Here is a 57671-nt window from a genome sequence, read left to right as displayed (position 1 = left end):
CTCTTCGAATTCCGAGGTTTGCGCCAGATCCAGAATGTCGTAGCCGCGATAGTGCAGATCGTTGCCCGAACGGCCCACGGTACACAGCGCGGTATTGCCTGCGGTCACACCCGACAGGGCGACGGATTTCTTCGGCTTGAAGCCGGTGGCAGTCGTCTCGCTCATGCTCATTCCTCCAGGATCAGGGGTTCGTTATTTCTGTTGGGCGAACAGCGCGTCAAGCTTCTGTTCGTAGGCGTGGTAGCCGATGCTCTCATAGAGTTCGGCACGGGTTTGCATCGTGTCGAGCACGGCCTTTTGCGTGCCGTCGCGACGAATGGCGTGATAGACGTTTTCCGCCGCCTTGTTCATCGCGCGGAATGCCGAGAGCGGATACAGCACCAGACCGACCTGCGCGCTCTTGAGCTCTTCCACGGTGAAAAGCGGCGTCGAGCCGAACTCGGTGATGTTCGCGAGCACGGGCACCTTCACGGCGTCGGAGAACTGGCGATACATCGGCAGTTCGGTCATCGCTTCCGGGAAGATCATGTCGGCGCCCGCTTCGACGCATGCGCAGGCACGGTCGATCGCGGCTTGCAGCCCTTCGACGGCGAGCGCGTCGGTGCGCGCCATGATCACGAAGTTCTCGTCGGTGCGCGCGTCCACGGCCGCCTTGATGCGGTCGACCATCTCCTGCTGCGTCACGATGGCTTTGCCCGGACGATGGCCGCAGCGCTTCGCGCCGACCTGATCTTCGATGTGCATCGCGCCTGCGCCGAACTTGATCAGCGATTGCACCGTGCGCGCGATGTTGAAGGCCGACGGACCGAAACCGGTGTCGACATCCACCAGCAACGGCAGGTCGCACACATCGGTAATGCGGCGCACGTCGGTGAGCACGTCGTCGAGCGTCGAGATCCCCAGATCGGGCAAGCCGAGCGAGCCGGCGGCGACACCGCCGCCCGAGAGATAGATCGCCTTGAAACCGGCCGCCTTGGCGAGCAGGGCGTGGTTGGCGTTGATCGCGCCGACAACCTGCAACGGTTGCTCGGTCTTGACGGCCTCGCGGAAGGCGGCGCCGGCCGAACGAATGGTTTGCGTCACTTGAGTCCCTCGGTCGTGTCTTGCGCGATGCGCGGTAGGACACCGCAGCGTCGCACGTGGGTTGAGTAGCGGTTACGACTTAGCAACGGACGTGCCAGCCTGCACTATGGCTGTGAACATGCGATGGCTCTGCAGGCCTAAGGCCTTCATTTGTCGACGGAAATTCTTCGCCGGCATGACGTTTACGTCAAGGTAAATATGCCGCGATTGGCGGGCATCCCGTCTCAGAACATTTCATTTTGAAACGCAAAATGAAACACATCGTCGCAACATGCTACGATGTGACGCCAACACTCTCCGACACCCCGCATCCCGCCATGCCGAATTCGATCCCTCCGGACCTGCCTTCCCGTCTGCCGGTCGGCGCGTCGGGCGCCCTGAGCGCGGCGCGCGCGGGATCGATGCCCGCCATGCGAAAGCCGGTGATCTGGGCGGTCGGCATCAGCAAGCTCGGCGAGTTGTATCGCGACATCGTGCCGGACTACGCCGCGCAAGCCGAAGTGCATATCATCGACAAGGGTTACGAGGCGGTCATCGAAGCACTGGAGCGGCTGCCCGCCGGGAGTGTCGACGGCATCGTCGCGGCAGGATCGAACGGTGACTTCCTGCGCGAGCGCCTGGCACTGCCCGTCGTGCTCGTGAAGGTCACCGGCTCGGACGTCATGCATGCGCTGGCCCGCGCGCGACGCGCGCTGCCGTCGACGTCGCCCGACTCGCGCATCGCGCTGGTGTCCTACGCGCGTCCGGCCGCCGAGTTCGAGCGCTTCAAGAGCGCCTTTCATATCGACATCGCCCAGCACACTTACGTCGATGCGCAGAATGCCGAAGACCTCGTGCACCGCCTGCGCGACGAGGGCATGCAGGTCATCGTCGGCCCGGGGCTGGTCACGCAACTGACCGAGCGCGCCGGGCTGACCGGCATCTTTCTCTACTCGCAGGATTCGGTACGCGCCGCGTTCGATACGGCGCTGGAAGTCGCGCGCCTCGGACGCATCGAAGCGCAGCGGCGCGAGCGTCTCGACACGGTGCTGCGACACTTGCACGAAGGTGTGGCCGCCGTCGATCTGAACGGACGCATCGAAGCAATCAACGCCTCGATGGCCGGCATGCTCGGCGTAACGGTGGCCGACGCGGTCGGGCGCCCCCTCGACGCCATCGCCCCCGCGCTCGACATCGCCCGCACGCTGGAGAGCGCGAGCGCAGAACTCGAAGCCATCGTGTCGATGGCGGGCAAGACGTGGGTCGTCAACCGCATTCCGCTGCTCGATCAGGGCACGCTCACGGGGGCGCTGCTAACCTGTCAGGATTCGCAATCGTTTGCCCGGGTGGACCGGTCGCTGCGTTCGCGTCATCGCCCGCGACACCTCGTGGCACGCTACCGTCTCGAAGATCTGATCGGCGACTCCGCCGCCATGACACAGGCCCGCGCGCTGGCGCGCCGATATGCGCAGACCGACTCCACCGTGCTCGTGCACGGCGAGAGCGGCACAGGCAAGGAACTGCTGGCGCAAGGCATCCACAACGCGAGCCGCCGGCGCGACTATCCGTTCGTTGCCATCAACTGCGCGGCGTTTCCCGAAACGTTGCTCGAGAGCGAGTTGTTCGGTTATGAGGACGGTGCGTTCACGGGCGCGCGGCGCGGCGGGAAGGCGGGTCTGTTCGAGACCGCGCACAACGGCACCCTCTTTCTCGACGAGATCGGCGAGATGCCGATGCCGCTGCAAACGCGTCTGCTGCGTGTCTTGCAGGAGCGCGAAGTGCTTCGTCTGGGCGCCAACGAGCCGATCCCGTGCGACGTGCGCGTGATTGCCGCGACGCACCGCGATCTGCGCCAGCAAGTCGCCGCCGGTGAATTCCGCGAAGACCTCTACTACCGGCTGAATATTCTGCGCATGGTGCTGCCGCCGCTGCGCGAACGTATGGACGACCTGCCCCGTCTCACGCCGCTCTTTCTGGAACGCGCCCTCGCCCGCGCCGGCGCGCGCATGAGTGTCGACGCGTTACAGGCTTCTCTGCTGCCGCTGCTCGCGACCTATCGCTGGCCGGGAAACGTGCGGGAACTGGAAAACCTGCTGGAACGGATCGCGGTGGTTTGCGCCGACGTGGTCGACGCGCGGGAGGTCAGCCGGGCGCGTCTGATGGAAATCGCGCCGGAACTTGGTGCACGCACAACGGGACCATCCCCCGATGTTTCAGGAACGAAAGCCGAACGGCAGATCGCAGCGCTCACCGGGCAGGACACGCACGCCACTCAGACCCCCGCCTCGCTGACCGGACGCGAGCGCCGCGCCGCCGAGGAGCTTGCCCGCATCCACTCGACGCTCGCCGCGTGCGGTGGCGACCGCAATGCCGCATGCGAAGCGCTCGGCATCAGCCGCTCGACGCTCTGGCGCAAACTTCGCAACGACGCATGACGGGCGCGGGCGCACTCCGCATCTGGAAACGATGGACGCCGCTCAGTGCTGATGACGGATGCGCTCCCACATCTCATGCCAGTCCAGACGCTTGTGCTCTGACGGCTCGTCGTGATGCGTCACCCAGAAGTGATCCACGAGCATGCCGATGGCGAAGCCGACGAGCAGCGCCACCAGCATCATCGAAATGTTGATCATGGACATGGCGGCCTCCCGTCGATAGGAATCACGCTTTCATTCTAGTCAAACGCTTTCGTGCCAGCGCCGCAAAGTGCGATGACGCGAGACACGCAATGTCCGCGCGACAGACGGGCATAAAAAAACCGGGGTCGAAACCCCGGTTGCTCGTTTGCGGCGTTCGATGCGCGTGTTGCGCACCGATTCGTTCGCTCACGCTTACCACGTTGCAATCAGCGCGCCCTTGAACTGGCTGTCGATGAATTGCTTCACTTCGTCCGAGTGATAGGCATCGACCAGTTGCTTGACCCACGGCTTGTTCAGGTCTTGCGTGCGCACGGCGATCAGGTTGGCGTACGGGCCCTTCAGGTCTTCGATGGCGATGGCGTCACGCTTGGGCACCAGACCGGCCTGCGCGGCGAAGTTCGTGTTGATCGACGCGGCATCCAGATCCGGCAAGGCGCGCGGGAGTTGTGCCGCTTCCAGTTCGCGAATCTTCAGCTTCTTCGGGTTCTCGGCAATGTCCAGCGGCGTGGCGTTCTTGCCTTCCAGACCGGCGCGCAGCTTGATCAGCCCTTCCTTTTGCAGCAGGAGCAGCGCGCGATTGCCATTCGACGGATCGTTCTGGATACCGACCTGGGCGCCGTTGGGCAGATCCTTCAGCGACTTGTACTTCTTCGAATAGAAACCCAGCGGCGAGACGTAGGTCAGGCCGGCCGTGGTGATCTTGTAGCCGCGATCCTTGACCTGGCTGTCGAGGAACGGCTTGTGCTGGAAGCCGTTGGCGTCCAGATCGCCGGCGTCGAGCGCGGCGTTCGGCTGTGCATAGTCACTGAACTCGACGATCTTGATGAACAGGCCGCGCTTTTCGGCAACCTTCTTCACGACTTCGAAGATCTGGGCGTCCGAGCCGGCCATCGTGCCGACTTTCAGGGGCTTGTCGGCCGTCTGGGCCGAAGCGCCGAGGGATGCGAGCGCAAACGTTGCGCCGAGGAACGCGTTGATCAGTTGACGGGACAGCATGTGCGATTTCTCCTTTTTGCTTATAGGAACCGACGCCTGTTGGGCATCTTTGCGAGTCACGGCGGACCTGATGGGCCCGCTACGGTCGCGCGCGGCGGACAGTCCTTTCGCGCGACCCGGAAACCGGATGCTGCCACAAATGCGGGTTTACACGAAATACATAATCGGCATTTCGATATCCCCTTTTTCGTTCCGATAGTCTGCGCACATCATAAAAAAACGCCCCTTCGGATCACCGAAGGGGCGCTTCGCCGGGAGAACAGCCTGATCACGGGCCGGGGGGGGTGGCACGGCCAACGGCAACGCCGTCAGCCGGTCGCGTCAGGAACCGACGAACAACCTGCGAGACTCGTTATACCATCGAGATACCGAGGGCCAGCGCCTGCACGCGCTGTGCCGAACGCGTGCAGGCTCCTCCCCGCGACTGGCTCAGGGACATGGCTCCTCGCCTGCCTGGCCGTTCATTGCACATCCGCCGCCGCCGCCAAAACCGCTCGGCCCGCCGAATGCTGCCAATCCGTTACCGCCGGCCGAGCCACCGATGCCGCGCCCGCCCGGGCCACTTGCACCGACGCCTCCGCCACCGCCACCGCTGGCGCCAGTCCCACCGCCGCCGCCGGTGCCACCACCACCGCCGCCGCCGCCGCCACCACCGCCGCCACCGCCGCCACCACCGGGACCGCCGCCGTGCCCGCCGCAGCCGCAGCCGCCTGCGCCACCGATACCGATGCCCACACCGCCGCCCGGGCCGCTCGGGCCGCCGAATGCGCCTAACCCGCCCAGGCCGCCAGCACCGCCAAAGCCGATGCCGCCGCCACCGCCGCGTCCACCCCCGCCGCCACCGGCAGCGTACGACGCATTGATCGAAATGCCGCACAGCATCGCCACTGCGGCCGCCCCCACCAAAGTCGCCTTGAACCCGTTCATGGTCCCCTCCCCGCGCACGCGCACACACTCACTTCGGAACACGCCGCACCCCGCCAAAAGGTGCGGCGTTACGACGAGAGCGCATCAGCGGAAAACGCGGGCAATAGAGAGCCCACCCGTGCAACGAGGCACAGGAGTCCCTTGCCAAGAGCCAGCGGAAGATCCAGGTTGGCGCTTCGCCATACACGATTCAAATACGCGAATTCCGTGCCAGACGATATAACCCATTGATTAAAAAAGAATTAATAACTCAATTTGCGAGACATCGAGGGACACCCTGTCGAAAACGTATCGTTCATGAAACGCTTACAAAGCCACGGGGCGCAAAAAGCCACTCGACCGCATGGACGAATTCGTCATGAACGCGGGCGGAACGGGGGATGAAACAGGTATGAGCCGCGTGCGGGCAGATCGAACGTTTCAGGCGCGCATGCGTTCGCGCGCCTCACGCAACAACGCTTGCGGCGGCTTGCCCAGCGTGCGCACGAACGCGCGCCGCATCCGTTCTTCGTCACCGAATCCGGTCACGTTCGCGACACGCGCAATCGACGCCTCCCCGGCTTCGAGCAGCGCTTGCGCCGCCTCCAGACGCAGCTTCTCGATGGCCTTTGCCGGCGTGAGTCCGGTCTGCAACGTGAATTCACGGCTGAAATGCCGCGCGCTCCAATGCACCTGCGCCGCAAGCTGCTCGACCGACAACGGTTCGCGCAAGTGCTCTCGGGCATAAGCGAGCGCGGCACGTACCCGATCGGACGTGGGTTCCAGCGCGGAGAGTGTGGAGAACTGCGACTGTCCGCCGGTGCGGCGGTAGTGCACTACGAGTAGCCGCGACGTTTCACGCGCGATCTCGCTGCCGTAATCCGCCTCGACCAGCGCGAGCGCCAGATCGATACCGGCGGTCATCCCGGCCGACGTCCAGACCGCCCCATCGTTGACGTAGATGCGGTCGTCCTCGACGAGCACGTCCGGGTGTTGCTGTTGCAGCGCGCTCGCCTGGCCCCAGTGCGTCGTCGCACGGCGGCCTTCGAGCAGACCGGCATCCGCAAGCACGAAGGCCCCCGAACAAATGCTCCCGATGCGCCGCACCTTCGGCGCGAGCCGCTTCAGCGCCTCGACCAGTTCCGGCTCCGTCGGCACGACGTAGGTCGCTCCGGCCACCAGCACGGTGTCGTAGTGGCTGCGCCCGATGACCTCCGTTGCCACCGAAATGCCTGCCGAATCCCGGATCAGCCCGCCCTCGACCGAGACGGTCGACACCTCGTAGAGCGGCACGTCGCGCCCGAAATTCGCGATCTCGAAGACCGACATGGCCGCCAGCGAAATCATCTGGAAACCGGGGTACACCACCAGCGCAATACGTTTCGTCATGACTGAAAAAGGCGCGAAAGGCCACGGCAAGGAGATCGCCAGAGGACGGGACACCCACCCGGGCACGGGCGGCCACGACCGCGCGGCGGCCGATGCGTCGATTGTAGTGGGCCGGTGGCGGCCACGTCGGACAAGTTTGTCTGAAAAGGAGGTTTTCTAGTCATTTCAGACAAACACCGTGCGCACCACACTAGAAGCCATCGACGCAGTGACACGCCAGACAGGCCGACAACCCCGCTTGCCGTCCGGCGACGCTATCGACGTCCGAAGACCCTACGCACAGGAACTGAAACCATCATGAGCCAAACGTCCCAAACCTCCCCGGGCACCGCCCTGATCACCGGCGCTTCGTCGGGTATCGGCGCCATCTATGCCGACCGCCTCGCCCGACGCGGGCACGATCTGATTCTCGTCGCTCGCAACACGGCGCGTCTGCGCGACGTCGCCGAGCGCATCCACGCGCAAACCGGTCGTCAGATCGACATTCTGAGCGCCGACCTGTCCACCCGCGAGGGTCAGGACATTGTTGCCGCGCGGTTGCGCGAGGATGCCACCATCGACACGCTCGTCAACAACGCGGGCTTCGGCGCAGTGGCGCCGCTGCTGCAAGCGGATGTCGAGCACATGACCGACATGATCGAAGTGAACATCACCGCGCTCACACGGCTGACGTATGCCGCCGTGCCCGGCTTCGTGGCCCGCAGACGCGGCACCGTCATCAACATCGCCTCCATCGTCGCCATCGCGCCGGAGTTGCTCAACGACGTGTACGGCGGCTCGAAAGCGTTCGTGCTGGCGTTCTCGCAATCGTTGCAGCATCAGCTCGCCGACACGGGCGTGCGCGTGCAAGCCGTGCTGCCGGGCGCCACGGTGACGGAGTTCTGGGATGTCGCGGGCAAGTCGCACAGCGAGTTGCCGCAGGAATGGCTGATGACGTCGGCCGATCTGGTCGACGCAGCGCTGTCTGGCCTCGACCAGGGTGAGAGCGTCACGATCCCGCCGTTGCAGGACGGCGCCGAGTGGACATCGTTCGACACGGCACGTCGCCAGATGTCGGGCGGTCTGAGCAACCGCACACCGGGCCAACGCTACGGCGTGAACGTTGCCGCCCGCGCGGCCTGACGGTGACGCCATCCATGCGCACCGCCGAAGGTCGGCGCAGGCGCATGGACGGTCGATAGACGCGGGCAACGATGGGTGAGCAAGCGGCAAAGCCCACAATTGCCGACCGGGCGCCTCGTGGGCAAGCAACTGCCAGTCACGCGCACCCGCGCGGGCGGACCTGCACGGCGATGGACGCAGTAACCGCTAGAATTACGGTTTTTGCATCCATCGCCCTCTGCTCATGTCTTTTGCCTCGCTCGGCCTGATCGATCCGTTATTGCGGAATTTGCAGGATCTCAATTACCGGACACCGACCCCGGTGCAGGCCGCTGCAATTCCGGCAGTGCTCAGCGGCAAGGACGTCATGGCCGAAGCCCAGACCGGCACCGGCAAGACCGCAGGCTTCGCGCTGCCACTGTTGCAGCGTCTGGTGCAGGAAGGCCCGGCTGTATCCAGCAATCGCGCGCGCGTGCTGGTCCTCGTGCCCACGCGCGAGCTGGCCGAACAGGTCCTGCAAAGTTTCCTCACGTACGGCAAAGGGCTTGATCTGCGTTTTCTCGCCGCTTACGGCGGGGTGAGCATCAATCCGCAGATGATGAAGCTGCGCAAGGGCGTGGATGTGCTCGTCGCCACGCCGGGCCGCCTGCTGGACCTCAACCGGCAGAACGCCGTGCAGTTCGATCAGGTACAGACCCTCGTGCTCGACGAAGCCGATCGCATGCTGGACCTGGGCTTCGCACGTGAGCTCAATGCCGTGGTCGACGCCCTGCCCGCCAGACGTCAGACGCTGCTGTTCTCCGCCACGTTCACCGATGACATCCGCGCCATGACGCAGCGCGTGCTGCGCCAGCCGGTCAATGTCAGCGTCAGCACGCCGAACGCCACCGCCAGCCGCATCAAGCAGTGGGTCGTGACCGTGGACAAGCGCAACAAGCCCGATCTGTTCATGCACCTGATCGCGGAAAACCAGTGGACGCACGCGCTGGTGTTTGTCAAAACCCGCAACGGCGTCGACTATCTGGCAGCCATGTTGCAGGACGCAGGCTATTCGGTCGACACCATTCACGGCGACAAACCGCAACCGGCACGCCTGCGGGCGCTGGAGCGTTTCAAGACGGGTGAGGTTCACATGCTGGTCGCGACCGACGTGGCCGCGCGCGGGCTGGATATCGACGATTTGCCGCTCGTCATCAACGTCGATCTTCCGATCGTGGCGCAGGACTATGTGCACCGTATCGGCCGCACCGGACGCGCCGGCGCCAGCGGCGTGGCGGTGTCCCTCGTGTGCGCCGACGAAGCGCCGCAACTCGCCGCCATCGAGGCGCTGATCCGACAAACGCTGCGTCGCGAGGAGGTGCCCGGCTTCGAAGCGGAACATCGCGTGCCGCAGACCGACGCAAGCGGTCAGATTCTGAAGAAACCCAAAAAGCCGAAGAAACCGAAATTCCCGCCAGGTCCGACGACCGGCGGCAACGCTGGCAAGATCGCTGGCAAGGACAAGGTTAAGGTCAAGACTACGGGCGGCTCGTCGAGCGGAAATCCGTTCGGCGCAAAAAAGACGCGTCCCGCGTCAGGAGGCAAGCCCACGTCGGGCGCACGCAAGTCCACCGACAAACCTGTCGGCGTGAACGGTCGCAGCAAGCGCAAGCCCTGATTCGAGGGGATGAGGGCCGCCGCCCGGGCGGCCCCGAAAACTATTCCGTGTGCGCCCTCTCATGTGACAGGCGCACACCTATGCCCGATCAGTTGCGATAGTCCAGTTCACGCGCCAGCGTCGCGCAGCGCTGCTCTCGCGGCAGCGCGCTGGTCGACGGCAGGTTACGACGGCGCTCGAAGGCGTTTAACCACTCGTCGCTGCCCAGATCCGGGCCGTGCCCCTGTGCATCGCCAACCGCAGCGTAGTGCTTTTCCAGATAGGAAAACCACTCGGCGGTGCAAGGACGACGCGAGGGATTATTCAGCGCCGAAGGCACCGCATCCCGAACAACGGGCTGTGGCCCCGAAGGCAAGGTCGTGGGTTTGGGGATGTCAGACGGGACAGGCTGAATCGACGGCTGCGGAGCCGGGCGCACCGGCTGAATGGCCGGCTGCGGCGCGGGACCCGGTACCGGCAGAATTGTCGGCTGCGATGTCGGCCGCACCGGCTGGATCGCCGGCTGCGGGGTCGGCCCCGGCACAGGCAGGATCGTGGGATTCGCTGGCGACGTCACAGGTTGCGTGACCGGCGTCGGCTTGCCCATGGGGGCCGTGCATCCGGTTGCGACGACCACGGTCGCCGCCAGTGCACAAGCGCTCAAGACACGCAGCGAGACAGGTGGGGTGCGGAATTTCATAGTTTGCCTCCGGGACAAATCCGTTCATGGATGCGCCAGTCTAGGCATGCGCGGATGGGCAATTTCCCGCTTTCCCAAAACGCTCAAATACACCACCTCCTCGACGTCAGCCACAGTCACCCCCGTCATGCATTCGTCGCATTCGTCGTGCAATGGCCTCGTCACGACGCATCAGTTCGCGTCGATCAACTCCGCCGACGATTCCCGCAGGCAAGCGGCAAACAGTTGTGCGGCGGGCGTCGTCGTGTCCTCGCGCCAGTACAGAATCGCTTCGCCCAGCGGCGCCAGCGGCGGCAACGGCAACACCCGCATCGTGCCGCGCTGCACATAACGCCGCGCCAGCGAGAGCGGCAGGATCGAGACGAACTCGCCGCCACGCAGCAACGACAGGTTCAGCGCCAGTGAACTCGACTCGATGACCGGACGTTGCAACGTCACCCCATGCTCGGCCAGAATCTCGGCCATCGTCGTGAACGCCGGCGAGCCGCGCATCGGCGTGATCCAGCGCACCGTCTGCAAGTCGCCCCACGAGACGGCGGCGTCCGGACCACCCAACGGATGCCGTGTCCCGACGACGAAGACGAACGGCTCGTGATGCAGCGATTCGTGGCGCATCTCCGGCATATGGCCAGCCACACGATTGCGTCCGAGCGCCAGATCGAGATTGCCTTCGTCCATCATCTTCAGAAGCCGGTCCAGCGTCGCTTCGACGAAGGAGAACGAAGCGTTCGGCGCGCGTCGCGTGAATAGCTCCACCGCGTGCGCGATCAGCGGCTGAGGAATCGTCACCACCGCGCCGAAGCGCACGTGCCCCGCCGTCCCGGCGGTCAAGGCACTCACATCCCGGCGGGCAAGTTCGATCTGCCGCAGGATCTCGCGCCCGCGCTCGACGAGCACCCGCCCGATCCCCGTCAGCTCGACCGCATTCCCCACCCGCCGAACGACCGGCGCGCCCAGCGCCTCCTCGATTTCCGCAATCTGCTTGGAGATGGCCGGCTGCGTGACGTGAAACGCCGCCGCCACACGCGTGACCTGACGCAGCTCGCCCAGCGTCACCAGAATGCGCAGGTGGCCCAGCTTCAGGCCACTGCGGAAGAAACGCTCGATCGAGTTGTCGGTCATGGTCATGGCGCTCAGAACGGTAAAGACAATGGCGGGGACGGTCGAACCGTCGAACATCCGAACGATCGGAAATGCCGGTTACTCGGCAGCGGATCGTCGACATCATAACCAAATGGTAATGCCGGATGCGCAAAGTGTGATTTGCCGAGGCAACCGCCCTCGCTTTACCCTTCGATCGAGCAGCGCTAGCGTTTGGCGGGATTTTCGTTTCGATTTCCAACCCTATCCGAGCCCGTTGGCCCGGATTTCCGGGATCCCGATCCGGCACCGCAAGGCGGTCGACGTATAACCGAACACCGAACGCGGGGCCAGTCGCGCGAACCCCATCCGACGCTACGCGCTGCCAGATAACTCGACGTGCCGCATGGCACGCACCTCGGAGACAACACCCATGAGCACGTCCCTTTCGGGCGGCGCGCAGCCGCATGCCGCCCCGATCACGCTAGATCCCGTGCAGCGCGACGCGCTGTACCGCAAGCTGACCTGGCACATCATCCCGTTCCTTTTCCTGGCGTTCATCGTCGCGTACATCGACCGCGTGAACGTGAGCTTCGCCAAGCTGGAGATGCTCTCCGACCTCTCGCTGTCCGAGACGGTCTACGGCGCGGGTGCGGGCGTGTTCTTCCTCGGCTACTTCCTCTTCGAAGTGCCGAGCAACCTGATCCTGCATCGCGTGGGCGCCCGCATGTGGATCGCGCGCATCATGGTCACGTGGTCGATCATTTCCTGCCTCACGATGTTCACGCAGGGACCGACGTCCTTCTACGTGCTGCGCTTCCTGCTCGGCGTCGCCGAAGCGGGTTTCTTCCCCGGTATCGTGCTGTATCTGTCGTCGTGGTTCCCGTCGAACAAGCGCTCGCAGATCATTGCGCTGTTCATGGTCGCGATTCCGGTATCGGGCGCCATCGGCGGTCCGCTCTCGGGCTGGATCATGCTGCACTTCGGCGGCATGCACGGCTATTCGGGATGGCAATGGCTGTTCCTGATCGAAGGCATCGCCTCGTTGCTCGTGGGCATCGCAGCGTTCTTCGTGTTGCAGGACAAGATCGAGACAGTAAAGTGGCTGAGCGCCGAAGAAAAGCGCCTGCTCGCCCAGGACCTCGCCGCCGACGGCAGCACGCGGGCTCAGCACAGCGTGCGTGAGGTGTTCGGCAGCCCCAAGGTGTGGCTGCTCGGCCTGCTGTACTTCTGCATCGCGATGGGCAATTACGGCCTCGTGTTCTGGCTGCCGACGATGATTCGCGCCGCCGGTGTCGCGAACCTCGGCAACATCGGCCTGCTCTCGGCGGTGCCGTCGCTCGTGAGCGCCGTCGCGATGATTCTGATCGCGCGCCACGCCGACCGTCACAACGAACGCCGCATGCACGTGGCCGTGTGCTGCCTGCTCGGCGCGGCCGGCATGCTTGCTTCCGTGCTGCTCGCGCAGCATCTGTGGTGGTCCATGGCGGCCCTGATCGTCGCGGCCATCGGCATCAACTCGATCGCACCGGTCTTCTGGGGCATTCCCACGGCCATGATGGGCGGCGCAGGCGCGGCTGCCGCCATCGCGCTGATCAACTCGACCGGCAACCTCGCGGGCTTCGTCAGCCCGTACGTCATCGGCTTTCTCAAGGACAGCACGGGCCAGTTGCTGCCGGGCATGATCGTGCTGGCGTGTGCGCTGGTCGGCGGTGCGTGCCTCGTGATGTCGCTCAAGCCCCAACGGAGTCATGCATGAGTTTTCCCGTCTGTCTCGTGACCGGTGCCGCTACGGGCATCGGCGCGGCCACCGCCCTGCGCTTTGCGCAGGACGGCTGGGCCGTGGCCATCAACAATTTCGACGACAGCACGCGTGCCGCAGCCGAAGCGGTTGCCGCGCAGTGTCGCGATGCCGGCGCGCAAACGCTCGTCGTCGATGCCGATGTCGGTGACGACGCCGCGTGTCGCCGCATGGCGGATGCCGTGGGCGCACGCTGGGGACGGCTCGATGCACTCGTCAACAGCGCGGGCACCACGCGCGTCATCCCCCACGGCGATCTGGACGCCATCGATGCCGCCGAATTCGAGCGCATCTATCGTGTGAACCTCATCGGCATGTTCCAGATGACGCGCGCGGCCACCCCGCTGCTGCGCGAGCGCCCTGCGAACCGATCGGCAGCGTCGTATGCGTCGGTCGTCAACATCTCGTCGCTCGCGTCGCTCAACGGCACCGGGTCGTCGATTGCTTATGCGGCGTCCAAGGGCGCCGTCAACGCGCTGACGCTGTCGCTCGCGCGCAACCTCGCGCCGCAGGTGCGCGTGAATGCCATCGCGCCCGGCATGGTCGACGACGGCCTGCTGCGGCGCGTACTCGGCGACGACGCTTATGGGCACGTCGTCGAAGGCATGCGGGAGAATTCGCCGCTCGGACGCGTCTCGCAGCCCGCCGAGATCGCCGAACTCGCGTGGTTCCTCGCCGCACGCGCCCCGGCGATGACCGGTCAGGTGCTGGCCATCGAGAACGGACTGCTGCTCAACACCTGAGTCCGCGAGTCCGTACAAGAACATCAAAGGAAGCCCCCCATGACTGATCTGCACAAACACCGCTCCCGCACGGTCACCGAAGGCATCACTCGCACGCCGCACCGCGCCTTCCTGCGCGCCACCGGCCTCGACGACGCCGCCATCGACAAACCGTTCGTCGCCATCGTCGACACGTTCGGCGAGAACACGCCCTGCTCCATGTCGCTCAACCAGATCTCGGACAACGTCCGGCTGGGTGTCGCGGCCGGCGGCGGCGTGCCGATTCGCGGCTCGGCGATCTCGGTCTCGGACGGCACGTCGATGAATCACTCGGGCATGCGCTTCTCGCTGGTCTCGCGCGAGACGATCGCCGACAGCGTCGAGCTGTTCGTGCGCGCCCATTGCTACGACGCCCTCGTCGGTGTCGCCGGTTGCGACAAGACGCTGCCCGGCATTCTGATGGGCATGGTGCGCGTGAACGTTCCCGGCGTCTTCCTGTTTGGCGGTGCGATGCTGCCGGGCGTGGCCCCGGACGGCTCGCAGGCCACGATCCTCACCGCCATCGAAGCGGTCGGCACGGCGCAACGCGGCGACATGTCCGCCGAGACGCTGCGCGGCATTGAAAAGCGCTGCACGCCCACGGCGGGCTCGTGTCCCGGCCAGTTCACGGCGAACACGATGGCGATGGTCGCAGAAGTGCTCGGCCTCGCGCCGCTGGGCTCGGCCATGGTGCCGGCGGTGTACAGCGAAAGGATCGCGATTGCGCGTCGGGCGGGCGAGAACGTGATGCGTGCCCTGCGCAACGGCGGTCCGCTGCCGCGTGATCTCGTCACGCGCAAGAGTCTGGAGAACGCCTGCGCCGCCGTGGCCGCTACCGGTGGCTCGACCAACGCCATGCTGCACATCCCGGCGATTGCCCACGAGGCAGGCATCGAGTTCACGCTCGACGACGTCTCCGAAGTGCTCGCCCGCACGCCGCTCATCGGCGACATGCAACCGGGCGGACGTTATCTTGCCGTCGATCTGCACCATGTCGGCGGTGTACCGGCCGTCCTCAACGCGCTGCTGGCGGGCGGCCACATCCACGGCGACACACTCACGCAGACCGGCGAAACGCTGGAAACGGCGTTGCGCGCCTTCCCCGGTCCGGACGGCCGTGTCGTCAAGCCGCACACCGAACCGCTCTCGCCCAACGCGGGGCTGGTCGTGCTGCGCGGCAACCTCGCGCCGGACGGCGCAGCACTCAAGACCGCCGGTCTCAAGCAACTGAAGTTCACGGGCAAGGCCCGCGTGTTCGAGACCGAGGAAGACTGCATGGCCGTGGTGTCGGCACAGACCTACCGTGAAGGCGACGTGCTCGTGATTCGCAATGAGGGTCCCAAAGGCGGCCCGGGCATGCGCGAAATGCTGAGCGTGACTGCGGCCATCTACGGGCAGGGCATGGGCGAGAAGGTCGCATTGCTCACAGACGGTCGCTTCTCAGGCGCGACGCGCGGCATGTGCATCGGTTACGTCGGCCCCGAAGCCGCGGCCGGCGGACCGATTCGCTTGATTCGAGACGGAGATACCATCCACATCGACGCAATCAAGGGTAAGCTCGACGTCGAACTCTCCGACGAGGAACTCGCCGCGCGGGCCGCCGAGGCCAAACCGTTCGTGCGCGGTCGTCTGGGCGGCGTACTGGAAAAGTACGAAGCGCTTGTGCGGCCGGCCAAGCTGGGCGCGGTCACGCACTCGGGGGCCGTGCCATGGCCCTACGAAGCCTCCATCGGGGAGACGCCAACCCACGAGGACCCGAATTGATGACTACCCCACGCGTAGGCTTTTGCGGCATTGGCCGCATGGGCGAACCGATGACGCGGCGCCTGCTGGCTGCCGGCCACGACGTCGCCGTCTGGAACCGTTCCACCGCGAAACTCGCCGCCCTGCTCGATGCCGGCGCCATCGCCTGCGTGACCCCGCAGGCGCTTGGCGAATGCGTCGATATCGCGTTGTTGTGTCTGGGCGACGGCAAGGCCGTCGAGGACGTCGTGTTCGGTGAGCACGGACTCGTGCACGCCGCCACGCCGCCGCGCTTCATCGTCGATCATTCGACGCTCTCCCCCGCCCTCACGCGCAACCTGGCCAGGCGCTGGCACGAGAGCACCGGCAGCGTCTGGATCGACGCCCCGGTATCGGGCGGCACGGGCGGCGCCGAAGCGGGCACGCTGGCGATCATGGCGGGCGGCCCCGCCGACGCCATCGAAGCCGTCACACCGGTGCTGCGCGCGTTCTCGTCGCGAGTCACGCGCATGGGCGACATCGGCGCCGGCCAGACGACGAAGCTCGCCAATCAGGCCATCGTCGCGACGACGCTCGCCGGACTGGCCGAGGCCTTCGTGCTGGCCAAGCGCAGCGGCATCGACACGGCGGCCGTGCCGTCGGCACTGCAAGGCGGCTGGGCCGACTCCGTGCTGATGCAGACGCTGTGGCCGCGCATGGTTACGCCGCCCGACTTCGCCACGGGCACCGTGCGTGTGATTCTCAAGGATCTCGACGCGATTGCCGAGCTGGCGCATACGAGCGCCACGGTGCAGCGTGTGCTGCCCGAAGTGCGCCGTCTGCTGAAGGACGCCGCCGATCGCGGCATGGCGGACTGGGATCTGTCGCAAGTCTTCCGTATCGGCGAAGCCGAGAGCGCACCGGACGCCTGACGTTCCACACATCCGGTCGCCAGCAAAAAAGCCATGCATGGCTTTTTTTCGTTAAGGACACGAGCGGCCGAGGCTTCGCTGCCGGCGTGAGCGCCGACTCGCCCCCGACCTGCACCTTACTTGACCTTCACGGCCGAGAAGTCCTGACGACCGAACGGGCTCACCCGATAGCCCGACACATCCGCGCGCGTGATCACCGACGCGACCGGGTGTGCGAGCGGAATCCACAACGCATCGTCCTTGATGGTCTTCTGCGCGGCCTGATACTTCGCGGTGCGCGCGGCGACGTCGTGCGTGCGCTTGCCGTCACTGATCAGCTTGTCGAGATTGGCGTCGCAAAAGCGCGCGAAGTTCGTGCCCGACGTCACCGCCGCGCAGCTGAATTGCGGCGTGAGGAAGTTGTCCGGATCGCCGTTATCGCCCGACCAGCCCATGAACAGCAGGTCATGCTCACCCGCCTTGCCGCGACGGATCAGTTCGCCCCATTCCACCGTCTTGATCTGTGCCTTCACGCCGATCTTTGCCAGATCGCTTTGCAGCATTTCGGCGCCCACACGCGGGTTCGGGTTGAGCAGACTGCCTGCCGGACGCGTCCAGATCGTCGTCTCGAAGCCTTGCGGGAAACCCGCGTCGGCGAGCAGCTTCTTCGCCTTCGCGATGTCGTGCGGATAGTCGGCGACGTTCTTCGCATAGCTCCACGTGTTCGGCGGGTACACGTTGACGGCCGGCGTAGCCGTGCCCTCGAACACTTGCTTGACGTAGCTCGGCTTGTCGAACGCGAGGTTCAGCGCCTGACGCACACGCACGTCGCTCAAAGGCTTGTGCTGCGTGTTGATGGCGACGAACGCCGTCATGAACGCGGGCGTCTCGACCACCTTGAGCGCCTTGTCGCTACGCGCGGCCTGCACGTCGAGCGGCTTGGGCGAGAGCGCGATCTGGCATTCGCCGACCTTGACCTTCTGCGCACGCACGGCGGCGTCCGGCACGATCGTGTAGATGAGACGCTCGGACGCCGGTGCGCCGCCGAAGTACGCCTTGTTCGCGTCGAAGCGGACCACGCTGTCCTTCTGATAGCTGCGGAAAACGAACGGCCCGGTGCCGATCGGACGCGCATTGAGTTCGTCCGTCTTGTTCGCAGCGACGAGCTTGTCGGCGTACTCGGCCGAATAGATCGACGCGAAGCCCATCGACAGCATCGACAGGAATACGGCGTCCGGCTCGGAGAGCGTAAAGCGCACCGTGTTGTCGTCGACCTTCTGCACCGACTTGATCAGCTTGCCCAGCGAGAGCGACTGCGCATGCGGGAAGCCCGACGGCGTGAGCTTGTGCCACGGCGCGTTGTCGTCGAGCATGCGATCGAAGGTGAAGACCACATCGTCGGCGTTGAACGCGCGCGTGGGCTTGAAGAGGTCGTTGCTGTGGAAGCTCACGTTCGGGCGCAGCGTGAACGTGTAGGTCAGACCATCGGGGCTGACTTCCCACTTCGTCGCCAGACTCGGCACGACCTTCGCCTGCGCGGCATCGAATTCGACCAGACGGTTGAACACCGGATCCGCAGACGCATTGGTCGTGGTGAGCGAGTTGTAGCGCACGACGTCGAAGCCTTCCGGGCTGGCTTCCGTACAGACGGTGAGTGGCTTGGCTTGCGCCGCGAGCGGCACCAGCGGCAGGGCAAGGGCGGTGAGAACGACGGCGAGCGAGCGACGGTGCATGAGCTTCTTCTCCAGGAAGTCGATGACGGATAGCGGATAGCGGATAGCGGATAGCGAGACGATCGTCAGGCGAATGGCGAAACGACCGGTCAAACAGCCGGCCAGAATATCGCAAATTCAGGACCCCTGCCTTTGCGCCGCAGCATATCGATATATGCGCGGCCATAAATACGGAAAGCGAACGTCAGTTCTGCCAACCGAATGCCCGCATCCGATGCACGATGCTGTCGCGCGCGGCCACCACCGTCAGTCGCGAACTGACCGACATGTCGTAGAGATAGCGTGTGCTGCCGGCGTACGGCACGCTCACGTAAGGATGCGCCAGCAGCGGAATGTCGGCGCCGGACGCCAACGCCTCGCCCTCCCCCGCCAGGCGCGCCAGACAGGCACGATGCGCGGCGTCGCGCGCCACCGCAAAGGGATCGAGCGCCGCGGCCGACGCCCCCGCCTGCGCGATCACGGAGACGGCGGATGCAGCGGAGACGGCATCCTCGCCCCCCACGGGCGTCGGCGCATGAGCGGCCAGCGCCACCGGCCCCTGCCCCATCGCCACAAAGAGCCACAGCCCGGCGTGCGCCATATCGATCCAGACCTTGCCGTGCGGACCGTCGCATTCCAGCGACGACACCCCGGGTGTCGCCACCGGCACCGGCGCCTGCGCCGGCGTACACCGGAACCAGCGGCCGAAGATCCAGCGAAGGGCAATGCGCTCAGACAAGAAGCGGTGGCGCATCTGCGTGCGCGGCAGACGACGCGCGAGCGAGTGCTCGGCCGCCGATAGCCACGTCGCGCCGTCGTCCGGCCCGCCCGCTGCCGCCCCCGTCGCCCCGAAGGGACGCCCCGCGAGCAGAAAACGCCACAACCATAGCTCATCACTGCCGCATTGCGGCGAGGAAGCGGCCGCTGTGCGCGCCTGCGCGCCGGTGTCCCCCGCATGCCCGAGCGCCTCGACATCGCTGCTCGCCAGCGCACGCTTTTGCGCGCCACCCGTGAGCTTCCGGTCGCCCTGTCCGAACTGCCCGAGCGGCACGTAAGTCATGGAAGGTGTCGGAATCGATGCGACGCGCGGTGTCGATTCGACCGTTCGTTTCAACATCAACAATTACGACCTCCACAGACGTGATTCCCGATAATTCACCCCGCTTTGCGCAGGGCTATCGGAAATCACTCATTTGGTAATGAGAATCATTATCAAATGATAGCACAAGCGTCTACGCGAAAGGAGTGACAAATGCTTGGGAATGCACCCGATTTGGCAGGTCAGAAGCCGCGCCGCAGCAGGAGATGCGGCCGCTTGCGCGACCGCCATCTTCTGGAGCGTCTCGGCTCGTCGATTTCATCCGCCCTTCGGAACAGATACGCGGATGAGCGGCGTGAAAGCGATATGCGGGGAACGGGGGACGGGAACGCCAGATCAGGCGCTGGCGGGCAGTGGTGGCCGGTAGCCCAGCGCGTGACTGGCCGCCAGCGCCTCGCGACGCACGGCCTGACCGATGGGACTGTCGATGCGGGGATCGAAGCCCCCCGTCGCGCCGAGTGCCGTGATCACACCCACGAGCCGCCCGTCGTAATTGAAGACCGGCGCGGCAATCGCGCTGATGCCCGTGAGATTCGTGTCGCGCACGCTCGCCCCCTGCACCGCACGCACCGACGCCCGCAACGTGCCGATCGGATCGTTGGCATCGAGTTGTGCGCGATGTTCCGGGGTGGCATGTGCCCACTCGCTCTGCGCCATCGCCAGCACCTGCGGGTCGTCGAGCAGCCCCAGAAAGACGCGACCGGCGGCGGACCAGAGCACCGACATCACCGAACCGATTCGCACGTTGATCGTGACCGGCAGACCCGGCTCCTCGAAGCGGACGATGGTCGGCCCCTTGTTGCCCATGACGGCGATGAAACAGGTGACGTCGAACGCCTCGCGCAGACGCACGAGCGCCGGTTCGGCGGCCCGCACCGGATCGGCCTGCCGCATGGCTGCCACGCCGATGAGCATGGCTTCGAGTCCGAGGAAATATTGCTGCGAGTCGGCGTCCTGCGCGACGAGCCCTTCTTCCACGAGACTCATCAGATAGCGGTGAACCTTGGCGGGACTCTGCTGCACATGCAGGGCAAGCGCGGTGAGGCTCGCCCGGCCGCCCAGACGAGCCAGCCCCTTGAGCACGACCATGCCGGTCTCGGCCGACTGCACGCGCTGTCGGCGCCCGCGCTCACGCGGCGCGTCGATGGCATCCTGCGCGGCGGCATCGGTGCCATCCGTTGCGTGTGTCGTGCGGGAAAGCGCGGCCGCGCTTCGCGGGCGGCCTGCTGTGGGTCGTTTGCTTGTCGTCATCGGCGAGATTTTAAGATGCAAATCATCGTTACCTCGTATCGACCCGTCTAGAGGTTAACCCCAGTCCACTAATTTACGCTATGCGTATTATATTTACGCTTAACAGATTCAGAGAATGTGTCAGCGTGCCGGGCTTCCATGCGCATGCGGAGTATCACATCGAACCGAGGAGACAACCCTGCCGATTTTGGGTACCTGTGCCGGTCATCGCCCGATGCACACTGCCCGGATGGCAACGCTCCTCTACACTGGATCTATTGTGTGTGTCCGGTGGTGTCCTGCAAGACTCGCCGACGCACGATAGCCTGACAAAGCCTTGATAAAGTCCCGACAAAGCCCGGACAACAGGCAATAGAGAGCCTCAGAGAGCGAGCGGATGAGCCAGACGACTTCCCCCACCCCAAATGCCACGACCGGCGCGCCTGCCGGCGCGAGCGGTTGCCCCTTCCATCAAACGACGGCACCGACGGCGCAGACAGCACCGAATGGCTGCCCGGTGAGCGCCCGCGCGGCTGACTTCGATCCGTTCGAGGACGGCTATCAGCAAGACCCGCCGGAATACGTGCGCTGGGCGCGTGAGCAGGAGCCGGTGTTCTACAGCCCGAAGCTGGGCTACTGGGTCGTTACGCGCTATGACGACATCAAGGCGATCTTCCGCGACAACCTGACCTTCAGCCCATCGATCGCGCTCGAGAAGATCACGCCGACCGGGCCGGAAGCCAACACCGTGCTCGCCTCGTACGGCTTCGCGCTGAACCGCACGCTGGTCAACGAAGACGAGCCCGCGCACATGCCGCGCCGCCGCGTGCTGATGGAGCCGTTCACGCCGGAGCATCTCAAGCATCACGAACCGCTGGTGCGCCAGCTCGCGCGTGAGTACGTCGACCGCTTCGTCAACGACGGCCGGGCCGATCTCGTCGATCAGATGCTGTGGGAAGTGCCTCTCACGGTGGCGCTGCACTTCCTCGGCGTGCCCGAAGAAGACATGGACAAGCTGCGCGAGTACTCGATTGCGCACACCGTGAACACGTGGGGACGTCCGAAGCCCGAGGAGCAGGTCGCCGTGGCGCACGCCGTGGGCAACTTCTGGCAACTGGCGGGCAAGATTCTCGACAAGATGCGTCAGAACCCGGACGGCCCGGGCTGGATGCAATACGGGATTCGCAAGCAGAAGGAACACCCGGAAGTCGTGACCGATTCGTACCTCCATTCGATGATGATGGCGGGGATCGTGGCCGCCCACGAAACGACGGCCAACGCGACCGCCAACGCGATGAAGCTGCTGCTCTCGCATCCGGACGTATGGCGTGAAATCTGTGAAGACCCCTCGCTGATTCCGAACGCGGTGGAAGAATGTCTGCGCCATAACGGCTCGGTCGCCGCGTGGCGGCGCCTGGCGACGAAGGACGTCAACATCGGCGGCATCGACATCGCCGCCGGGTCGAAGCTGCTGATCGTAACGTCGTCCGCCAACCATGACGAGGGGCATTTCGCCGACGCCGACCTCTTCGATATCCGCCGGGAAAACGCCAGCGATCAACTGACGTTCGGTTACGGCTCGCATCAGTGCATGGGCAAGAACCTCGCCCGCATGGAGATGCAGATCTTCCTCGAAGAATTCACGCGCCGTCTGCCGCACATGAAGCTCGCGCAGCAGACGTTCACGTATGTGCCGAACACGTCGTTCCGTGGCCCCGAGCACGTCTTCGTCGAGTGGGATCCGGCGCGTAATCCGGAGCGTGACGATCCTGCCGTGCTCACGCGTCAGTCGCCGGTGCGTATCGGCGAGCCGTCGGGACACAGCGTCACGCGTCCGGTCGTGGTCGAAGCCGTGACGCCGGTCGCCGAGGGCATCGTCAAGCTGCGCCTCGTCGCGCCGGACGGCCGCGCCATGCCGCGCTGGGCACCGGGCTCGCACATCGATATCGAATGCGGTGAGACAGGTCTGTCGCGCCAGTACTCGCTTTGCGGCGATCCGGCAGACGCCGGTGCGCTGGAGATTGCCGTACTGCACGAGCCGGAAGGCCGTGGCGGTTCGAACTGGGTGCACACGCAGGTGAGCGTGGGCGACCGGTTGCGCATCCGTGGCCCGCGCAATCACTTCCGTCTGGACGAGACGACGCCTCGCGCGATTTTCGTGGCCGGTGGCATCGGTGTGACGCCGATTGCCGCGATGGCGCGTCGCGCCAGGGCGCTGGGCATCGATTACGAGATTCACTACAGCGGTCGCAGCCGTCGCACGATGGCGCTGCTCGACGAGCTTCAGGCGCTGCATGGCGAGCGCCTGCATCTGTGGGTCAAGGACGAAGGGCGACGCGCCGACTACGCGAGCCTGCTCGCCACGCCGCAGAACGGCACGCAAGTCTATGCCTGCGGTCCGGTGCGCATGCTCGATGCGCTCGCACAGTGCAGCGCGCACTGGCCGGACGACACGCTGCGGGTCGAACACTTCCAGTCGCAGCTCGGCACGCTCGATCCCGAAAAGGAACAGGCGTTCGAAGTCACGCTGAAGGACTCGGGCATTACCGTCATGGTGCCTGCCGATCAGACCTTGCTCACCGCCTTGCGTGCCGCGAACATCGACGTGCAGAGCGATTGCGAAGAAGGGCTGTGCGGCTCGTGCGAAGTGCAGGTGCTGGAGGGCGACGTGGATCACCGCGACGTGGTGCTCACACGCGCCGAGCGCGATGCCAACACGAAGATGATGTCGTGCTGCTCGCGCGCCTGCGGCAAGAAGCTGGTGCTGGCGCTGTAAGGGCCACACCTGAAGCAGGCTGCACGGAAATACGAAGGGGCGCCACGGCGCCCCTTCGCTTATGCTTCGCCGGCTTACGTCGCTGGCGTGTCGAGGAAATCGAGCGTATCGCGCGCTCAGTGAGCACCGTGCGGCTTGCGCAGCATCGTCGACAGCGCAATCAGCGCCAGCAGGGCGAAGCCGCACATGACGCTCACCAGCGGGCGCGGCGAGCCGTCGTTGAGCAGACCGAGCAAACCGCCCGCAGCAAAGCCGAACCCGTACTGCACACTGCCGACGAGCGCCGCCGCCGCCCCGGCCCGCGTCGGGTGATTCGCGAGCGCGCCCGCCACTGAGTTCGCCGTGATGATGCCGCGCAGCGACATGAACAGGAACAGCATCACGACCATCAACGGCAACAGCACGAGCCCCAGCCAGACGGCCGCGCACAGCGCCGACGTGACGATCGCACAGCCGATGATGCCCACACGCATCAACCGGTACGCACCGAGTTGCCCGACGCGGCGCGAGTTGAACATCGTCATCGCCGCCATGCCCACGATATTGATGCCGAACAGCACGCCGAAGAACTGCGGCGACACGTGGAAATACTCCATGTACACCAGCGGCGTGCCCGTAATGTAGGTGAACGACGCGCCGAACACCGCACCGCCCGCCACCATGTAGCCGACGAAATGGGCGTCGCGCAGCAAATGCCAGTAGGACATCAGAATCGCGCGCGGCCCTCCCGACTGGCGGACGTTCACGTCGCCCGTCTCCGGCAGACGCCACAGCGCCAGCAACGCGCCGACACCGAAGACCGCGAGAATGCCGAAGATCACGCGCCATGTCGTGAAGCGCAGCATCTGCCCGCCAACCAGCGGCGCGACGATCGGCGCGACGCTCATCACGAGCAGCATGATCGAGAAGGCACGCGCGCTGTTGCGCGGCCCGTAGACGTCACGCACGATAGCCTGCGCGATCACCGGCATGGCGCACCCGCCCAGCGCCTGCACGAAGCGCCACATCATCATGTGATCGATGCTGTCGGCGAACGCACAGCCGATGCTGCCGAAGATGTACAGCGCAATGCCGGCGGCCATGGGCTTGCGGCGTCCGAAGCGATCGGCAAGCGGCCCCCAGACCAACTGGCCGAAGGCAAAGCCCAGGAAGAAGTACGACAGCGTGAGCTGCGAGGCCGCCGCGCTCGCGCCCAGCTCGTGCCGCATCGTCGGCAGCCCCGGCAGGTACATATCCGTGGACGCGGGCGCAATCATCATGAACAAACCGAGAATGCCCAGCAGCACACGCTCGGAAGGCAAGGCGGGAGAGAGTTCGGACGTCGAGGTCATTTATCGTTCTGATTATTTGTGCGAATCCCGTCGGCGCCGCGAGAGATTTCGCGAAAACGACGACGCCCGCCATGATAACGCCGGCGGGCGTCGCCCTTTCATACTCGATGGTTATCGCAAACTTAACCGCTGCTTATGGCGTGACATGGGATCGGTCGCTCATGCCACCACGCCACCGCCTCACCGCCTCACCGCCTCACCGCGTTGATCGTCCGCCGTCGAAGGCTCAGCTCGCCGTGGCCGCGCGCAGATTGCCGCCGTCGCTGCGTTGCGTACGAGCGATGGCGAGCACACCGATCAGCGAGACACATGCCGGCACGGCCGCCGCGAGGAACAGCGACGACGACGACCATTGCAGATGCATCAGCGCACCGCCGAGCACCGGGCCCAGCACCGATCCGATACGGCCGATGCCGAGGCTCCAGCCAATGCCCGTGGAACGCAGGGACGTCGGATAGTAGGTGGCCGCCAGCGCGTTGAGCGCCGGCTGACCGCCGATGATCGAGAAGCCCGCGAAGAAGATCGCGATGAAGACCGTCACCATCGACACCATCACCACCGGATTGCCGATCGCGGCCGTCGCGGCAATCGCGATCAGGAAGGTGACGGCCAGCACACTCGTGAAGCCCACGCGGTCGATCACACGGCCCAGCAGCAGCGTGCCGATCACGCCGCCCGCCCACAGGGCAGTCCCCGCCATCACGGCGACCTGCGTCGAATAGCCGGCGTCGCGAATCACCGTCGGCAGCCAGTTCGACAGGAAGTACATGTCGAGCAGGTTGGCGAAGTTGATGACCCACAACAGGACCGTCACACGGGCGCGACCGTCCTTGAACAGTTCGATGAACGGCACGCCCTGGGCCTTTTGTTCGTTGAGCACGAAGTGCGCGTCGGCCGGCACATTTGCCGTCGGCGCGACGCGCAACAGTTGCTTGCGGATACGCGCACGGTCGCTCTTCCTGAACATCAGGAACTGGATCGATTCGGGCAGCGAGATCCACATCAGCACGCCCAGCACCAGCGGAATCGCGCCACCGATGTAGAACACCGCGCGCCAGCCGAGGCTCGGAATGATCGCCGCCGTAATCAGGCCGCCGACCACACCGCCCAGCGTAAAGCCGCACGACACGATCATCATCAGCGAGACGCGGATACGGCGCGGGCTGTACTCACCGGCCAGCGCCATCGCGTTGGGCATGATGCAACCGAGCCCCAGACCGGCGACAAAGCGCCAGACGACCAGTTCGGTGATCGTGTTGGCGAATCCCGTGACGATCATGCACACCGAGAAGAACAGCGTCGCGCCGATCAGCACCGGACGACGCCCCAATTTGTCGGCCAGCGCCGAAAACGTGAGCGAACCGACGAGCATGCCGAACAGCCCCGCGCCGAACACCGGCGAAAGCGTTTCCTTGGCAATGCCCCACTCGCGAATCACCACCGGGGCCACGTAACCCATGGCCTGCACGTCGAAACCATCGACCACCAGACACATCGCGCACAACGCGATCACCCACCACTGATAAGCGCCCAGCCGACTGTCGTCGATCAATGCGCCCACATTCACTTCTGCTGCTTTCATGCTGTCTCCAAACGTTCTTGCAACTTCGTGGTATTGCGTCCCGGTCGAGGCGCCGGCTTTCTGACTGCTGATGACTGACGTTGCCTCGCGGGCACCGCGCCGCCCCGTTCGGGCAGCGTGGCATTTCGTGCCGAGGATCGAAGGACGAACGGTGCCATCCACTCGCGCACGTAAATTACGCTTTGCGGAAGTTTATCTCTCCCAACGTAAATCAATGCTTGGTGTTAACACTTAGAGGCGGGCCGAATTCTCGTCGGATGCCAAGGTCGGGGCAGAGGGAAGCGTCGCGGGACGATGCCGGATGCATCGTCTTGGCAAACGGCACGCGTTTTTGTGGTTTTTCTCCATACCAACGATAGGAGAACGCCCTCCCGATGTACGCAAAGGCTATACGGGGCGTGGAAATGGGCGATCAGCGCGGGAAAAAGCGGCGAATTGTCGCAGATGTGGTTTTTCTACAGATTTTTTTGCCAAAGGTTTACCCGTCTAGGGATTTCCCTGATATAGTTGCACCTGTCTCCTCCACCTCCTCCTGGTGGATTTCACGGCCAGCAACGCGCTGGCCGTTTTTTTTTGCCTGTCGATATCGTGAGGGTGGATTCGTAGGGGACGAGGCGGATGGGCTAACGGAACGTAATGCGATCGCGCGGGCAGCGATGCAGCGCGCATGAATTCCTGCGCTACACTCGACGCCATGAAAATCGCGCCGCTCGCCACCCTGCTTTGTGTTTTGCCGCTCGCCGGCTGCTATGTCGTGCAGTATCCGGGCGGCGCATTGACGCTTTCGCCCACCCCCGCTGCGCCGCAAGCCATGCGTGCCGCGCCGGGGTCGATCGGTAGCACCGACGTGACGACTGCGCCGATCCCGACGCCTAACGTTGCCGCCGCTCCAGTGCGCGCAACGCCGCCACCGCAGTATCCGAACGGCTCGCCCGTCCCGCCCGACTTCCAGCCGGGCAACGGCTCACCGGTGCCGCCGGACTATCGGCCACCCGCCTCACAGACACCACCAGCCGCCAATCCGCGCTACCCGAACTATCCGAACGGATCGCCGGTGCCACCGGATTACGTCCCGCCACCGTCGTCGAGAGCCGCACCGGGTGCCGCCGCAAGTCCGGCCGCTTATGTGGCAGACCCCGCTTACGCGACCTATCCCGTATATCCCGCCTATCCGGCATACGCGACATACCCCGTGGCCTACCCGGCTTATCCGGCGTACGCACCGGTCTACCCGGCGTTCGCCCCATCGCCCTGGCTCAGCAACGTGTCGTTTTCCGTGTCGTGGGGGCGCGGTTGGGGAGGATGGGGAGGTCGTTGCTGCCACCGCTGGCGCTGAACCGTCGTCGACGGTTCAGGCAACGCGGCCCGCGCAATCTCAGTGCGACGTCTGACGTTCCTTCGCGACGCGATCCTCGATGCGGCACTCGATACGTTTTCGAATCTGCGCTGCGGCATCGGACGCGCAATCCGCGTCGATGCACGAAAATTCGCATCGACCGATGTAATCCCCGTCGCAATAGGCGTCGACAGCGCCATCGAAGCGCTTGTCGGCGCGCGGGGTAATGGCGCCTGCCAGGTCGAATGGCCGCCCTGGCGGCGTATGACTGACGTAATGCCAGTTGAATTTGAACGAATCTGTCATAAGTCCCCTTCTTTCAAACGGCAGCTGCGGACCGGTTCGCCAACGCTGCTTTTTTGGGAAATCGTAACATGTTCATGAATTTCGACTAGGAGTCGAAAAAAAAGCGGCCCGCCAGAGCGGCGAGCCGGACAGTCCGTGGAGGTCGGGGGCACATCAGGACCACGGTGATTTCACTGTAGTCCCGAATCGTTGTCGTTATTCTCGGTAATTTGCCTAATCTGGTGCTTCAGGCCTGCACTGCCATCCCCGGCTCCGGCATCAGATCGTCGGCGGTGACCGCCTTGCCGAACAGCCATCCCTGGCCGATCGCGTCCGGGTGAATCGCCAGCATGTAGTCGGCCTGCGCTTGCGTTTCCAACCCTTCCACGATGATGTCCACGTCAAGCAGCGTCGCCATCTTGCAGATCTGATCGACGATAGCGCTGCCCACGGTGTCCTTGCCGATCGCCTGCGTGAACATGCGGTCGATCTTGAGCGCATCGACGTTCAGCGTCGACAGATACGCGAGGTTGGAAAAGCCGGTGCCGAAGTCGTCGATGTGAATCTGATAGCCATCGATGCGCAGCCGGTCCAGCGCTTCGCGCAGTTTCGTCATGCTGTCGGTCGAGCGCTCCGTCACTTCCAGCGCAATCTGCGCGCGCGGCACACGCAGCGATGCCGCCATGTGATTCAGATACGTGTGGAAGGTCCGGTCGACGACATCCGTCGCCGCGAGATTGATGCTTAGGTGAAACTCCGGATCGGCCAACACGCGCCCGTGCATTTCGATCAGCGCCTTGCGCACCACCTGCCGCGTGATCAGCCCGATCACCCCCTGCCGCTCGGCAATCGGGATGAAGATGTCCGGCGAAATCGGGGTGCCCGTACTGTCGTTCAGGCGTGCCAGTGCTTCCACGCCGACCATCTTGCCGTCGCGCAATCGTACCAGCGGCTGGTAGACGAGGTGGATGCCGCCCGACTCGGCGGCCTGCTGCGTCACCCAGTCGATGGACATGCGGTAGCGCCGGCGCGAACGCCACGACATGCCCACCGCGCCACCGGCTACCGCCCCCGTAAGCAGCGCAAGCAGCAGCCCCCAGGGGTTGGCCACCAGTCGCGACGACGTGTAGACAGCCGACACACAGACATCAACGCTGCTCGAACACATCGAATACTGCCGCAGCGACCCGATGTCGAGCCAGCGGGAGGTCTGCCCGAGGGTGATGCGCTGCTGGTCCTCGAACTTGCCCGCGCGCCAGAACTGGAAGCGCATATCGCCTGTCGACGCCACCGACGCGACCCCCGGCGCCGGGGTGCCGAGCCGTGTCGGCAATATCGGCGGGCTGAACACCACCACGTCGCCCAGACCAATCGCATTGACCTGCACGCCCGGCGTGACAATGCCGGTCAGCGTGTGCCAGAGCTTCACGCCCGTGCGCGTCTCATGACTCGGCGGCGGCAGTTCGGGCGCGGGGTCCAGCCTGCCGGCCACGGCGGTACACAACAGGCGCGAGTTATGAACGCGACCGATGTCATGGAAATAAGGGCTGCGCATGGCGACACGGCGCAGCGAGAGGATGTCGGCGTCGGTACAGGGCAGCGCGCCACTGTACATGGCGTCCTGCAACGCGTTGCGACTGGAAATCGACGCATCGCCCATGAACCCCATGATGTCCTGCGCATAGTTTCGCAGGCGAAAATCGTCGACACGGGTCTGCGCGACCTGCCCAATCAACAGCATAGCCAGCATGCCCGCCATGGCCCCGACAAGCACCGGCAACCAGCGGGTCAGCCTTCTGAGCGTTTGCATGGAGAGTGGCGTCCACGATAGTGCCCCTTGCCGGGGCTTGTCCGCAGTGTAGCGCACTGCCCGGGCGATACATCGGATTGCCAGACAATCGCCTGCTGCACCGCGCGCCAAGGGGATTTTCGAGTGGGACGATAGGGGGTCGGCACTCGGTTACCTTGCCGACTCCCGCATTCTCGATACGACATCGGACCTCGCCATGACACTCAAATTTCGCAATCCGGCGAACGCTGACGTCATCGAGATATCGTATCTGTCCTGCATCGCCGCCTTCTTCCTCGGCCCGCTCTACCTGCTGGCGTACGGCTTCACGTGGCACGCGCTGCTGTGGACGCTGCTCGCCATCGGCCCGGCGCTGCTCTGGAAAGAGTCGCTACTGGCGCTTTCGCTGCCCGCGACGTGCCTGCTTTACGCGGTCATGATCCATCCGCTGCTCATCGGCCGGTTGCGTGCGAACGGCTGGGAGCCGACCAGCGACGATGCCCTGCCGGGCCCGCGTCAACGCGGCTATCACTGACTCGCGTCGCGCACGCCCGCATTTCCGGCGACGTCTGCGGGCATCATCGCAATGAAGCGATCGAGCGCCGCCGAACCATGGTCGGCGCGATACGCCAGACTGATGGGCGCTAACGGCGCCTCTCCCGCCGGCGCTTCGATCGGCCAAAACCCCATGCCCGGCGTGCGGATCTGACTCACCGACGCCGGAACCAGCGACACCCCGAAACCCGCCGCGACCATCGGCACGATGGACGTGATCTGCGGCGCCTCCTGCCCCAGCTTTGGACGAAACCCTGCGGCCTCGCATGCCGCAATCGTACGGTCGTACAACGCTGGACTGATGTCGCGCGGCAGCAGAATGAACTCGTCCTGCGCGAGCGCGGCGAGCGGCACTCGCTCACGCGCGCTCATCGGATGCCCCAACGGCAACGCCAGCACCATCGGCTCGTCGACCACGCGCACACTCACAATGCCGTCCGGCACCTCGAACGGCGTGCGGATAAACGCAGCATCGACGGCGTCGTCGAGCAGCGCGCTCAACAGACTCGCGGTGTTGCTCTGCTGCGGATGCAGTTGCACCTCGGGATAACGCCCCCGGAAGTCGCGAATCCATGCCGGAATACGCGGTTCGAAATACGTCGCACCGGCAAAGCCGATACGGATCTGCCCCGCTTCGCCGCGTGAAATCTGCTGCATGCGCCGTTTGGTCCGCGCCACTCGCTCGAGAATTTGCTGTGCCTCCGGCAGAAATGCCTCACCCAGCTCCGTGAGCACGACATCGCGCGGCAAGCGCACGAACAACGGGCCGCCCAGCTCCGCTTCTAACTGCCGGATCTGCAAGCTCAGCGGAGGCTGCTGAATCCCCACACGCGCCGCCGCCCGCGTGAAATGACGCTCCTGCGCGACAGCAATGAAATATTGCAGATGCCGCAATTCCATAACCACTCCCCGGTCAGCCCGATGCCGTCGGGCTTTTCTCAATCAATACTTGAAAAGTATGCAAATCGTTTGTTCAATATATTGGAAATGTGACCGATGGGTCAATACACTTCGAGTCAAGCGCAAACCGGCTCCCCCAAAGCGGTCGCGCCGAGAATTCAAGAGATTCGAAAAAGAGACTTAGAGAAGAGACACGAGGAGCCTCACGATGTTTGAAGATCGCATCCGCCTGGCGTCGCTACGCGACCGGGTGATGAGCGCAGACGACGCTGCCAGGCTCGTTGGCGACGGCATGGTGGTCGGCATGAGCGGATTTACCCGCGCCGGCGACGCCAAGGACATGCCGATCGCTCTGGCCCGACGGGCGAAAGCCAACCCGATGAAAATCACCCTGATCACCGGGGCATCGCTGGGGCACGACTCGGACAAGACCCTCACGGAAGCGGGCGTACTCGCCAAACGGCTGCCGTTCCAGGTCGACACCACGTTGCGCAGCGCGATCAATCGCGGCGAAGTGATGTTCGTCGATCAGCACCTTTCCGAGACCGTTGAATTCCTGCGCACCGGCCAGTTCGGCAAGCTGGATGTCGCGGTCATCGAGGCGGTCGCCATTACGGAAGACGGCGGACTCGTGCCGAGTTCGTCGGTCGGCAACTCGGCGAGCTTCGCGATCCTCGCCGAGAAGGTGATCGTAGAGATCAACCTCGCGCAGCCGCTCGCGTTCGAGGGCATGCACGACATCTGGATTCCGGGTCAGCGCCCGCACCGTGCGCCGCTGCCCATCGTCGACGTGCGTGACCGCGTTGGCACGAACGTGGTGAAGATTGCGCCTGAGAAGATCGCGGCCATCGTCATCACCGATACGCCGGACAGCGCCTCCAATGCGCTGCCGCCCGACGCCGACACGCAGCGCATCGCCGGCCATCTCATCGAATTCTTCCAGCACGAAGTCTCGCGCGGACGTCTGCCCCGCACGCTGCCCGCGATCCAGTCGGGCATCGGCACGATCGCCAACGCGGTGCTCACCGGCTTCATCGATTCGCCGTTCGAAGACCTGACGATGTACTCGGAAGTGCTTCAGGACTCGACGTTCGATCTGATGGACGCCGGCAAGATGGTGTTCGCCTCGGGCTCGTCGATCACGGTGTCGCAGGTGGTGCAGGACCGTGTGTTCAAGCATCTGGAGCGTTACCGCGACAAGCTGGTGCTGCGCCCGCAGGAGGTCAGCAACCATCCGGAGGTCATCCGTCGTCTGGGCCTGATCGCCCTGAACACCGCGCTCGAAGCGGATATCTACGGCAACGTGAATTCGACGCATGTCGGCGGCACGCACATGATGAACGGCATCGGCGGCTCCGGCGACTTCGCCCGCAATGCCCGCATGGCCATCTTCGCGACGAAGTCCATCGCCAAGGAGGGCAAGATTTCGAGCATCGTGCCGATGGTGCCGCACGTGGACCATAACGAGCACGACGTCGACATTATCGTGACCGAACAAGGGCTGGCCGATCTGCGCACGCTGGCGCCGCGTGAGCGTGTGAATCTTGTCATCGACAACTGCGCGCATCCGAGCTACCGCGACGTGCTGCGCGAGTATTACCGCGACGCGCAGCGCTACGGCGGTCAGACGCCTCACGCGCTGGAGCACGCCTTCGATCTGCACGTCAACCTGCGCGAGCGTGGCTCGATGCTGGCGGGCAAGTGATGGGAATAACGGGATCGACGGAAGCGATCGAGACCGTCGGATGAAGCCAGCGGCCGACACAGCCGGGTGACATCACCGACATCGGTGCCGGACGCCATCGCCGGGGGGCGGGCGGCCGGACACCGGTTGGCCGGCATCGGCGCAGTCCACAAGACTCGCCGGTGCCGAGAAGAACGTGAGACGCATGCGGTCTCATGGGCCGGACGCTGGTGAGAGCGCTCCGGCATTCACGGCTCGCCGGCACACGCAGGCGAGCCGTTTTTTAAGGTCCGGCAGCGCGTCTCAACGACAGCCGCCACCGCACGGACCCTGCGCCATCATGCGATCACGCGATCATGCGCGACGCCTGAGCGGTCGTGCCGTCGATCCGGAAGATCGACACCAACTCGCGAAGGCCGCCCGATTGGGCCGCCATCGACTGAGCCGCCGCCGAGGCTTCTTCCACCAACGCCGCATTCTGCTGCGTGACGGTATCCATCTGCATCACCGCCTGATTGACCTGCTCGATGCCCGTGCGCTGCTCGGTCGACGCCGCCGCAATTTCCGCCATCAGATCGGTGACACGTTTGACGGCGTGGACCACTTCGTCCATCGTGCCGCCGGCTTCGGCCACCAGCTTCGTGCCGTCGCTGACTTGCCGCGTCGAGGCATCGATCAGCTCCTTGATCTCCTTCGCGGCGTTGGCGCTGCGCTGCGCGAGCGTTCGCACTTCCCCGGCGACAACGGCGAAACCGCGTCCCTGCTCGCCTGCGCGCGCCGCCTCGACCGCCGCGTTGAGCGCCAGGATGTTGGTCTGGAAGGCAATGCCCTCGATCACGCTCGTGATGTCGGCCACGCGGGCGGAGCCGTCCGAGATTCCGCGCATCGTCTCGATGACCTGACGCACCACTTCGCCGCCGCGCTGGGCGATTTGCGACGCGTTCGAGGCCAGCACATTGCCCTGCTCGGCGTTGTCCGCGTTCTGCTTGACGGTAGTCGTGAGCTCTTCCATGCTCGCGGCCGTTTCCTCCAGCGAAGCGGCCTGCTGTTCGGTGCGTGACGACAGATCGGTGTTGCCCGCCGCGATCTGTGCCGAGCCAGTCGCGATGCTTTCACTGGTATTGCGCACCTGCCCCACGACCTGCGCGAGCCGGGTGTTCATGTCGCGCAGCGAGCCGAGCAATTGCGCGAGTTCGTCCTGTCCCTGTACGTCGATACGCGAACTGAGATCGCCGCGCGCCACCGTCTGCGCAATTTCCACACAGCGACCGATAGGCACCGCGATCGAGCGCGTAATGAGCCAGGCGATGAACGTTGCTACGGCCAGCGCCAGCAGAATCAGGACGATCGTGGCGATGAACGCGGCGCGATAGCTGCTGGCGGCCGCGTCGGTCGCGCGCGCGGCGCCCGCTCGATTGACTTCCACATGGGCTCTCAGCTTCTCGGCGAGCACCGAAAACGGCTTGGTCGCCTCGGCCATGGCGACGGAACGTGCCAGCACCTTCGAATCGCTGTCGCCCTTTTCCAGCTCGGCAACGCGGTTGTCCACGGCCAGATAGGTGGTCCAGGCGTCGCGCACGGCCTCATAGGCCACACGATCTTCGTCCGAGGCGATCATGCCTTTGTAGGCGTCCAGCGTCTTGTTCATGCTGTCGATGGCCGCCTGACGTTTGGCCGTCTCGTCGGAGCGCGTCGTCTCGTCGGTGGACAGCAGCAGCGCGAGCGTAGCGCGACGTGTGGCGTTGGCCGCCGCCTGCGCCGTGCCGAGCGTTTGCACGCTGGGCAGCCAGTTATCGGCGAGGTCGCGCGTACCGCCGTAAATGCGCGACGCCTGGAAGACCGCCATGCCGCCCACGATGCACAACAGAACCAACGTGATGGCGAACCCGACGCTCAACCGTGTGCCGATTTTGAGACTGCCCAAGAACTTCATGCCCGCTCCATATGCGACAAAACGATAACAATCGCATGCCATAACGGGTGAGCATTCGACAATCTTGAGCCAATAACCCCTTGATTCTCACGCAATGACTTTCGAAACATTTCAAAAAACAGAAAATCAATTGCATATCAATCGTTTTGCGCCCCCTGTTTCTCCTGACAAACTTTCGATTAATAAATATCCATCAACATATATTTAATAATCTATCGACCGAAATGCCGGATTAGCGACTCGCGCCATCGATGGGTGTCGGATGCACCGTATCGAGGTCGATGTCGTCGATGCAACGCACGTTGATCGCTGCCATCTTCGTGCCATCGGGCATCTGACCGAACGCAAACGCTTCGACACCGCAATTCGGACAGAACTGGTGACGAATCACATGCTTGTTGAAAAGGTATTCCCGTGCTTTCCCATCGCCTGCCGTTTGAGAGAATTCCGAGACAGGTGTAAATGCGAGAATCAATCCGCGCTTTTTGCAAATAGAACAATTGCACGTAATTGTTTTGGACAAATCAATATTTGCAGTGAAGCGCAAATCACCGCAATGACATCCGCCCGAATATTGCTGATTCGCCATGACGTCTCTCCTCCAGATGATGGAATGATCGCCGGCGGAAAACGACGTCGCAATGCGGGCGATCCCGACGTGGACGACACGTCGGCGTTGCCGCGTTCATTCGAGATGGGGGAATGCGCCGCCGGCGTGCGGTCTATTGTGCGACAGAATCCGGCGGGCGGGCAGCGACCGGCGCCAGCGCCGGTCGTGTCGAAGGAGGGGGGGGCGAGTCTGCGAAGTGGACTCAGTGCGCCTCGACGCTTAGCGACTCAGCGCGCCAGGACACTCAGGCCGCGAGTGCCGGCTCGTCGCGACGCGGCGGGCGGCCGCCGTGCGGCGTGTGCATGACCGTCACACCATGACGGCTGTGCTCGCGCAACTGGAATAGCGCCACCGTCTCGGCCAGATTGCGCGCCTGCTCGCTGAGCATGGCGGAGGCGGCGGCCGATTCTTCCACCAGCGCGGCGTTCTGCTGCGTCGACTGATCCATCTCGGCCACGCTGCGGTCGATCTGGCTGATGCCGGTGCTCTGCTCCATCATGGCCGTATGAATCTCGCTGATCAAACGCCGCACGCGCGCGATGCCATCGACGATTTCGCCCATCGTGTCGCCCGCCGCCTGCACGCGTTGCGTGCCGCTCTTGACGTTCTGCACCGAGGCTTCGATAAGCGTCTTGATTTCCTGCGCGGCGGCGGCACTACGCTGCGCCAGCGTGCGCACTTCCCCGGCCACGACCGCGAAGCCACGTCCCTGTTCGCCCGCACGCGCGGCTTCCACCGCCGCGTTGAGCGCGAGGATGTTCGTCTGGAACGCAATGCCGTCGATCACGCCGATGATTTCGGTAATGCGCTCCGACGACTTCGCGATCTCGCTCATCGTCGTGACAGCGCCCGTGACAACGTCGCCGCCACGCGCGGCGGCGTCGCTCGCATCATTGGCCAGACGCGTGGCATGCTCGGCCGCCTCGGCCGTCTGCTTGACGCTCGCCGTCAGTTCGGTGAGCGCCGCCGACGTCTCCTGCAACGTGCCGGCCGATGCCTCGGTGCGTTGCGACAGATCGCGGTTGCCCATCTCGATTTCGCTCGTCGCCGAGGTCATGCCGTGAACGCCCGAGCGCACGTCGAGCATGACGGTGCTGACCTTGTCGACGAACGCATTGAACGATTTCGAGATCTGCGCGACTTCGTCGTGCCCGATGACATCGAGGCGACGCGTCAGATCGCCGCCGCCCGAACCGATGGTGTCCATCGCGTCGCGCACTTGCGACAGACGACGGAAGGCCTGCGACGTGAAGAAGCTCGCGATACCGATCGCACACAGCGTCAGCACGATCAGTGAGATGACGGTGCCGCTCAGCACGCGCGACAGCCCGGCGGTGGCTTCCGCCTTGTCGAGGGCGACGACGAACAGCCAGTCGGTGCCCGGCACCGGCTGCGCCTTGACCAGCTTTGCTGCGCCGCCGAGTTCGACTTCCGTCGGGTTGGCGGCATGCTCCATCTTGCCCAGCGCGTCGGGCGTGAGCGCGGCTGCAAGATCGCTCGACTGCTTGAGCATGAGCTTTTCGTCCGGATGCGCGATCACGAGACCGTCGCGCGAGACCACGAAGGCGAGGCTCGACGGCGTGGGGTGCACGGCCTTGACAACGTCCTGCACCGCGTCGAGCGGCACCGCGCCGCTCACCGCACCAAGCGTCTGACCGCCGCGCAGAATCGGCGCGGCGAACGATACGTACAGCTTGCCCGAGGCAATGTCGGCATACGGCTTGACGACCGTGAGCTTGCCGGCGGACGTGGCGCCCTTGTACCAGGGGCGTGCGGTCGGGTCGTAGTCGGGCGGCGTGGGGCCGCTGGAGAAATACGACTTGTCGCTCCAGCCAATGCTGGAGATCGGGAAGCCGTTGGTCGCGCCAAGCAGCTTCGTGAGGGCCACGCCCTGCTCGCCCTTTTCGACGGCAGCAGCGGTGCCAACGACCGACTGGCCCTTGGCAGCAGCCCAGCGCTCCACGGCCAGCGTGTTGCCACGGGCGACGGCGTCGAGCGTGTCGGAGATAGTGGACATCATGCTGTTGCGCACGATGACGTAAGTGGTAATGCCGGAGAGGATCAGTGCACCAATGACGGTGGCACACGCGATCAGAATGATGCGTGTTCTAAGCGAAGATACTGTCATGCTGTCGAGGCAGGCCTGCGGCTAGGGGATCGAAAGACAGAAGACCGGCACCCAGGCTACCGGCTCCACGAGGTGGGAGAATCCACCCAGGCATTTACGGCAGCCGCCGAAGAAACTTTAGGTGTTAACCCGAATTCGACGTGAAAAAACTGACATTGGTTGTTTTTGACGGCGTGCAAGCGCTCGATGTGGCAGGCCCGCTCGACGTATTTGCCGAAGCCAACTTGTTGTTGAACGAACAGGATCGCTATGACATTACGTTGGTAGGCGAGCGCCGCGACAGCGTGCGATGTTCGAGCGGGATCGAATTCAAGGTCCACTGCGACTACCGCGAATTTCATTCGGAGAGCGATCTTTTATTGGTCTCCGGTGGCCCGAGAGTGCCGGAATTTCGCCCCGATCCGACGTTCACCGACTGGATTCGCTTGCGCGCGCATGGTGCGACGAAATTCGGCGCAATCTGCAACGGCGTCTTCTTGCTCGCGCACGCCGGCCTCCTGTCCGAGCGCGAAGTGACAACCCACTGGGACCACGCCACGCGGTTGCAGACGCAGTTTCCACATCTGAATGTGCGCCCCGACAAGATTTTCGTGCGCGACGGCAACCTGTTCACATGCGGCGGAGTCGCTGCGGGCATCGACCTTTGCCTGGCGCTGGTTGCAGAAGACTGGGGGCACGATCTGGCAGTAAAAGTCGCCAAGCGGCTGATCGTCTACATTCGGCGCGACGGTGGGCAGTCGCAGTACAGCCCCTATCTTGCGGTTGGCCCAAACGAGAATTCACTCGTGGCCAAAGTTCTCAAATACGTCTCCGATCACATCGACGAATTGCTGAGCATCGAAGATATTGCCGACGCCGTGGGTGTGAGCCGACGCACCTTTGCACGTGCGTTCGCCAAGCACGCGAAGGTTACGCCGTCGGTGTTCGTCGAGCAGGTCCGCGTCGATTTCGCGCGAAAGCTGTTGGAAGAAACCGACGTGCCACTCAAAACGGTGGCGTTTCGCTGCGGTTTCAACGGTGCGACGCATTTGCGCCGCACGTTCTCCCGAGTTCTCGGCACGACGCCGAAATCCTACCGGGAGACGTTTCGTTCTCGTGTCGCCTCGGACGAGCGCACCGATGCCACGGCGTCCCCCTGACAGCCCCCCCCGCTCACTCGCCGCTCACCCCGGGCTCACGTCTGGCTCACGCCGCCAACAACCGCCCTGTGGCAAGTGCGTGAAGCGTGCGTACCGCAAGCACGGCGACGGCCGCACTCAGCAAGGTGAGCATGATCGCGGCAATCGCTGTCAGTCCCGCGCCGCCCACCGCATCGGCATAGATCAATGACGCATTGGTCAACGCCGCCATCGGAAATCCGATGCCCCACCACGTCGGCGAGAACGGCGCGGGTCGCGTGATCAGCCGATAGGCAATGACCGCGAAGAGAAACAGAGCGAAGTAAAAGAGCAGCGCGGCAAACATGTCGACGTGATGCGACAGGTTGACGTAGGCGATGAAGCCAACGCTGAATGGCGCCGTCAGGATCATTTTCGAGGGACGCGTCGCGCCCGTGAGCGGCGCCTCATGCACCAGCCGCGAAAAGATCAGCACGAAGAACACCAAAGCGCTCACCCCACCGACAGCCGCCGCGAACAGGTTGAGCTCGCGCCCCCACCCTGAGGTGAACTGCCCGCCGGCGACGACAACGTCCAGACTGCCCACACCGGCAATCAACCATGCCGGGGCCACGGACGTCGGCGCCATGTTGCCATTGAACAGGCGGGAAATCATCACGACGCTCAACCCCAGCGTCACAAGCGTGCCGAAGAGCCAAACCCATTCATGCAACAGCGCGTTATAGCGTCCGAGCACGCTCGACAGCAACAGAATGCTGATCCCCACCGTGCCGAAGAAACTCCCGAGTACCGGATGGGTGAACTCGAAGGCGACGGCCTCCGGATGTTTCACTGTCTTGGCCAGATAGGCAACGACGAGCACCGCAAAGGCGATCAACGCCACGATACCGATGCCATCGGCAATGGACGCACGGATCCCGTATTGCTTGCTCGCGATTCGCCACGCCAACGACAGACCGGCGATGCTCATGACCGAGCCGAAGAGGCCAACAGGCAAATGCCTGACCGATTGTGCTCGTCCCGGTGCGCCAGCGTCGGGTAAAGGGGGGTGCTGGGGGCGTGCCTGCGTCATACAAAACTCCAAACATTGAGTATCGACTTGCGTCGGATGTCCGGATTCTGCCGTTGCCGCGCACGCTTGCGTGCGCATGCTGCCCCCCGTGTCCCCAAAGTGACGACGGATGTCCCCATATGACGGATTTCGCCCCTCCCGCCGCTCGGCCCCCCGGGCAAAAACAAGGCCCCGGACGCTGCCGTCGGGGGCCGGGGTGTCGCTGGCGGCGTCGGTGCTGCCTGATCCGCGCGACGTCAGTCGTTCGCTGCCGCTTCGGCTTCGGTCTGCTCGATGGCCTGAACGATGATGCGCAGCGTCGCGTCGAGATGCGCGTGCGTGTGCTTGCGCGCTGCCGCAACGTCACGCGTGCGGTACTCGTCGAGCATGGACTCGTGCTCACGATTGCTCACGTCCACGTGCACGGGCCGCATGTAGAGCGACAAGGCGATGTAAGGCCCGGACGCATCGCGCAACGTCTTGATCAGATGGGCAAGACGGGAGTTGTCCTGCGACGCCCACAGCGCCGCGTGAAACGCCTGATTCAGTTCGGTCCACTTGACGACATCGGTCGTCGCCAGCATCTCGGCATGCAGCGCCTGCGCGTGCGCGATATCTTCCTCGCGCATCGTCGCCATCGCCTGCTCGGCCATCATCGGCTCCAGCGTCATGCGCAAGCGGTAGATCTCGTTGACGTCGTCGATCGTGAGCCCCCGCACCACCGCACCGCGATGCACGTCGAAAAACACCAACCCTTCGGAGACCAGCGTGCGCAAGGCTTCGCGCACGGGGGTCGTCGACATGTCGAGACGACGCGCGAGATCGTCCTGACGCAACCGGTCCCCCGCCTTCAGACGACCTTGCAGAATCTCGGTGCGCAGGGTCTCGATGGCATATTGATACGCGGTGAGCCGGCGGCGGCCCGAAGTGACGGACGAACCGACGGCGCCGGATGCGGAGGACGTGCTTTTCAAAGGAAGGCCGTGTGAGGATTTATCGACGCGTGAGTTTACTCCAATTTGCCAACGCTTCTCCAAGGTCACCGGCTGCCGTGCCCGAGGCCAGAAGCGCCGTCACCAGCAGTCGCGTCTTCAGCGGCGACAGCCAGCCCGACAGATGGGCGCCGCGTCGCGCGAGATCGATTTCCGAACCGACGTAGCCGTACGTTTGCGACGCCGTCGAGCCGCTTGCCGCACGACTGGCGATCACCACCGGCACCCGCGACGTCAGCGTGCCGATGCGCTGTGCGTAGCCGAACGAGACGTGCCCCGCCCCTTGCGCGGCAACCACGAGCGCCTCGTATCCTCCCGTCACCGCCATCTCCGCCAGTTCGCCGTCATCGCCGAGAACGGCCGTCACCAGCGCGACTTTCGGCCACGCCCGCACGGGTCGGGGCAACGGCTGCGCACGCATGGCAGCGCCATGGAAATACGTGGGACGCCCTTCGACGAGGCGCGCCGCGACACCGCCGTCGAGCGATGCGAACGCCTGCACCGCCAGTGCGTCGCTCTTGCTGACCCAGCGTGCGTAATGCACCGTGTCGTTCATCACCACGAGTACGCCGCGACCGGCGCTGTCCGGATGACAGGCCGTACGCACCGCCGCCAGCAAGTTGGCAGGACCGTCGGCACCGGCCGCCTGCGGCGCGCGCATCGCCCCAGTCACGATCAGCGGCGCCGGTGACTTCCAGAACAGATCCAGCAGAAATGCCGTCTCCTCCAGCGTATCGGTGCCCTGCGTGAGCACGACACCGCTCGCCCCCGCCTCGACCTCCTGCTCAGCCCACGCGAGCGCCGCCATCAGATCGTCGTAGCCCAGCGAGGCGCTCGGCAACTGACGCAACGATGTCGTGCGGATGACCGCCACCTCGGCGAGGCCCGGTACGGAGCGGGCGAGTTGCGTGGCGTCGAGCGTCGGGACGACGCCACCGGCCGCTTCGGAGGGCGTCATGCTGATCGTGCCACCGAGCGAGGCGACGGCAACCGTCGGAAGCGAAGCAGGGATTGAGGGCATGGCAGGCGTGGTGGGCGTGGAAGACGAATCGATCATGGCAGAGGGATCAGGTGAGTAGAGACGATTTTAATTTCGATTGCTATGCATTGTGCATTATATATAATCGACAATCGTTTGCGAAGGGCATTGTGCGCTTCGCGGCGCTCCCCCAGAGAAAACCCATATCAGGAGATGTCATGCAACCAACCACTGTGGGCCATCCGGCCGCCGGGGCGACCCGATACCGGTTCGCGGTATTCGCACTCATTGTCGTGATCGCCCTCGTGAACTACATCGACCGGGGCGCGATCTCGTACTCGGCCGCGCAGATCACGGCGGAATACGGCTTCGATCGTGCGGGATGGGGGGCCGTGCTCGGCTACTTCGGCTACGGCTATATGTTCGGCGCACTGTTCGGCGGTGCGCTGGCCGACCGGCTCGGCGCAAAGAAGGTATGGGTGATCGCCGGTATTGCGTGGTCGGCCTTTGCCATCGCGATGATCTGGGCGGGCGATATCGGCGTGGCGCTCTTCGGCGGTTCGGCGCTCACGGGCTTCGCCACGATTCGTGTGCTGTTCGGCTTCGCCGAGGGACCGGCCTACTCCATCATCAACAAGACGATGTCGGCGTGGGCGTCGCCGTCCGAGCGCGGTTTCGCCGTGTCGATCGGGCTGCTGAGCACGCCGCTGGGCGCGCTGCTCACGGCCCCGGTGGCGGTTGGTCTGCTGCTGCTCACCGATAGCTGGCGCACGATGTATGTGGTGCTCGGCGTAGCCGGCTTCGTGCTGATCGCGCTGTTTGCCCGCGTCTACACGAATCGTCCGGAAGACAATCCCCGCGTGAATGCGGCCGAGGTCGCGCTGATTCAGGCGGGACGCCCGGCGCAGCCGTCGTCGTCCGCCGCTGCGGCGAGCGAAATGCCGTGGTGGAGCTTCTTCAGGAGCAAGACGCTGGTGTTCAACTCGATCGGTTATTTCGCGTTCATCTACGTCAACTTCATGTTGCTGACCTGGACACCGAAGTATCTCGCGGACGAGTTCCATTTCACGCTGTCGTCGCTGTGGTACATCGGCATGATTCCGTGGACGGGGGCGTGCGTGACGGTGCTGCTCGGCGGGCGCATCTCCGACTGGCTGTACCGCAAGACCGGCAAGCTGGTGATCGCGCGCAGCTGGTTCGCCGCCGCGTCGCTGACGTGCACGACGCTGTGCTTCCTGCTGGTGTCGCAAGCGCAGAGCGTGTGGGCCGTGATCGCCCTGATGACGCTGGGCAATGCGCTCAATGCGCTGCCGAACTCGGTGTATTGGGCCGTCGTGATCGACACGGCGCCGTCGCGCGTGGGTACGTTCAGCGGCCTGATGCACTTCATCGCGAACATTGCGTCCGTGCTCGCACCGACCCTGGCGGGCATTCTGTCGGCGAAGTACGGCTATTCGTCGATGTTCATCGCCACGGCGGTCGCGACGGCCATCGGCGTCTTCGCGATGTTGCAGGTGAGGCCCGGCGTCGGACCGAAGCTCGGACGCCCTGACGGTAAGACAGTGGTGGTCTGACAGCTATCGTGGGGCGCAAGTCCCAGGCAATGCCGGTGGCAGGATCGAATGCCGCCGGCATTTCACCCATGAATACGCTAGACGCCTCGCGCTTCGAGCATCAACCAATCGAAGACTTCCTTGACCGCCGGCGAACGCGGTTCTCCGGCGGCGCGGGAGATCCACCACGTGCGGCCTTCGCTGCCCGGATAGCCGTCGAGCCGGCACAGACGCCCTTGCCGCAACGCCTCATCGGCCAGCAATCGTGAGATGCATGCGATGCCCCGGCCTCGCAGCGCGGCGTCGAGCAGCAGGCGCTCGTCGTCGTAGATCGTATGCTTGCGAAACGACGCCAGCCGCTCCCGAAACAGCGATGCCGTATCGTCGCGCGTGAAGCTTTCTTCGAGGCAAAGCAACGATGTCGCCTGCACATGCGCTGACAGCGGCACGCGCGTCAGGCGTTCCGCCAACGTCGCCTCGGCCACGATCACCCACTCGTCTTGCAGCCATGGCGTCTGCGTCAACCCGGTTTGCTGAAGCGGACGGTCGCTGATGGCGATATCGATGTCCATCTCGTCGATGAAACGCGCCGATTCGTCCGTCGACAGCATCGGGCATAGCGACGGAATATGCGCCAGCAGATCGTCGAGACGCGGGCTCAGCCAGCCGTGCAACACCTGCGCCGGCCCCACGATGACCACCAGTCCGGGGTCCAGATACGTGGCAATGCGCCCCAGCCCGCTGCGCAGCGTATCGACCGAGCGCTGCACGCTGCGCTGTAACACCTCCCCCGCCACCGTCAGTTCGACACCGCGCCCCACACGCCGGAACAGCGGCTGCCCGATCTCCTCCTCCAGTTGCTGCACCTGATGACTGATCGCCGACTGGCTGACGTGCAATTCGTCCGCCGCACGCGAGAAATTGCCGTGGCGCGCCGCGGCTTCGAAGCCCATGAGCAACTTCAGGGAAGGAATTCGCTGACGATGCATCGCACGCCCCGAGATATGAGAAAAGTTGATCGATAATAGCAAAACAACTCATTTTTATTTATCGATGATGTGCCTCAAACTGCGTGAACTGCCTGACCCGCCAACGCACACGCGGTCACTTCATGGCGTCATCGTGCACAACATCATCAAGAGAATCAGGTCATGCCGACACGGCGAGGGTTTATGAAGACGGGATTGACGGTATCCGGGGCGACGATGCTCGCGAGCGCTTTGGGGAGCGGGCTGACGGGTGCTGCGTTCGCCGCCGGGACATCGTCGTCCGAATGGACCATGCCGGACGAAGGCGAGCGTCATGCCGCAACATGGATGGCATTCGGTCCGAGCGAAGATGTGTGGGGGCGTCGCCTTCAGCGCGCGGCGCAGGAAGGGCTTGCGCGCATCGCACAAGCGATCGGCAGTTTCGAACCCGTCAACATGCTGGTTCGGGAAGATGACTACGACGTCGCGCACCGCATGTGCGGCAACAAGGTGAACCTGATCGTCCAGCCCATCGACGATCTCTGGATGCGCGACACCGGCCCCGTCTTCGTACGCACTCGTCGCGGCGAACTGGCCGGGATCGACTTCAACTTCAACGGTTGGGGCGGCAAACAGACTTGCGACGACGATGCCGAAGTCGCCGCGTTCGTTACCGCAAAAGCCGGCGTGCGCCGACTGACGACGCGTCTGGTGCTCGAAGGCGGCGGTATCGAGGTGGATGGCGACGGCACGGCCATCATCACGGAGAGTTGCGTGCTGAACCGCAATCGCAATCCGGGACTCAGCAAGACCGCTTGCGAAGGCGAGTTGATGCGCTTGCTCGGGCTGCGCAAGATCATCTGGTTGCCGGGGATCGCCGGGAAGGACATCACCGACGGGCACACCGACTTCTACGCGAGATTCGCGCGTCCGGGCGTGGTGATCGCCCATCTGGACAACGATACGTCATCTTACGATCATGCCGTCACGAAGCGCCATCTCGACATCCTGCGTCACGCGACCGATGCCGCTGGACGCCCACTGCAAGTGGTCGTTCTGCCCGGCCCCGACAGCGTGCGCAGCACGTACGAGTCGGACGAATTCGCCGCCGGGTATGTCAACTTTTATGTATGCAATGGAGCCGTCATCGCCCCGCAATTCGGCGATCGCGAGGCGGATAACTGCACGCGGGACACCTTGCGCGATCTGTTTCCCAAACGAGAAATCGTCCAACTCAATATCGACGGTATTGCGGGCGGTGGCGGCGGAATTCACTGCACCACGCAGCAGCAGCCGACTTGAGGGGCGAAACCGGGCGATAGGCTACTCGCCCATCAGGCGAAGGCACTCGCTCTGACTAGTCGAACCGGTCAATCCGTTCACCAGCAACGGCAATTTTCGCGACATGCTCAGCATCACTATCTTTCCGGTGCTGGCTGGTGCCGCGCGAACCGAATCGCCGACGGCGATACGCCCCACACCTTTGTCCTGCCCTGGCTGTCGCACCAGCTCGAATGCCGCATAACGCCCGGAAGCAAAGCGTGCAACGAACCGCCCGCGCGACTCGTCAAGGGCTTCGATCACGCCGTCTTCTACTTCCATCGTCTTGTGCTCCATGTCAGTCACATTAGTTCGGACAACAAAAAAGGGCCAGCAGACAATCGTCTGCTGGCCCTATTCCTGGTAGGCCGTGCTGGGTTCGAACCAGCGACCAAGGGATTATGAGTTTGCAGCTAACTGTGGATGCCTAGGAAAATCAAGGGAAGGCGACCGTAAGCAGAAACATCGAAAAGTATTTACGTGACAATAGGTTAGCGTAATTTTCTAGAGTTCGGTGAACGTCATGGGTGTACCGGAACTGTACCCCGTCGCGGTCGCTAATAGCGGTGCTTTCGCCAACGCGTTCCATGCCGCAATCGCTCGCGTATCAATCAAACCCGCCGGCATCGTAGGTTACTTAGCGCGACTTTCTGCCAGGTCACCCATTGCGCTCTTGCAGAATCATCTCGGAACGAAACACGTCGCCGATTTTCATCGTCGCCACCATTCCATCTGATTCAATAATGCTTCTTCCCATTAGCTTGGCCCACGGCGCGCGTTCCCCGTCTACCAAATCCTCAACGGTAGGTTGCTCTTCAAGCGCGGCCAAGGCGTCGCGATTTACGCCCTGCCTGATGATCACCTGCTTTACATGCTGCTCACCTACCCAGACGCCCCGAGGTAGTTCAATGAGCGTTTCCCGTCCGCGAAATTGTCCATTAAATACGTTTGGATGATCTACCTTGTCGCGGAGCTCATCTCGCGAACTTTGATCACGCATCGCCGCCTCTTCCTGTCGAACGCGTTCCGCTCTGGACGACTTTGCGCGCGTTGCATCCGGCCGACGACCAAATGGTGACGCAACCGCTCCTGCTGTGATATCAAAGCCAGCCAGACGCAGCGCTTTTGACATGACCCCACGATTCGCAGCGTCTTCGGCGAGGATAAGTTGGCTTGCTGCAATTTCGAATGGGTCTTCTGGCTCAGGATCTACGATCCGGAGGACACCTGTCCTCCCACCTTCAACGTCAATGTCCAGCCCACAGACAAGTCGCTGACCGGTATGTCCTTTCGGAAACTGGATTGACCGCTTCTGAGCAACGCCCCCACTGAGCACAAGACCTTTGGCCCCGAGCTGCTTGAGACTGTACTCAGGACCTGACTGCGTACCTTTACATTCAATGACATGCCATCGACCGGCGACATCTCGCGCAACGAAATCAGGCGTCTTATTCGGACCTCGTTTTGCAGTCCGCTTTTGTGTCGCACCAACCGATGCTGCAATTCTTTGCATGAAATACCTGCCGTCAACCACCGCTGTCAACGAAAGCTTATCGAACAACCAGAGCATCGGAACCCCCATACCGAAGTCGTCACTCAAAATAGTCTTCTGATGTGCGTCGAGCTCCGAGAAACTCCGGGTCAAACTTATGTGCGGCTCATTCGATATCGCAGCAAGATATCGTACCCACGCCCAAAACTCGCTAAGCGAAACACCCGTTGAAGAAGTCGGCGTCGTCAGATACCCGATGACCATCAACATCGCAGGAATGTTTAGGTCGTAAGAACTGCTTCCGCCCGTGAAACTTTTCGGAAATAGCGGTCGAATTCCCGGACCTGGCCATGTCGATCGATCAATCTCTACGGAGAGTTTTCTGTTCATAAAGAATCGCTTAAAAATTATTTTCCCAACCCGTATTTTTCATCACACAACATCAATATATGAAAAATTAGATGTAGCTGCAAAATCTCCTGCATCGATCATTTCGTCAAGCTCATCGGAGAAATCTCGGAAAGAGCTCGCCACCAAGCGTTTAACGGAGTGCTGCCGCCACTCTTTGAAAACGCCTACGGGACGTAAAGTTAATGCACCAGTTTTCTTGACAATCAGTATCTGGGCGACGGGAGCTCCGCTTAGCCCCCGAAGCGAACCGATATTCTTCTGTGAACTCCCGGGCTCTATAAATACACTCTTGGGATCGTAGGGAAAAATAAGATCCCCAGCTTTCCTATCATATTCAAAACTATGAACCATGACGTTAAGCATATTGAACGTCGCTCGAGAATCACGTATATCAAGACGATTCCTTGACTCTGGCAATCCAAGAATCATAAATGACGAAGTGGCGATGGCGTCATCCCTCTTTCCCGCGATTAGGGGATAGTATTTCCTCCCTAAAAAATCATTTGAGAATGGAATGAACGCAATGTCCTGATCTTTGTTTAACAAAGCCTCAACGGAGTCCAACGAGAGATGTTGACCACCAACTCGCACCCCCAAGCCAAATCCCCTGTTGTACTCTAAAACCACATGCGCTGCGGTGGCTATTGAAAGACTTCCATAGTAATTTAATACAAATCCACCACCCATAGTCAATATTTTGCAATCATTAAACTCCTTCTTTGCGCGAAATGAAACAATGCTTCCCTCCCATTTTCTCGCAATATCATTCCCAACATTATTGAACTGAGCAATCGGAAAAATTTCCAAAATTTAGTTTATCGAAATAATTTTTACATAATTTTAAATATTATTTTCCAAACAAAATCCACACCGAGTAATCCGGCAGTTTAAAATATCAATGTACCCAAAAACTTCCCGGGTCGCAGCAGTCCGGTTCGGGCAGTTACTCCGCTTGATCCCCCCCACTTCAACCGACTTGATAAGTCGTTCCGCAACAACATCGACGTGGCAATCCCGGCATGCACCGATGGAGGGGCCCACCACGACAAGCCTACGGTCATCAGCTGCAACAAGCAACTCCCGCCCACCATGCAACTTTTGTTGGTCGCTGAATACCGGAGACAATGATTCATTGTTCTACGTGCCCTGATAAAATATTTGTCATGAATCCAAAATAATCTGGAGGGGCTGTGGATCGTTACAACATTGGTGACCTATTGACAAAAGTGCCGTTGGAGGACGTGGCACTGCGCCTCGGCATGCAAATTGAAAGACGCGGGGCGCAAACTCGGTCGCTGTGCCCGTTCCACCAGGACACTCGACCATCGCTCAACCTCTTTACGGCCGATGGCAATTCGTCGGCGCACTACCATTGCTTTGCCTGCGGGGCACATGGCAATGCCATTGAGCTTGTGAAGCAGGTTCAGGGGGTGGAGTTCCTTCCAGCCGTGCAGTGGATAGCCCAGCAGTTTGGCATCCAGAGTCCGCGCAACCAGCCCTCGCCTCAAGCCCAACGCGAGGCCACAAGCGAAATTGCACTGAACTTTGCGTTGCGAATTTTCAACGAGCGCCATGACAATAAGCGGTTCGAGACTTGGTGCGAAGCGCGTGCGTTCGATGCCGACTTTCTCCATGGCCAGGGACTGCGCTGCATCACTCGTGGAGTATTGGTCGATGGGTTGCGAGCCAAGAACCTCGGAGAACAAGCCGAGCTGATCGATGGCTTGGAGGGGTTGGGGCTGATCAAACGTCTGAGGTCCACGTCCAAAGCAGACCAATTAAAGCTGGATTTGTCAGACCAATTCCAAGACTGCTTCCATGACGGCCGCGTGGTAATCCCCATTCGCAACACAAATGTCAAACGTCCCGAAGTAGTCGGCTTTGCTGGTCGAGCACTACTAAACGTGCCGCCCGAAGGCGTTCCGAAGTATCTGCTCACATCCGGATTTGAAAAGTCCAAACATCTATTCAACGCGTCCGTAGCCTTCGCGGCCCTAACCGACAATTTAAAGAATGAAAGACCTGCAACACTCTATCTAGTGGAGGGTTTTCTAGACGCGTTGCGGCTACAGGCCCTCGGTCATAACTCCGTTGCGCTGATGGGTATCAGCCTCGGCAAAGGGCAGTTCGAGCTATTGCGGAAGTTTTCAGAGGATCAGCCATCCACCTCAGCCCCCTTGACATTCTGCATTTTTTTAGACAACGACCCAGCCGGCTTTGGAGGCACGGAGCGACTAGTCCGTGAGCTTATGGGCCTGACTGGGGTGAACTTGCGCTGGGTTGGTATGCCCTGGCGCACTCAGCCAGCGCTCGGCAAGGATCCGGACTCCAGTCTGCGCGATTTCAAGTCCCACGAGGACGTTGCAACATGGTTACAACGCTACGACTTGCCCGCAGAAGCCGCATTGCTAGTGGCAGCTTTGGGCAGCCAAGATACATCCGAACTGCAGGATCAGCGCTGGGGTCAACTTGCAGCATCGGTGCGTGAGCGCGCCGTGTTCAGGACTGCGTTAGCCGTCAAAAAAATACACGGGCGCCGATCATCGGATGAAATGGTGAAGCGCCTAGAGCACATCCCCCCTTGGGCTTGGGCAAATGAATTGCAACAGGTGTTATCGAGTAAGGAAGGGGGCAAACCGTACCTCGGGCGCAGTTTATTTCTCGACGGTGAGTACGAACGCGCAGCCCTCGCTAGAACTCTGGCCTACCATGGTGCGAGGCGCGGCGAACTACCCTGTGACGAAGAGGTGTGGCTAACGTTAGGTGGTAACGCTCGCCTCTTTGATCAGATCGCCCTGAATCGCCTTCGCGCGACAATTGGGGGGCCAGACACTCACTGGCGACAGGCCGCCCCCTACGATGCGGTTAACTTGCCCCGCAAGCTGGCCTTCGGCACGGTGCTTAACGACCCGCGTCGCAAAGTCATGCCGCATCCAGCCGATTTGCACCTACAACAACTGCTTCTTAACGAGTTGCTTACTCAGCGACATGATCGACTGAGTGCAAGTGGTCAGACTTTCTCGGCCAGCATTCCAGCGGTACGTTGGTACGCCTCGCGACAGGAGGTGATGGTGACCGGCCCTTTCGCTTCTCTCAACGAGCCGGATCTAGAGTTAGGCGAGCCAGCAACCCTGAGCTTCGGCTATCAGATTGACATGGATGTTCTTGAAGGCGACAAGGCACCATCTGATCAGGGAATGTTCCGCCCCTTTGGCCAATGCTGGCGCGAATTCATGGCCAACCTTGCGGAACAGTGCCACGCGATCGGGCCACGCGTGCACGTGCTGCGACTGGACGCCGAGCGCTACTACGATGCGATTCAGCGCTACGTGGTGCGAGATGCTTTGCTGCAGCCATTACGCAGAGCGCTGGCCATCGGCGGCGTGCCTCAGGACTTCGCTAACGTACTCGGGCTTAACGACGTGGCGGACCCCGCCGAGCGAGACGTCGCCTTAGAGCGACTTTTCAGCGATCTGCTTTTCGGCTACGAGTTTCGAGATCCACAGCGAGACGGCTCAACTAAACGAGGTGACGAAGCCATTGGCATTCCGCAGGGTCCCGTTTTATCGGCCTATATCGGCACTATTGCCTTGTTTCCTGTGGACGATGCGGCACGCCAGTTCATGCGCCGGACCGCTCAGCCGGGCACCGATGGCTTGCTACGCCCGCGCGCAGGTTACGCGCGCTACGTGGACGACATAGTGCTTTTTGCAGATAGCGAAGCGTTGCTCACCGAGCTGCGCGAGACTCTCCAGAGCACGGCCGCAAAACTGTCGATCACGCTGATCCAAAAGGGTGATCGAGTGCGCACCGGCTCTCCGACACAGGTGATGCGTCAGCTCAATGAGGGGCGTGGTTTGGCTGCATCGGTACCTGCGTGGGAGCCACCACTGATGGGAGATGGCGAGGCCGGCTGGGGCTTGGGTGAGGACATGCCTACAGTTGACCGTCAGTGCGCATTGAAGATGTTGCGTCACCCCGCATTGATGGCTAGCCCTGAACGAATCGAGGCGCAAGTCAAGGCTGCTATGTTGGCGCCCGACTTGAGGCCCAATGACTTAGGCCTGTGCGCCCGCTGGCTGTGGTGGCAGGTAACGGCCGAACAAGATGACGCTCAGCTTGGCCGTGATGGAGTTGCTGTTTGGCGTCGCTTCTGGGAGTTGTGGGACAACGTCTGTGAAGGTCATGACTGGGCCGACGCGTTCAAACTGCGAGGCTACCATTGGCTTTATGCAGTGGAGGGCTTGGACAAGCTATTAGATCCGAACCCATGGCAGGAGAACGACCAGACCTTGACCGAACTGCCAAAAAACAGAGTGAAGCGTCAGCGTCTGGCCGTAGTGGTCTGTCAAGTGGGCTTTTTTGACGCGGTCAGGCCGGCAGAGAATTTTTCGCACGTTCGGCGACGCGCTCGCCTGGTAGCGCGCAAGGCCCGGCGCCTGGCGGGAACACCTGCAGCACGGCACTTCGTTGAGGCGCAACACGGAACCAGCGTGACAGCCATAGAGTGGCTCTGTCTGGCGGCCGAGCGCATTAGCGCGGTGACGGAGGATGACGGTGTTCGAGACCCGTTGGCATCAATCAAGGACCGCAACATTGAGGCGCCTTCGATCGATCTTGGTGACAGACTCGCATTGGACGTGTGTCAGCACTTAGGGAGCGAAAAAGGGCATGGCCGGACTGGACACATTGGCGACGATGCATTGGCTCTAGCAATCGACTTCGTACTCAGTTGCGTGCCGCGAAGCTCTGGACTTGATGCGCTGTCTAGATTTCCAAATTTGTTGGTCGGACTCGCCGACGATAAGCGTCCGCAATTGATTCCACACCTACCAGTCGCAAAGGAAACCGTTACATCCCTCTACGCAGTAGATGCACCTATACCTGGCAGCGGAAGACACATATATCGGTATTCAGTGCCGCCATCGCCGGTCACAGCGCAGTCTTTTGTTAAGGTCGTGTTAAATGCTCACACGACAATCGAATCTGCTTTCGAATCACTAGGCTTCGAACCAGTTAAATGTGCAACAGATAAGTTGGCTGTCGACAGAAGCAGCGGTGCGCTCGATTTGAATGCCCCTGAGGAAAACGACACACCGACCACACTCAGGGCTGCCCGCTTGTTTGAAGCGCTATTGGTCATTCACCGCACGCTGGCTCCTGAAAATGACCAATGTGTATACGTCCCCTTTAGGCCGCAGTTGTTCACCTCTAGCGACGGTGAACAAAATGTCTTACGCCTACTAGCGGAGCCGGTGGATTGCAAGGTGCTGGGTGTGAATGCGTGGTTCCATGACCATGACGACCGTGTCCGCACGGTGAACGTGCCAAAAACGAACGCCAATCTGTGGCGAGTCGGTTGGGCCGTGGCGGATGTGCTAGGCGTTGCTGGCGATATGGCGGGTGAGACAGGCCACCGAGACGAACAATGGGCGGACGAGGAAGTTGGCCCCGACGAACTACCGGACGCACAAGCAGCAAGTCAGCGTGCCCTCATCGAAAATTACGTGCTTCGTCAGCAGTTGCGCAAGTTGCAGGGCGCATACATATCAGAGGCGCAGATCGACGCCACATCGGCCTCGACTGACAAGACAGCGCTACCAAGCACGGTAACGCGAGCCCTGACACTGCTCCGTAGTTTCCCAGCCGATCAGCCGCTGGATCAGCAGGTGCGTCATTTGATTATCGTAGAGGCCGAAACCCGCGCCATGGCGCTTCGCCTGCAGATGCGCGGCGGCGGCGATTTACGCAAGGTGCTGCATCAGGTTTTTCCTGAGGTGCTTACCAGGCTGCCATTATGGGCACTGCAAGGGCTTCAACTGGAGCAAGCATCGACTCATGTCGGGGCGTTGCGGCCGGAGCTTGCGTTGATGCTGGCTCTGTACAAGGCGCTGGATCAGGCGCTGTCGCCGCGTGCCAATATCAAGGCCCCGGCGCCCCCGCTGCGCGTTGCACTTGCACTAGCCGCCACAGGTATCGGTCTGCGCGGCAGCGTGGCCGCGCTGTGGGGACTGACAGCGCAGCAGGGCTCGAACCGCATGCCCGAACGCCTCAATATCCCCGTCACCTGGGATATACCCGATATGGCGCGTCTAGATCCGCAGCACGACTACAGTGCCATGCGCAAATGGCTTCAAGACGCTGATTGGCCCTCCCTTTGCCGTGCGAGTCCCTGGCACTGGATGCTAGCCCTGATCGGATTGCTCGACGCAAATTTCCCTCAGGCTTTCGACGTGTTGGAATTGAAGCAAGTGTATTCACAGTTGAGTGCTTGGCAAAGCGAACCCGGCGGCCCGGACGAAGCTGACGAACCTTGGCCCTTTGACGCCCTGCCTAGATTCACCTCACAGCGTTGTGATGCACTGATCACCACCCTGCCGTGCGCATTACGCAAGCTGGATGAGTTGCTGGGTCTGCGTGTCGTGCGCCAGCAAGCTCAACAGTTTCGACGCAACCCACACAGTGACGAATTCACCGATGCAAGCAATGCGAGCTGGCAAATCTCTAAGCCGCAGTTCACGAGCTTGGGCACTGATGGCGTAGAGAAGCAACAGAACGGAAGACGGTTGCTATCGGTATGGTCAGAAACACGCAGCATTGCCGGCGACGACCTTGTGGCAGTGCATACACTGGACTTCAAGCTGGGACAGTGGAAACTGTCTGCTTCAGTGGGTGATGACCTTGAGCGGATCAACGCCGTGCCCGCGGAACCGGCAGTGTCTGACGCTAAACCAGTCTCGGATGTTCCGGCCTCGGAGAATACAAGGGCTATGTCGTGGGATCCGAACGACGCCGTCAATCAATCTGTGGGCGCGGAAGATAGTATCGAGTCTGCCAGACGGATCGAAGCGGAAGTAATCGCTGCCGAATTTAGCGCTCAGCAGGTCATGTCGCGCAAGATGCGCAGTACGCGCTCTGAGTCGAGCGATCCTGAAAACGAGCGTGCCAGCAGTCATTTTCGCGTAGCTCTATTCCAATGGCGAGTGGACGACAGCTATAAGCACCCGATAGCCGAAGTTGGGCTTGGGGGCCTGCCATTGGGCAAAAGTGCCCGCGAGGAGCTTCGCAGCTTACTCAATGACGGGGACCTGTTGGATGTGGACCGCGCAGCAAAGCGTGGCTCAGAATCCCGTTGGGCCAAACACATAAGTGTCGTCTCATGGCCTGAACACCGGCGCAGGGTATTAATTGGAGAAGCATTGAAGGCCTGTCATGAACTGGGGGTGCATCTACTAGTGCTTCCAGAGGTCTCGATTCGGTCCGACACTATTGATTGGCTAAAAGATGAACTCCGCAGTCGCTATAAAGGGCTGGCCGTATTGGCTGGAACTTTTCGCGAGTTCAGTTCACATGATGAGCTCCAACATCTGCAGGAAAAGCTCACCTTATTGTGGAAACCCGACGACAACCTAAGCCAACAATTTGGCCTCGATCCCGAGAGCGCTACGATTCAGTTTCAACGCGCAAAAAAGTATAGAGCGGTCGCCGCGCATGAACTGTTCCGCCCGTCGCGCTCCGCGCTAGCACCTCTTTACACCGAAGACAATGTCTTAAGCGAGCTTAGTGCTATCAAAAGGGAAGAATGGTCTGGTTCCCAAATCAACGCGCTGATCAACGCACTAGTGCACGAGTCGCCAAACCTGCGATATTGCATGGAGTTGATTTGTTCCGAGCTCTTCCTGCTTACCAGTCCAGCCAACCGCAGACCTTTGGTGCAGGAGTTCGCCAGAATGATGAAGCTATTCTTTGGGAGTTCAGCTGGCGCCGAAGACTCTGTTTCGAAAGATATCCGTGCTATTGGCGAGTGGCTTTCAGTCGTGCAAGCTCACCGCGAACGTCGGTCGGTACTCTTGGTTCCAGCGTGCACGAGCCGGAGCAATGACTATTGGCACGCAGGTCAGGCCAGTGTATTGGCGTCGGGAACGGCCACAGTCTTTTGCAATGCGGTTCACACTGGGATTCGAGGTGGCAGTTGCTTCATCGGCATTGACTCTGTTGCGCGCCACTCCGAACAGCCTGGCGTCGTCCACTTACTGACGCCATATCACGGCTGGCAAAGGGGCATCCTGCAGGCGAATGGGCAAGGCGCATTGTCCGAACGCGACCAAGCCTTGGTAGTAGTTGATCTGGACCCCATCCACGTCGTCAGCGGCAAACCTCGGCCACAGTTATTACCCGAGCCAATGTCCCTAGTGGCCTACCTACCTGTTGTTGAAGTCATGGACAGAGCCCAAAACGCGAAGGGCATGTCTAAGGCAATGCGGCAACCAAATCAAAGTACTGGCCAAATGATATCTGCATGGAAAGATGAGACGAAGTGCGCCAGGAGTGAAGCGCTGTTTCATGCGGAGATCTTCCCTGACAACGGTAGTGGGCCGCGCAGCCCCGACCACTTCTTCAAAGCCTTATCGGACCTGCGCCAAGACTATGCCCAAGGAGTGCAGACACCCGATAGCCGTAAAAAACTCGACGTATTTTCCGCCTACTTTAGCGACCCCGGGGCCGTTCGTGAGCGATTTTCAGCTTGGCAGAATGACCGCCATCAACAACCGGGCTTTAAAGCTAGCGGCCCAAACTCGGAACCGGCGTGGCTCGACTTCCTTGTTGCCGACCTAACGTGCAAGGGCACAATACCGACTATCGAGGTGCCGCCTTGGCTATCCCCCCCTTCTGGGGGTAGTGGTACAAACATCGGCGATGCCAAGTGAACTAAGTGCAGATCACGGCGCGGTCGAGAAACGAGTTAATTGAGCAACGTGTCGCTCAACTTTGCCCAATATTTGCTGATAGCGCCATCAAAGAACCTGCTTCAAATCGCTCAGAGGATATGAACGCGACCTCGAGTGGAAACCGTTCGTCGGCGCATATGTCCGATTCCGTTCTTAGCCTTTGAGCGTTGAGGAAACTCCTACCCTACTCGGCTACTCACGTTACCCTCGGTTCTCGCATGCGAGAACCGAGCCCCCGAAACTAAAGCTAGTGGAACATAAAGAGCGTATGCTCATCGCGTCAACTCTCCCAGCTAACCGATTGATAATTAAACAAAATTAAGAGCATACAAACTCTTAAATTTCGCGTCATTTGTATGCTCGCAAGAATACGATCGTCAGTTACGGACAATCACACAACTGGTAACGGATTGTTGACTCGGCGTGAGCGCGCTGCTGATTTTTTGTTAACTTTTTGTTGACGTGAAATAGACACCCCTTAAAGCGAACATCGGCGAGGACATGATGTGGAATGAGAACAAGGAAGACGATGAAGTGACCCTGGCGATCATCCGCGACCTCGAGAGCGATTGCGATGACGACAGCGAAGCTAGGTTTCATTTAAGCCAGGGACGCTGCATTTATTATGACTACCCTGGCACGGACGAACTGGTGCGCGAGTACCCCGATGGCCGAATTGAGCCGGTTGATGTTGACGATGCAGGCCTCATATTCGTCAAGTCGATTGGACCATCTCGCCCCTGACTGTTACAGGCCAAATCGCCGCCCAGCATTGACCACGATTACTTTCCACCGCGCTTTATTAACGCCGCAGAAACAGCTTGCCGCGAAACCCCAAGCACCCTTGCGAGATCGGACTGCTTCGTAATCCCTTGCGTAATCAGATTATCGATTAGCCGCGTCGGTGACTTCATCGCCTGTAGCATCACATAGGCCTCTTGGCGGATGTGGGCGTGTGCCTCTAAGTCCCACCGAGGCAATTTGTCGGCGTCCCTTGCCCAGATTTCCGCTTGAACATGCTCAAACTCAACGACGAACCGTCGATCTCGCTGATAGGCTCGTCGCGAATCATCGGATCGTTTGGGATTGTGATTCTCGCAATAGAGCCTGCTCGGCTTCGGGGTTCCATCTGCTTGCTTCGGCAACCGAACCGCAGCCTGAAGATCACCATGTTTTAACCACTCAGTGATTAGCGTTCGCCTCTCAACCTGGTCGCGAAAAGCCTCAACAGTCCAATCGCCGCGCATATCACGAACGTCGCAATAGGCTACGAGCATCCTCCCTGCCTCGTAAGGCCCGAGGTCACCTGCCAACGCCTGCTCGTATCTGACCTTACCCCTCGGAAGTATCCCACTGTAAAGTTAGTGGCAAGGCCGCAGGAGAAACCTTGTCATGAAGAAATCG

At 62.3% G+C, this 57671-nt stretch carries 44 protein-coding genes (1 of these 44 running past the window's edge); 17 read left to right on the top strand and 27 right to left on the bottom strand.

Going from position 1 to position 57671, the window contains the following annotated elements:
* Together prpC and prpB are read right to left on the bottom strand one after the other, a co-directional pair.
* Positions 1–165: the 5' end (the start) of a bifunctional 2-methylcitrate synthase/citrate synthase gene (prpC, locus tag PCA20602_RS21350; RefSeq protein ID WP_150722903.1), read on the bottom strand. It extends 987 nt beyond the left edge of the window; only the first 165 of its 1152 coding nucleotides appear in the window; its start codon is at positions 163–165; its stop codon lies off the left edge, out of view.
* A 27-nt stretch (positions 166–192) separates the two neighbouring features.
* The gene (gene prpB, locus PCA20602_RS21345) at positions 193–1083 is read right to left on the bottom strand and encodes a methylisocitrate lyase (RefSeq protein WP_150722902.1); all 891 of its coding nucleotides are present in this window, start codon (positions 1081–1083) and stop codon (positions 193–195) included.
* 317 nt (positions 1084–1400) lie between these two features.
* Between prpB and prpR the strand changes: the two genes are divergently transcribed.
* The gene (gene prpR / locus PCA20602_RS21340) at positions 1401–3497 is read left to right on the top strand and encodes a propionate catabolism operon regulatory protein PrpR (RefSeq protein ID WP_425495699.1); all 2097 of its coding nucleotides are present in this window, start codon (positions 1401–1403) and stop codon (positions 3495–3497) included.
* 42 nt (positions 3498–3539) lie between these two features.
* On the opposite strand, the gene PCA20602_RS25735 is transcribed toward prpR, so the two are convergent.
* The 4 genes from PCA20602_RS25735 to PCA20602_RS21325 all read right to left on the bottom strand — a co-directional run bounded on the left by PCA20602_RS25735 (position 3540) and on the right by PCA20602_RS21325 (position 6992).
* The gene (locus PCA20602_RS25735) at positions 3540–3701 is read right to left on the bottom strand and encodes a hypothetical protein (protein ID WP_170836322.1); all 162 of its coding nucleotides are present in this window, start codon (positions 3699–3701) and stop codon (positions 3540–3542) included.
* Between the two features lie 192 nt (positions 3702–3893).
* Complete coding sequence (locus PCA20602_RS21335; RefSeq protein ID WP_150722901.1) at positions 3894–4697, bottom strand: MetQ/NlpA family ABC transporter substrate-binding protein; 804 nt, start codon at positions 4695–4697, stop codon at positions 3894–3896.
* 429 nt (positions 4698–5126) lie between these two features.
* A complete protein-coding gene (locus PCA20602_RS25730; protein WP_174981402.1) occupies positions 5127–5624 on the bottom strand; it encodes a hypothetical protein in 498 nt (165 codons plus the stop codon).
* A gap of 420 nt (positions 5625–6044) precedes the next feature.
* Positions 6045–6992, bottom strand: coding sequence for a GlxA family transcriptional regulator (locus PCA20602_RS21325; protein WP_069344263.1), 948 nt, complete (start codon positions 6990–6992; stop codon positions 6045–6047).
* Positions 6993–7289: 297 nt separating this feature from the next.
* Between PCA20602_RS21325 and PCA20602_RS21320 the strand changes: the two genes are divergently transcribed.
* On the top strand, positions 7290–8114 hold the full coding sequence (locus tag PCA20602_RS21320; RefSeq protein WP_150722900.1) for an SDR family NAD(P)-dependent oxidoreductase: 825 nt from the start codon (positions 7290–7292) through the stop codon (positions 8112–8114).
* Positions 8115–8337: 223 nt separating this feature from the next.
* Entirely contained in the window at positions 8338–9750 is a 1413-nt protein-coding gene (locus tag PCA20602_RS21315) for a DEAD/DEAH box helicase (RefSeq protein WP_150722899.1), read from the top strand.
* 88 nt (positions 9751–9838) lie between these two features.
* Here PCA20602_RS21315 and PCA20602_RS21310 read toward each other — a convergent pair whose 3' ends face one another.
* Together PCA20602_RS21310 and PCA20602_RS21305 are read right to left on the bottom strand one after the other, a co-directional pair.
* A complete protein-coding gene (locus tag PCA20602_RS21310) occupies positions 9839–10429 on the bottom strand; it encodes a hypothetical protein (RefSeq protein ID WP_150722898.1) in 591 nt (196 codons plus the stop codon).
* Between the two features lie 171 nt (positions 10430–10600).
* Positions 10601–11551, bottom strand: coding sequence for a LysR family transcriptional regulator (locus PCA20602_RS21305; RefSeq protein ID WP_425495698.1), 951 nt, complete (start codon positions 11549–11551; stop codon positions 10601–10603).
* A 391-nt stretch (positions 11552–11942) separates the two neighbouring features.
* Here PCA20602_RS21305 and PCA20602_RS21300 point away from each other — a divergent pair, with 391 nt between their 5' ends.
* The 4 genes from PCA20602_RS21300 to PCA20602_RS21285 are packed head-to-tail and all read left to right on the top strand — an operon-like array spanning position 11943 to position 16725.
* Positions 11943–13268, top strand: a complete 1326-nt coding sequence (locus PCA20602_RS21300; protein ID WP_150722897.1) for an MFS transporter — start codon at positions 11943–11945, stop codon at positions 13266–13268.
* Entirely contained in the window at positions 13265–14053 is a 789-nt protein-coding gene (locus tag PCA20602_RS21295; RefSeq protein WP_150722896.1) for an SDR family NAD(P)-dependent oxidoreductase, read from the top strand. Before PCA20602_RS21300 ends, PCA20602_RS21295 begins: the two co-directional genes overlap by 4 nt.
* Before the next feature lie 39 nt (positions 14054–14092).
* Positions 14093–15835: a dihydroxy-acid dehydratase gene (ilvD, locus tag PCA20602_RS21290; RefSeq protein ID WP_150722895.1), complete on the top strand. Its 1743-nt coding sequence runs from the start codon at positions 14093–14095 to the stop codon at positions 15833–15835.
* Complete coding sequence (locus PCA20602_RS21285) at positions 15835–16725, top strand: NAD(P)-dependent oxidoreductase (protein ID WP_150722894.1); 891 nt, start codon at positions 15835–15837, stop codon at positions 16723–16725. The genes ilvD and PCA20602_RS21285 overlap by 1 nt, the downstream gene beginning before the upstream one ends.
* A 116-nt stretch (positions 16726–16841) precedes the next feature.
* Here the strand turns inward: PCA20602_RS21285 and PCA20602_RS21280 are convergent, their stop codons facing one another.
* The 3 genes from PCA20602_RS21280 to PCA20602_RS21270 form a co-directional block, all read right to left on the bottom strand.
* Positions 16842–18437, bottom strand: a complete 1596-nt coding sequence (locus tag PCA20602_RS21280; protein ID WP_150723004.1) for an ABC transporter substrate-binding protein — start codon at positions 18435–18437, stop codon at positions 16842–16844.
* 184 nt (positions 18438–18621) lie between these two features.
* Complete coding sequence (locus tag PCA20602_RS21275) at positions 18622–19533, bottom strand: 4'-phosphopantetheinyl transferase family protein (protein ID WP_150722893.1); 912 nt, start codon at positions 19531–19533, stop codon at positions 18622–18624.
* Positions 19534–19851: 318 nt separating this feature from the next.
* Positions 19852–20766: an IclR family transcriptional regulator gene (locus PCA20602_RS21270; protein ID WP_150722892.1), complete on the bottom strand. Its 915-nt coding sequence runs from the start codon at positions 20764–20766 to the stop codon at positions 19852–19854.
* A 376-nt stretch (positions 20767–21142) separates the two neighbouring features.
* Here PCA20602_RS21270 and PCA20602_RS21265 point away from each other — a divergent pair, with 376 nt between their 5' ends.
* Positions 21143–23521: a cytochrome P450/oxidoreductase gene (locus PCA20602_RS21265; protein WP_150722891.1), complete on the top strand. Its 2379-nt coding sequence runs from the start codon at positions 21143–21145 to the stop codon at positions 23519–23521.
* A 116-nt stretch (positions 23522–23637) separates the two neighbouring features.
* Here the strand turns inward: PCA20602_RS21265 and PCA20602_RS21260 are convergent, their stop codons facing one another.
* Together PCA20602_RS21260 and PCA20602_RS21255 are read right to left on the bottom strand one after the other, a co-directional pair.
* A complete protein-coding gene (locus PCA20602_RS21260) occupies positions 23638–24852 on the bottom strand; it encodes a multidrug effflux MFS transporter (protein WP_150722890.1) in 1215 nt (404 codons plus the stop codon).
* A gap of 226 nt (positions 24853–25078) precedes the next feature.
* Positions 25079–26434 (bottom strand): MFS transporter, encoded by a 1356-nt coding sequence (locus tag PCA20602_RS21255; protein WP_150722889.1) that lies wholly within the window; start codon positions 26432–26434, stop codon positions 25079–25081.
* 667 nt (positions 26435–27101) lie between these two features.
* Here PCA20602_RS21255 and PCA20602_RS21250 point away from each other — a divergent pair.
* Entirely contained in the window at positions 27102–27770 is a 669-nt protein-coding gene (locus tag PCA20602_RS21250; RefSeq protein WP_150722888.1) for a hypothetical protein, read from the top strand.
* 39 nt (positions 27771–27809) lie between these two features.
* On the opposite strand, the gene PCA20602_RS21245 is transcribed toward PCA20602_RS21250, so the two are convergent.
* Both PCA20602_RS21245 and PCA20602_RS21240 read right to left on the bottom strand, forming a co-directional pair.
* Entirely contained in the window at positions 27810–28076 is a 267-nt protein-coding gene (locus PCA20602_RS21245; RefSeq protein WP_150722887.1) for a hypothetical protein, read from the bottom strand.
* A gap of 226 nt (positions 28077–28302) precedes the next feature.
* On the bottom strand, positions 28303–29865 hold the full coding sequence (locus PCA20602_RS21240; RefSeq protein WP_150722886.1) for an EAL domain-containing protein: 1563 nt from the start codon (positions 29863–29865) through the stop codon (positions 28303–28305).
* A gap of 196 nt (positions 29866–30061) precedes the next feature.
* Between PCA20602_RS21240 and PCA20602_RS21235 the strand changes: the two genes are divergently transcribed.
* The gene (locus tag PCA20602_RS21235; protein ID WP_150722885.1) at positions 30062–30379 is read left to right on the top strand and encodes a hypothetical protein; all 318 of its coding nucleotides are present in this window, start codon (positions 30062–30064) and stop codon (positions 30377–30379) included.
* Here PCA20602_RS21235 and PCA20602_RS21230 read toward each other — a convergent pair.
* A complete protein-coding gene (locus PCA20602_RS21230; RefSeq protein WP_150722884.1) occupies positions 30373–31299 on the bottom strand; it encodes a LysR substrate-binding domain-containing protein in 927 nt (308 codons plus the stop codon). The genes PCA20602_RS21235 and PCA20602_RS21230 overlap by 7 nt on opposite strands.
* A 208-nt stretch (positions 31300–31507) precedes the next feature.
* Here PCA20602_RS21230 and scpC point away from each other — a divergent pair, with 208 nt between their 5' ends.
* Positions 31508–33004: a succinyl-CoA:acetate CoA-transferase ScpC gene (scpC, locus tag PCA20602_RS21225; RefSeq protein ID WP_150722883.1), complete on the top strand. Its 1497-nt coding sequence runs from the start codon at positions 31508–31510 to the stop codon at positions 33002–33004.
* 325 nt (positions 33005–33329) lie between these two features.
* On the opposite strand, the gene PCA20602_RS21220 is transcribed toward scpC, so the two are convergent.
* The 3 genes from PCA20602_RS21220 to PCA20602_RS21210 form a co-directional block, all read right to left on the bottom strand.
* A complete protein-coding gene (locus PCA20602_RS21220) occupies positions 33330–34916 on the bottom strand; it encodes a methyl-accepting chemotaxis protein (protein ID WP_150722882.1) in 1587 nt (528 codons plus the stop codon).
* 232 nt (positions 34917–35148) lie between these two features.
* Positions 35149–35505, bottom strand: coding sequence for a GFA family protein (locus PCA20602_RS21215; protein ID WP_150722881.1), 357 nt, complete (start codon positions 35503–35505; stop codon positions 35149–35151).
* 265 nt (positions 35506–35770) lie between these two features.
* Positions 35771–37654: a methyl-accepting chemotaxis protein gene (locus PCA20602_RS21210; RefSeq protein ID WP_150722880.1), complete on the bottom strand. Its 1884-nt coding sequence runs from the start codon at positions 37652–37654 to the stop codon at positions 35771–35773.
* 140 nt (positions 37655–37794) lie between these two features.
* On the opposite strand from PCA20602_RS21210, the gene PCA20602_RS21205 reads away from it, so the two are divergent.
* A complete protein-coding gene (locus PCA20602_RS21205; protein ID WP_150722879.1) occupies positions 37795–38793 on the top strand; it encodes a GlxA family transcriptional regulator in 999 nt (332 codons plus the stop codon).
* A gap of 46 nt (positions 38794–38839) precedes the next feature.
* On the opposite strand, the gene PCA20602_RS21200 is transcribed toward PCA20602_RS21205, so the two are convergent.
* The 3 genes from PCA20602_RS21200 to PCA20602_RS21185 all read right to left on the bottom strand — a co-directional run bounded on the left by PCA20602_RS21200 (position 38840) and on the right by PCA20602_RS21185 (position 41773).
* Positions 38840–39844, bottom strand: a complete 1005-nt coding sequence (locus PCA20602_RS21200; RefSeq protein WP_150722878.1) for an SLAC1 anion channel family protein — start codon at positions 39842–39844, stop codon at positions 38840–38842.
* 236 nt (positions 39845–40080) lie between these two features.
* Complete coding sequence (locus PCA20602_RS21190; protein WP_174981399.1) at positions 40081–40797, bottom strand: GntR family transcriptional regulator; 717 nt, start codon at positions 40795–40797, stop codon at positions 40081–40083.
* A gap of 19 nt (positions 40798–40816) precedes the next feature.
* Positions 40817–41773, bottom strand: a complete 957-nt coding sequence (locus PCA20602_RS21185) for an asparaginase (RefSeq protein ID WP_217432485.1) — start codon at positions 41771–41773, stop codon at positions 40817–40819.
* Between PCA20602_RS21185 and PCA20602_RS26230 the strand changes: the two genes are divergently transcribed.
* On the top strand, positions 41772–41894 hold the full coding sequence (locus PCA20602_RS26230) for a hypothetical protein (protein ID WP_281354667.1): 123 nt from the start codon (positions 41772–41774) through the stop codon (positions 41892–41894). The genes PCA20602_RS21185 and PCA20602_RS26230 overlap by 2 nt on opposite strands.
* 118 nt (positions 41895–42012) lie before the next feature.
* Complete coding sequence (locus tag PCA20602_RS21180; RefSeq protein WP_150722874.1) at positions 42013–43368, top strand: MFS transporter; 1356 nt, start codon at positions 42013–42015, stop codon at positions 43366–43368.
* 77 nt (positions 43369–43445) lie between these two features.
* Here PCA20602_RS21180 and PCA20602_RS21175 read toward each other — a convergent pair whose 3' ends face one another.
* Positions 43446–44336 carry a LysR family transcriptional regulator gene (locus PCA20602_RS21175; protein WP_150722873.1) on the bottom strand — a complete coding sequence of 297 codons (891 nt, stop codon included), beginning with the start codon at positions 44334–44336 and terminating at the stop codon, positions 43446–43448.
* Positions 44337–44519: 183 nt separating this feature from the next.
* Here PCA20602_RS21175 and PCA20602_RS21170 point away from each other — a divergent pair, with 183 nt between their 5' ends.
* The gene (locus tag PCA20602_RS21170) at positions 44520–45617 is read left to right on the top strand and encodes an agmatine deiminase family protein (RefSeq protein ID WP_246182273.1); all 1098 of its coding nucleotides are present in this window, start codon (positions 44520–44522) and stop codon (positions 45615–45617) included.
* A gap of 21 nt (positions 45618–45638) precedes the next feature.
* Here the strand turns inward: PCA20602_RS21170 and PCA20602_RS21165 are convergent, their stop codons facing one another.
* The 3 genes from PCA20602_RS21165 to PCA20602_RS21155 all read right to left on the bottom strand — a co-directional run bounded on the left by PCA20602_RS21165 (position 45639) and on the right by PCA20602_RS21155 (position 48345).
* Complete coding sequence (locus PCA20602_RS21165) at positions 45639–45932, bottom strand: hypothetical protein (RefSeq protein ID WP_150722871.1); 294 nt, start codon at positions 45930–45932, stop codon at positions 45639–45641.
* A 361-nt stretch (positions 45933–46293) separates the two neighbouring features.
* Positions 46294–47517 carry a hypothetical protein gene (locus PCA20602_RS21160; RefSeq protein ID WP_217432483.1) on the bottom strand — a complete coding sequence of 408 codons (1224 nt, stop codon included), beginning with the start codon at positions 47515–47517 and terminating at the stop codon, positions 46294–46296.
* Between the two features lie 42 nt (positions 47518–47559).
* Positions 47560–48345, bottom strand: a complete 786-nt coding sequence (locus PCA20602_RS21155; protein WP_150722870.1) for a hypothetical protein — start codon at positions 48343–48345, stop codon at positions 47560–47562.
* Positions 48346–48728: 383 nt separating this feature from the next.
* On the opposite strand from PCA20602_RS21155, the gene PCA20602_RS21150 reads away from it, so the two are divergent.
* Positions 48729–56246, top strand: coding sequence for a CHC2 zinc finger domain-containing protein (locus PCA20602_RS21150; RefSeq protein WP_150722869.1), 7518 nt, complete (start codon positions 48729–48731; stop codon positions 56244–56246).
* A gap of 522 nt (positions 56247–56768) precedes the next feature.
* Positions 56769–57011: a hypothetical protein gene (locus tag PCA20602_RS21145; RefSeq protein ID WP_150722868.1), complete on the top strand. Its 243-nt coding sequence runs from the start codon at positions 56769–56771 to the stop codon at positions 57009–57011.
* 38 nt (positions 57012–57049) lie between these two features.
* Here PCA20602_RS21145 and PCA20602_RS21140 read toward each other — a convergent pair whose 3' ends face one another.
* A complete protein-coding gene (locus tag PCA20602_RS21140) occupies positions 57050–57544 on the bottom strand; it encodes a hypothetical protein (RefSeq protein WP_150722867.1) in 495 nt (164 codons plus the stop codon).
* Positions 57545–57671: the final 127 nt, after the last annotated feature.

The sequence above is a fragment of the Pandoraea capi genome (assembly GCF_902459735.1).
GTDB classification, from domain to species: domain Bacteria; phylum Pseudomonadota; class Gammaproteobacteria; order Burkholderiales; family Burkholderiaceae; genus Pandoraea; species Pandoraea capi.
The sequence above is the reverse complement of the archived record's forward strand: the minus strand, read 5'-3'. Positions and strand labels throughout refer to the sequence as shown.

Bases quoted from the DNA above. Each gene is read 5' to 3' on its own strand.
- prpR (WP_425495699.1), top strand. From the start codon at position 1,401: ATGCCGAATTCGATCCCTCCGGACCTGCCTTCCCGTCTGCCGGTCGGC.
- PCA20602_RS25735 (WP_170836322.1), bottom strand. From the start codon at position 3,701: ATGTCCATGATCAACATTTCGATGATGCTGGTGGCGCTGCTCGTCGGC.
- PCA20602_RS21335 (WP_150722901.1), bottom strand. From the start codon at position 4,697: ATGCTGTCCCGTCAACTGATCAACGCGTTCCTCGGCGCAACGTTTGCG.
- PCA20602_RS25730 (WP_174981402.1), bottom strand. From the start codon at position 5,624: ATGAACGGGTTCAAGGCGACTTTGGTGGGGGCGGCCGCAGTGGCGATG.
- PCA20602_RS21325 (WP_069344263.1), bottom strand. From the start codon at position 6,992: ATGACGAAACGTATTGCGCTGGTGGTGTACCCCGGTTTCCAGATGATT.
- PCA20602_RS21320 (WP_150722900.1), top strand. From the start codon at position 7,290: ATGAGCCAAACGTCCCAAACCTCCCCGGGCACCGCCCTGATCACCGGC.
- PCA20602_RS21315 (WP_150722899.1), top strand. From the start codon at position 8,338: ATGTCTTTTGCCTCGCTCGGCCTGATCGATCCGTTATTGCGGAATTTG.
- PCA20602_RS21310 (WP_150722898.1), bottom strand. From the start codon at position 10,429: ATGAAATTCCGCACCCCACCTGTCTCGCTGCGTGTCTTGAGCGCTTGT.
- PCA20602_RS21305 (WP_425495698.1), bottom strand. From the start codon at position 11,551: ATGACCGACAACTCGATCGAGCGTTTCTTCCGCAGTGGCCTGAAGCTG.
- PCA20602_RS21300 (WP_150722897.1), top strand. From the start codon at position 11,943: ATGAGCACGTCCCTTTCGGGCGGCGCGCAGCCGCATGCCGCCCCGATC.
- PCA20602_RS21295 (WP_150722896.1), top strand. From the start codon at position 13,265: ATGAGTTTTCCCGTCTGTCTCGTGACCGGTGCCGCTACGGGCATCGGC.
- ilvD (WP_150722895.1), top strand. From the start codon at position 14,093: ATGACTGATCTGCACAAACACCGCTCCCGCACGGTCACCGAAGGCATC.
- PCA20602_RS21285 (WP_150722894.1), top strand. From the start codon at position 15,835: ATGACTACCCCACGCGTAGGCTTTTGCGGCATTGGCCGCATGGGCGAA.
- PCA20602_RS21280 (WP_150723004.1), bottom strand. From the start codon at position 18,437: ATGCACCGTCGCTCGCTCGCCGTCGTTCTCACCGCCCTTGCCCTGCCG.
- PCA20602_RS21275 (WP_150722893.1), bottom strand. From the start codon at position 19,533: ATGTTGAAACGAACGGTCGAATCGACACCGCGCGTCGCATCGATTCCG.
- PCA20602_RS21270 (WP_150722892.1), bottom strand. From the start codon at position 20,766: ATGACGACAAGCAAACGACCCACAGCAGGCCGCCCGCGAAGCGCGGCC.
- PCA20602_RS21265 (WP_150722891.1), top strand. From the start codon at position 21,143: ATGAGCCAGACGACTTCCCCCACCCCAAATGCCACGACCGGCGCGCCT.
- PCA20602_RS21260 (WP_150722890.1), bottom strand. From the start codon at position 24,852: ATGACCTCGACGTCCGAACTCTCTCCCGCCTTGCCTTCCGAGCGTGTG.
- PCA20602_RS21255 (WP_150722889.1), bottom strand. From the start codon at position 26,434: ATGAAAGCAGCAGAAGTGAATGTGGGCGCATTGATCGACGACAGTCGG.
- PCA20602_RS21250 (WP_150722888.1), top strand. From the start codon at position 27,102: ATGAATTCCTGCGCTACACTCGACGCCATGAAAATCGCGCCGCTCGCC.
- PCA20602_RS21245 (WP_150722887.1), bottom strand. From the start codon at position 28,076: ATGACAGATTCGTTCAAATTCAACTGGCATTACGTCAGTCATACGCCG.
- PCA20602_RS21240 (WP_150722886.1), bottom strand. From the start codon at position 29,865: ATGCAAACGCTCAGAAGGCTGACCCGCTGGTTGCCGGTGCTTGTCGGG.
- PCA20602_RS21235 (WP_150722885.1), top strand. From the start codon at position 30,062: ATGACACTCAAATTTCGCAATCCGGCGAACGCTGACGTCATCGAGATA.
- PCA20602_RS21230 (WP_150722884.1), bottom strand. From the start codon at position 31,299: ATGGAATTGCGGCATCTGCAATATTTCATTGCTGTCGCGCAGGAGCGT.
- scpC (WP_150722883.1), top strand. From the start codon at position 31,508: ATGTTTGAAGATCGCATCCGCCTGGCGTCGCTACGCGACCGGGTGATG.
- PCA20602_RS21220 (WP_150722882.1), bottom strand. From the start codon at position 34,916: ATGAAGTTCTTGGGCAGTCTCAAAATCGGCACACGGTTGAGCGTCGGG.
- PCA20602_RS21215 (WP_150722881.1), bottom strand. From the start codon at position 35,505: ATGGCGAATCAGCAATATTCGGGCGGATGTCATTGCGGTGATTTGCGC.
- PCA20602_RS21210 (WP_150722880.1), bottom strand. From the start codon at position 37,654: ATGACAGTATCTTCGCTTAGAACACGCATCATTCTGATCGCGTGTGCC.
- PCA20602_RS21200 (WP_150722878.1), bottom strand. From the start codon at position 39,844: ATGACGCAGGCACGCCCCCAGCACCCCCCTTTACCCGACGCTGGCGCA.
- PCA20602_RS26230 (WP_281354667.1), top strand. From the start codon at position 41,772: ATGCTGATCGTGCCACCGAGCGAGGCGACGGCAACCGTCGGAAGCGAA.
- PCA20602_RS21185 (WP_217432485.1), bottom strand. From the start codon at position 41,773: ATGACGCCCTCCGAAGCGGCCGGTGGCGTCGTCCCGACGCTCGACGCC.
- PCA20602_RS21180 (WP_150722874.1), top strand. From the start codon at position 42,013: ATGCAACCAACCACTGTGGGCCATCCGGCCGCCGGGGCGACCCGATAC.
- PCA20602_RS21175 (WP_150722873.1), bottom strand. From the start codon at position 44,336: ATGCATCGTCAGCGAATTCCTTCCCTGAAGTTGCTCATGGGCTTCGAA.
- PCA20602_RS21170 (WP_246182273.1), top strand. From the start codon at position 44,520: ATGAAGACGGGATTGACGGTATCCGGGGCGACGATGCTCGCGAGCGCT.
- PCA20602_RS21165 (WP_150722871.1), bottom strand. From the start codon at position 45,932: ATGGAGCACAAGACGATGGAAGTAGAAGACGGCGTGATCGAAGCCCTT.
- PCA20602_RS21160 (WP_217432483.1), bottom strand. From the start codon at position 47,517: ATGAACAGAAAACTCTCCGTAGAGATTGATCGATCGACATGGCCAGGT.
- PCA20602_RS21145 (WP_150722868.1), top strand. From the start codon at position 56,769: ATGATGTGGAATGAGAACAAGGAAGACGATGAAGTGACCCTGGCGATC.
- PCA20602_RS21140 (WP_150722867.1), bottom strand. From the start codon at position 57,544: ATGCTCGTAGCCTATTGCGACGTTCGTGATATGCGCGGCGATTGGACT.